At 62.8% G+C, this 52,715-nt stretch carries 57 protein-coding genes and 2 tRNA genes; 18 read left to right on the top strand and 41 right to left on the bottom strand.

Features of this window, described 5'->3' with window-relative positions:
* Positions 1-98: 98 nt before the first annotated feature.
* The 3 genes from JI746_RS26675 to JI746_RS26685 all read right to left on the bottom strand — a co-directional run bounded on the left by JI746_RS26675 (position 99) and on the right by JI746_RS26685 (position 3,441).
* Complete coding sequence (locus JI746_RS26675) at positions 99-1,244, bottom strand: site-specific integrase (RefSeq protein ID WP_201693359.1); 1,146 nt, start codon at positions 1,242-1,244, stop codon at positions 99-101.
* Between the two features lie 429 nt (positions 1,245-1,673).
* Positions 1,674-2,858 carry a VapE domain-containing protein gene (locus JI746_RS26680; RefSeq protein WP_201693360.1) on the bottom strand — a complete coding sequence of 395 codons (1,185 nt, stop codon included), beginning with the start codon at positions 2,856-2,858 and terminating at the stop codon, positions 1,674-1,676.
* 259 nt (positions 2,859-3,117) lie between these two features.
* Positions 3,118-3,441: a PriCT-2 domain-containing protein gene (locus JI746_RS26685; RefSeq protein ID WP_201693361.1), complete on the bottom strand. Its 324-nt coding sequence runs from the start codon at positions 3,439-3,441 to the stop codon at positions 3,118-3,120.
* Between the two features lie 402 nt (positions 3,442-3,843).
* Between JI746_RS26685 and JI746_RS26690 the strand changes: the two genes are divergently transcribed.
* Together JI746_RS26690 and JI746_RS26695 are read left to right on the top strand one after the other, a co-directional pair.
* Positions 3,844-4,593 carry a hypothetical protein gene (locus tag JI746_RS26690; RefSeq protein ID WP_201693362.1) on the top strand — a complete coding sequence of 250 codons (750 nt, stop codon included), beginning with the start codon at positions 3,844-3,846 and terminating at the stop codon, positions 4,591-4,593.
* Positions 4,594-4,597: 4 nt separating this feature from the next.
* Positions 4,598-4,870, top strand: a complete 273-nt coding sequence (locus tag JI746_RS26695) for a hypothetical protein (RefSeq protein WP_201693363.1) — start codon at positions 4,598-4,600, stop codon at positions 4,868-4,870.
* 8 nt (positions 4,871-4,878) lie between these two features.
* On the opposite strand, the gene JI746_RS26700 is transcribed toward JI746_RS26695, so the two are convergent.
* The 4 genes from JI746_RS26700 to JI746_RS26715 form a co-directional block, all read right to left on the bottom strand.
* A complete protein-coding gene (locus JI746_RS26700; protein WP_201693364.1) occupies positions 4,879-5,295 on the bottom strand; it encodes an antirestriction protein in 417 nt (138 codons plus the stop codon).
* Positions 5,296-5,627: 332 nt separating this feature from the next.
* The gene (locus JI746_RS26705; RefSeq protein ID WP_201693365.1) at positions 5,628-5,810 is read right to left on the bottom strand and encodes a hypothetical protein; all 183 of its coding nucleotides are present in this window, start codon (positions 5,808-5,810) and stop codon (positions 5,628-5,630) included.
* Entirely contained in the window at positions 5,807-6,259 is a 453-nt protein-coding gene (locus JI746_RS26710; RefSeq protein WP_201693366.1) for a hypothetical protein, read from the bottom strand. The genes JI746_RS26705 and JI746_RS26710 overlap by 4 nt, the downstream gene beginning before the upstream one ends.
* An 86-nt stretch (positions 6,260-6,345) precedes the next feature.
* Positions 6,346-6,699 (bottom strand): hypothetical protein, encoded by a 354-nt coding sequence (locus JI746_RS26715; protein ID WP_201693367.1) that lies wholly within the window; start codon positions 6,697-6,699, stop codon positions 6,346-6,348.
* A gap of 146 nt (positions 6,700-6,845) precedes the next feature.
* Here JI746_RS26715 and JI746_RS26720 point away from each other — a divergent pair, with 146 nt between their 5' ends.
* Genes JI746_RS26720 through JI746_RS26730 form a run of 3 tightly spaced genes read left to right on the top strand, consistent with a single transcriptional unit; the run spans position 6,846 to position 8,360 of the window.
* On the top strand, positions 6,846-7,493 hold the full coding sequence (locus JI746_RS26720; protein WP_201693368.1) for a hypothetical protein: 648 nt from the start codon (positions 6,846-6,848) through the stop codon (positions 7,491-7,493).
* Entirely contained in the window at positions 7,462-7,953 is a 492-nt protein-coding gene (locus JI746_RS26725) for a hypothetical protein (protein WP_201693369.1), read from the top strand. The genes JI746_RS26720 and JI746_RS26725 overlap by 32 nt, the downstream gene beginning before the upstream one ends.
* Positions 7,953-8,360 (top strand): hypothetical protein, encoded by a 408-nt coding sequence (locus JI746_RS26730; RefSeq protein WP_201693370.1) that lies wholly within the window; start codon positions 7,953-7,955, stop codon positions 8,358-8,360. Before JI746_RS26725 ends, JI746_RS26730 begins: the two co-directional genes overlap by 1 nt.
* Here JI746_RS26730 and JI746_RS26735 read toward each other — a convergent pair.
* On the bottom strand, positions 8,321-8,968 hold the full coding sequence (locus JI746_RS26735; protein WP_201693371.1) for a hypothetical protein: 648 nt from the start codon (positions 8,966-8,968) through the stop codon (positions 8,321-8,323). The genes JI746_RS26730 and JI746_RS26735 overlap by 40 nt on opposite strands.
* 263 nt (positions 8,969-9,231) lie before the next feature.
* On the opposite strand from JI746_RS26735, the gene JI746_RS26740 reads away from it, so the two are divergent.
* Positions 9,232-9,615, top strand: coding sequence for a hypothetical protein (locus JI746_RS26740; RefSeq protein WP_201693372.1), 384 nt, complete (start codon positions 9,232-9,234; stop codon positions 9,613-9,615).
* Positions 9,616-9,765: 150 nt separating this feature from the next.
* Here the strand turns inward: JI746_RS26740 and JI746_RS26745 are convergent, their stop codons facing one another.
* The 8 genes from JI746_RS26745 to JI746_RS26780 all read right to left on the bottom strand — a co-directional run bounded on the left by JI746_RS26745 (position 9,766) and on the right by JI746_RS26780 (position 13,986).
* Complete coding sequence (locus tag JI746_RS26745; RefSeq protein WP_201693373.1) at positions 9,766-9,957, bottom strand: hypothetical protein; 192 nt, start codon at positions 9,955-9,957, stop codon at positions 9,766-9,768.
* A 113-nt stretch (positions 9,958-10,070) separates the two neighbouring features.
* Positions 10,071-10,415 (bottom strand): hypothetical protein, encoded by a 345-nt coding sequence (locus JI746_RS26750; RefSeq protein ID WP_201693374.1) that lies wholly within the window; start codon positions 10,413-10,415, stop codon positions 10,071-10,073.
* Between the two features lies 1 nt (position 10,416).
* The gene (locus tag JI746_RS26755; protein ID WP_330893091.1) at positions 10,417-10,707 is read right to left on the bottom strand and encodes a BPSL0761 family protein; all 291 of its coding nucleotides are present in this window, start codon (positions 10,705-10,707) and stop codon (positions 10,417-10,419) included.
* A gap of 24 nt (positions 10,708-10,731) precedes the next feature.
* Complete coding sequence (locus JI746_RS26760; RefSeq protein WP_201693376.1) at positions 10,732-11,943, bottom strand: IS1595 family transposase; 1,212 nt, start codon at positions 11,941-11,943, stop codon at positions 10,732-10,734.
* A 1-nt stretch (position 11,944) separates the two neighbouring features.
* Complete coding sequence (locus tag JI746_RS26765) at positions 11,945-12,646, bottom strand: hypothetical protein (RefSeq protein ID WP_201693377.1); 702 nt, start codon at positions 12,644-12,646, stop codon at positions 11,945-11,947.
* On the bottom strand, positions 12,646-12,945 hold the full coding sequence (locus JI746_RS26770) for a hypothetical protein (RefSeq protein WP_201693378.1): 300 nt from the start codon (positions 12,943-12,945) through the stop codon (positions 12,646-12,648). The genes JI746_RS26765 and JI746_RS26770 overlap by 1 nt, the downstream gene beginning before the upstream one ends.
* A 76-nt stretch (positions 12,946-13,021) precedes the next feature.
* Positions 13,022-13,390: a hypothetical protein gene (locus tag JI746_RS26775; protein WP_201693379.1), complete on the bottom strand. Its 369-nt coding sequence runs from the start codon at positions 13,388-13,390 to the stop codon at positions 13,022-13,024.
* 11 nt (positions 13,391-13,401) lie between these two features.
* Complete coding sequence (locus JI746_RS26780; protein ID WP_201693380.1) at positions 13,402-13,986, bottom strand: LexA family protein; 585 nt, start codon at positions 13,984-13,986, stop codon at positions 13,402-13,404.
* A 219-nt stretch (positions 13,987-14,205) separates the two neighbouring features.
* Between JI746_RS26780 and JI746_RS26785 the strand changes: the two genes are divergently transcribed.
* The 5 genes from JI746_RS26785 (at position 14,206) to JI746_RS26805 (ending at position 19,415) form a co-directional block, all read left to right on the top strand.
* A complete protein-coding gene (locus tag JI746_RS26785) occupies positions 14,206-15,300 on the top strand; it encodes a CBASS cGAMP-activated phospholipase (protein ID WP_201693381.1) in 1,095 nt (364 codons plus the stop codon).
* Between the two features lie 12 nt (positions 15,301-15,312).
* Positions 15,313-16,353, top strand: a complete 1,041-nt coding sequence (locus JI746_RS26790; RefSeq protein ID WP_201693382.1) for a cyclic GMP-AMP synthase DncV-like nucleotidyltransferase — start codon at positions 15,313-15,315, stop codon at positions 16,351-16,353.
* Positions 16,346-18,109 carry a ThiF family adenylyltransferase gene (locus JI746_RS28405; RefSeq protein ID WP_408004130.1) on the top strand — a complete coding sequence of 588 codons (1,764 nt, stop codon included), beginning with the start codon at positions 16,346-16,348 and terminating at the stop codon, positions 18,107-18,109. The genes JI746_RS26790 and JI746_RS28405 overlap by 8 nt, the downstream gene beginning before the upstream one ends.
* Positions 18,106-18,567 (top strand): Mov34/MPN/PAD-1 family protein, encoded by a 462-nt coding sequence (locus JI746_RS26800; protein ID WP_201693384.1) that lies wholly within the window; start codon positions 18,106-18,108, stop codon positions 18,565-18,567. The genes JI746_RS28405 and JI746_RS26800 overlap by 4 nt, the downstream gene beginning before the upstream one ends.
* Positions 18,568-18,731: 164 nt before the next feature.
* Entirely contained in the window at positions 18,732-19,415 is a 684-nt protein-coding gene (locus tag JI746_RS26805; RefSeq protein ID WP_201693385.1) for a helix-turn-helix domain-containing protein, read from the top strand.
* A 183-nt stretch (positions 19,416-19,598) separates the two neighbouring features.
* On the opposite strand, the gene JI746_RS26810 is transcribed toward JI746_RS26805, so the two are convergent.
* The 3 genes from JI746_RS26810 to JI746_RS26820 form a co-directional block, all read right to left on the bottom strand.
* Positions 19,599-19,964, bottom strand: coding sequence for a hypothetical protein (locus JI746_RS26810; RefSeq protein ID WP_201693386.1), 366 nt, complete (start codon positions 19,962-19,964; stop codon positions 19,599-19,601).
* 65 nt (positions 19,965-20,029) lie between these two features.
* Complete coding sequence (locus JI746_RS26815) at positions 20,030-20,251, bottom strand: hypothetical protein (RefSeq protein WP_201693387.1); 222 nt, start codon at positions 20,249-20,251, stop codon at positions 20,030-20,032.
* A 203-nt stretch (positions 20,252-20,454) separates the two neighbouring features.
* On the bottom strand, positions 20,455-20,715 hold the full coding sequence (locus JI746_RS26820) for a hypothetical protein (RefSeq protein WP_201693388.1): 261 nt from the start codon (positions 20,713-20,715) through the stop codon (positions 20,455-20,457).
* 201 nt (positions 20,716-20,916) lie between these two features.
* On the opposite strand from JI746_RS26820, the gene JI746_RS26825 reads away from it, so the two are divergent.
* Entirely contained in the window at positions 20,917-21,150 is a 234-nt protein-coding gene (locus JI746_RS26825) for a helix-turn-helix domain-containing protein (protein WP_201693389.1), read from the top strand.
* 81 nt (positions 21,151-21,231) lie between these two features.
* Positions 21,232-21,921, top strand: coding sequence for a hypothetical protein (locus tag JI746_RS26830; RefSeq protein WP_201693390.1), 690 nt, complete (start codon positions 21,232-21,234; stop codon positions 21,919-21,921).
* Between the two features lie 11 nt (positions 21,922-21,932).
* Here the strand turns inward: JI746_RS26830 and JI746_RS26835 are convergent, their stop codons facing one another.
* Positions 21,933-22,301, bottom strand: a complete 369-nt coding sequence (locus JI746_RS26835) for a hypothetical protein (protein ID WP_201693391.1) — start codon at positions 22,299-22,301, stop codon at positions 21,933-21,935.
* 627 nt (positions 22,302-22,928) lie between these two features.
* Here JI746_RS26835 and JI746_RS26840 point away from each other — a divergent pair.
* From JI746_RS26840 to JI746_RS26860, 5 genes are all read left to right on the top strand, one after another.
* Positions 22,929-23,228 (top strand): hypothetical protein, encoded by a 300-nt coding sequence (locus JI746_RS26840; protein ID WP_201693392.1) that lies wholly within the window; start codon positions 22,929-22,931, stop codon positions 23,226-23,228.
* Positions 23,229-23,452: 224 nt separating this feature from the next.
* Positions 23,453-24,310 (top strand): hypothetical protein, encoded by an 858-nt coding sequence (locus JI746_RS26845; protein ID WP_201693393.1) that lies wholly within the window; start codon positions 23,453-23,455, stop codon positions 24,308-24,310.
* A gap of 210 nt (positions 24,311-24,520) precedes the next feature.
* Positions 24,521-25,093: a hypothetical protein gene (locus JI746_RS26850; protein ID WP_201693394.1), complete on the top strand. Its 573-nt coding sequence runs from the start codon at positions 24,521-24,523 to the stop codon at positions 25,091-25,093.
* Positions 25,090-26,001 (top strand): GIY-YIG nuclease family protein, encoded by a 912-nt coding sequence (locus JI746_RS26855; protein WP_201693395.1) that lies wholly within the window; start codon positions 25,090-25,092, stop codon positions 25,999-26,001. Before JI746_RS26850 ends, JI746_RS26855 begins: the two co-directional genes overlap by 4 nt.
* Positions 26,002-26,097: 96 nt before the next feature.
* Complete coding sequence (locus JI746_RS26860) at positions 26,098-26,538, top strand: hypothetical protein (protein WP_201693396.1); 441 nt, start codon at positions 26,098-26,100, stop codon at positions 26,536-26,538.
* Positions 26,539-26,602: 64 nt separating this feature from the next.
* On the opposite strand, the gene JI746_RS26865 is transcribed toward JI746_RS26860, so the two are convergent.
* From JI746_RS26865 to JI746_RS26965, 21 genes are all read right to left on the bottom strand, one after another.
* Positions 26,603-29,182, bottom strand: a complete 2,580-nt coding sequence (locus JI746_RS26865; protein ID WP_201693397.1) for a DEAD/DEAH box helicase — start codon at positions 29,180-29,182, stop codon at positions 26,603-26,605.
* Positions 29,183-29,184: 2 nt separating this feature from the next.
* Positions 29,185-31,308 carry a site-specific DNA-methyltransferase gene (locus tag JI746_RS26870; RefSeq protein WP_330893092.1) on the bottom strand — a complete coding sequence of 708 codons (2,124 nt, stop codon included), beginning with the start codon at positions 31,306-31,308 and terminating at the stop codon, positions 29,185-29,187.
* 240 nt (positions 31,309-31,548) lie between these two features.
* On the bottom strand, positions 31,549-32,388 hold the full coding sequence (locus JI746_RS26875; protein ID WP_201693398.1) for a hypothetical protein: 840 nt from the start codon (positions 32,386-32,388) through the stop codon (positions 31,549-31,551).
* A gap of 71 nt (positions 32,389-32,459) precedes the next feature.
* A tRNA-Phe gene (locus tag JI746_RS26880) sits at positions 32,460-32,535 on the bottom strand.
* A 106-nt stretch (positions 32,536-32,641) separates the two neighbouring features.
* Complete coding sequence (locus JI746_RS26885) at positions 32,642-33,358, bottom strand: response regulator (RefSeq protein WP_201693399.1); 717 nt, start codon at positions 33,356-33,358, stop codon at positions 32,642-32,644.
* Between the two features lie 113 nt (positions 33,359-33,471).
* On the bottom strand, positions 33,472-35,781 hold the full coding sequence (locus JI746_RS26890; protein ID WP_201693400.1) for an ATP-binding protein: 2,310 nt from the start codon (positions 35,779-35,781) through the stop codon (positions 33,472-33,474).
* Positions 35,778-36,401 carry a DUF4390 domain-containing protein gene (locus JI746_RS26895; RefSeq protein WP_236600176.1) on the bottom strand — a complete coding sequence of 208 codons (624 nt, stop codon included), beginning with the start codon at positions 36,399-36,401 and terminating at the stop codon, positions 35,778-35,780. The genes JI746_RS26890 and JI746_RS26895 overlap by 4 nt, the downstream gene beginning before the upstream one ends.
* Positions 36,376-37,713, bottom strand: a complete 1,338-nt coding sequence (gene rsmB / locus JI746_RS26900; protein WP_201693401.1) for a 16S rRNA (cytosine(967)-C(5))-methyltransferase RsmB — start codon at positions 37,711-37,713, stop codon at positions 36,376-36,378. The genes JI746_RS26895 and rsmB overlap by 26 nt, the downstream gene beginning before the upstream one ends.
* A gap of 78 nt (positions 37,714-37,791) precedes the next feature.
* The gene (locus tag JI746_RS26905; RefSeq protein WP_201693413.1) at positions 37,792-39,060 is read right to left on the bottom strand and encodes an NAD(P)/FAD-dependent oxidoreductase; all 1,269 of its coding nucleotides are present in this window, start codon (positions 39,058-39,060) and stop codon (positions 37,792-37,794) included.
* Positions 39,061-39,062: 2 nt separating this feature from the next.
* Complete coding sequence (locus JI746_RS26910; protein ID WP_201693402.1) at positions 39,063-39,413, bottom strand: c-type cytochrome; 351 nt, start codon at positions 39,411-39,413, stop codon at positions 39,063-39,065.
* A 67-nt stretch (positions 39,414-39,480) separates the two neighbouring features.
* The gene (locus JI746_RS26915) at positions 39,481-40,044 is read right to left on the bottom strand and encodes a LemA family protein (RefSeq protein WP_201693403.1); all 564 of its coding nucleotides are present in this window, start codon (positions 40,042-40,044) and stop codon (positions 39,481-39,483) included.
* A gap of 71 nt (positions 40,045-40,115) precedes the next feature.
* Positions 40,116-44,345, bottom strand: coding sequence for a DNA-directed RNA polymerase subunit beta' (rpoC, locus tag JI746_RS26920; RefSeq protein ID WP_201693404.1), 4,230 nt, complete (start codon positions 44,343-44,345; stop codon positions 40,116-40,118).
* A 21-nt stretch (positions 44,346-44,366) separates the two neighbouring features.
* A complete protein-coding gene (rpoB, locus tag JI746_RS26925) occupies positions 44,367-48,479 on the bottom strand; it encodes a DNA-directed RNA polymerase subunit beta (protein ID WP_201693405.1) in 4,113 nt (1,370 codons plus the stop codon).
* 292 nt (positions 48,480-48,771) lie between these two features.
* Positions 48,772-49,149, bottom strand: coding sequence for a 50S ribosomal protein L7/L12 (gene rplL, locus JI746_RS26930; RefSeq protein WP_201693406.1), 378 nt, complete (start codon positions 49,147-49,149; stop codon positions 48,772-48,774).
* A gap of 51 nt (positions 49,150-49,200) precedes the next feature.
* A complete protein-coding gene (gene rplJ, locus JI746_RS26935; protein ID WP_201693407.1) occupies positions 49,201-49,716 on the bottom strand; it encodes a 50S ribosomal protein L10 in 516 nt (171 codons plus the stop codon).
* Positions 49,717-49,943: 227 nt separating this feature from the next.
* Complete coding sequence (gene rplA, locus JI746_RS26940; protein WP_201693408.1) at positions 49,944-50,657, bottom strand: 50S ribosomal protein L1; 714 nt, start codon at positions 50,655-50,657, stop codon at positions 49,944-49,946.
* A 3-nt stretch (positions 50,658-50,660) separates the two neighbouring features.
* Positions 50,661-51,092, bottom strand: coding sequence for a 50S ribosomal protein L11 (gene rplK / locus JI746_RS26945; RefSeq protein ID WP_201693409.1), 432 nt, complete (start codon positions 51,090-51,092; stop codon positions 50,661-50,663).
* A gap of 170 nt (positions 51,093-51,262) precedes the next feature.
* Positions 51,263-51,865, bottom strand: coding sequence for a transcription termination/antitermination protein NusG (gene nusG / locus JI746_RS26950; protein ID WP_236600177.1), 603 nt, complete (start codon positions 51,863-51,865; stop codon positions 51,263-51,265).
* Entirely contained in the window at positions 51,865-52,248 is a 384-nt protein-coding gene (secE, locus tag JI746_RS26955) for a preprotein translocase subunit SecE (RefSeq protein WP_201693410.1), read from the bottom strand. The genes nusG and secE overlap by 1 nt, the downstream gene beginning before the upstream one ends.
* 93 nt (positions 52,249-52,341) lie before the next feature.
* Positions 52,342-52,417 (bottom strand) — tRNA-Trp (locus JI746_RS26960).
* A gap of 108 nt (positions 52,418-52,525) precedes the next feature.
* Positions 52,526-52,715, bottom strand: a 190-nt coding sequence (locus JI746_RS26965) for an EF-Tu C-terminal domain-related protein (protein WP_456239082.1), incomplete at its 5' end; no start/stop codon positions are given.

Genomic DNA, 52,715 nt, shown 5'->3' on the forward strand with positions numbered 1-52,715 from the left:
CCCCTCGGCAGTTCCTCGGACCAGACACTTTGCCTAAGTAGCTCTTCCACGCTGACCTCCTTGCACGAAGGGGGTCAATTCCTCGTGTCGTCAAGGGGTCAGTTTCTGGTGTCGCCTGACACCTGCACCGTCTTGTCGGTGAGGTGCGCATATCGATTAGCCATGCGCACGTCCGCATGTCCGAGCTGATGCTTGACGGCGACCAGCGAGCCCGTTTCGCAGGCGACGCGCGAGGCAGCCGTGTGGCGAAGGTCATGGATGCGCACGTTGTCCGGCAAACCGGCCTTCCTGCGAAGGCAGTACCAGGCGCGAGTGATGGTGGTGTACGGCTTGCCAGTTGCGGGCGAAGGAAATACGTATTTAGACACGCCCTCCGTGCCGATCTCGTCCAGCACCCACAGAGCGCTGGGGCCGAGGTGGCGTTGGATGACGCGATTGGCCTTCGCGTTTGTCGCTGGTACGCGCCAGATGTTTTTGTCGCGGTCAAATTGGCCCCACTCCGCATCTAGCGCTTCGCGCAGCCTGGCACCCGTGCTCAGCAGGAACAGCAGGATCAGCGCCACACGCCGATTCTCCGCATTGCCGACGGCTTCAGTGAAGCGAGCGACTTGCTCCTCGTTGAGGAACACCTCCCTACCGTTCGCGAGGTGGAACAGCTCTAAACGCTGCAGCACATTCTTTGGAATTACCTCTCCTGTCACAGCGAGATTGAGGATGCGGCGCAAGAGCTGGCCGTGATGATTTGCAGTGGCAAAGCTTAGCCCTGCGTCGACGAGATCACGTAAAAATTGATCCACCTCCAACCGCCGGATTTCAGTCAATGGCTTGTTGCCGAACCGCGGGCGAATTCGCTTATAAAGTTGAACGTCGCGCGACCACGAGCGTTTTTTGCTTTTGAATCGCGGCAGCACGTGCAGATCCCAAAAATCATTCAGCGTCATGCACGCAGGCGTTTCAGATGGCATCGAGGCTGAGCGCGGAGCAATTGCCTCTTGCGCCTTCAAGAGCATCACCCTTTTGCGGGCTTGATCTAGTGTCAGTTCAGTTGTGGTGCCGAGACGCTCGTACTTCGTCTTTCCGTTGGGCTTGTAACGCCAATACCAAGTGGGCAGAGCGCCCATTGCCGATCGGCATTCCAAAAGGAGTCCTTGGACCGTAGCGTCGCAGAATTCAATTTTCTTCAAGTTCGCAGGGCATACGGCTTTTGCCTCAATGAAGGCAGGGGTGAGATTGACTATCGCCATGTGAGTTTTCTGGTATGAGGTTGACAGACCTTGCGTCGCAAGGGAAGCGAATTGAAAGCGAGGGAAGAGAGGACCGCGGGAATTCCGCAGCGACTTGGGACACTGACGGACTGCATTGCAGCCATTTCGCCAACGTCGACATGCGCTTACTGCGGTTCACAGGCGCCTCACAGCAGGTGCGAGGGGGGAGCACCCCGCGCTCGCGTTTGACCGCACGTGGGGGCTCTGGTGGCCGAGGTGGGGGGAGGGTGATGGGCGGGCGCATCGGACCCCTCCGGGACTCCCAAAGGTCGAGTGCATTCGACTTTGAAATCCCTACATAGTCCTTCTGCTACCCCCTCCTCCACCCTCAGCGTAAGTTGATGTCGCGGCTGCCCTTTGCGGTGCAGTGAAGGGGGCGGCAGGGGGCGGCGGGGTGAGGCGCCGTCGTCAAGGCAATTCTGTGACCTGACCTTGGACCTCGCGCTGGCGAGCTTCCCTGAACGGGACCCTCCACTTGTTGTAACCCTTGACTCTCTTTGCCTCGCCAAAAAACTCCCGCAACAAAGCTGCGCATTCCTTCGCTTGCGCGTTCGTAGGCTTTTCGTGACCGAGATGCTTCAGGACGTCCGAGGGCCCCATATACGGGTCGGTCGGCTTGGCCGACCCTTCCGTGTTGATGGCATTCAACATCTCCTCGCGCAGGGCACTCACGTTCAGGTGCGCGCGATTGCACTCCTCCAACTGCACTTCCTCGGCGGATGTCAACCACCACTGCTCGCCTTTCGCGAAGTCGACTGCTAGCTGGGCATACACCTGCTGCATATCTATTCGGTGCTGATGGTCGATCTTGACCGCAGGAAGAGTCCACCAGCGAGTGTTCCCTGTGAGATCCACCAAGAAATTGGTTTCGTTCACGGTGGCCGCGAAAACTGTCCTTCGGGCGTACTCGGACTCCCCCCGAGCGTAGGGCCTCCGGAGTTTGTCCTGATCGCTCGTGAGAAAGCCTTTAAGGCGAGCAACATCTTTACGGAATGTGCTATCCAGTTCTCCGATTTCCACGATCCAGTGGGCGATCGCGCCGAGAATCGTGTCTTTGTTGCTGGCATCCAGATGGTGATCCACTTTGATCGCGGTTTCGCGAAGCAAGTCATGATTGATTAGGCTGCGAATCCAAGTGGTCTTGCCAATTCCCTGCCCACCCTGAATTGTCAATACTCCACGAGCCTTAAATCCTCGCGGCATAAGAGCTGCGGCAACAGCGCTTAGGAGCCATCTCCTCAGCAGCACCTGCTTCAGGCCATCCGGAAAATCTTCCCGGGTTTCTATGGTGGCGTAGAGATCCTTCAGCCGATCCAGTCCATCCCAATCTCGGCTTTTGATCCACTCTGCCACCGGGTTGTAGGGCGTCGCGTCCGCAATTGCTTCCACGTACGCAGGAATTTGGCCTGTAGGGAGATTATTGAGTGCCGCCGCGCTGATGATGTGTGTCAGCGCTACATTGTCCGCATTGTCCGTCGTGCATTCAGCCTCCGTCGGAAGCAGGATTTCTGTTTTCTTCTTGATGACGTTGTACCGAACAATAATTCCATGGAGATTCAGCAGATGCGCGGTGTTCGTGATGGTCGCGGGCAAGTCGCCCGAGTCTCGAATTGGCGTGTCTGGGAACTCGTCTCGCTGCAGACGCCGTGCCTGGAAGGTGCGCAGGGGGACGGAGGAGGTTGCGCGGTGAAGATGGAGCCCCGTTGGCACCGACAGTAGAGGTTGATTCAAAAGTGTTGGCTCCTCCCTTCCCTCTCCCCGTTCTAAGGTCGTCAGTTCGCACGCTGGGATGCTCATGGGGTGCTTTCTAGAATGCACCGCCTCGGTGCCTCATGCCGGCGCAGAAGATTAATCATTCGCTGGCTCCCCCTGCGGCTTCATGAGTGACTTGCTCCCATGGCGTCCCCTCTTCCTCGACAAATCGCCGGAGCGTCGCCATCGTGCACGGGTTCGGATGCCGTAGGTCGTAGTAGCCCCAGCGCTGAACCATGCGTTTCTCGCCGACGTACTTCTTGCTCTTCTTGCTCCAAGAGTCGAAAAGATCCAAGCCTTCAATGCCGCCGCGGGTGATGTGAAATATGGCGCCTCCGATGCGTAGCCGTCTGGCATACGTGCACTCCGGGTTGAGGTGCGCGAGGGCAGCCCTGATCAGTTCCAGTGTCCCGCTCGCGGTCATCGGGGGCCCTCCGGGCAATACGCTTGGCAGCTTGTGGGAGTCGCGGGCGCCACGTCGCGGAAACGCCGCAGCGGTTCGGAGGTCCGGCGTTGCGGATGTCGCAGCCACTGACGCAGGTCGGCCTCCACGTCGTCGTGGGGGGATGGCCCCGGGTAGCGCCGACTGGGCAGGTTGTCTGGTTCGGGTTGCAGAGGCTCTGGGTACATGAGCTTTCCTTATCAATTGGTCGAAACGGTGACCCCCGCTCGTTGTGAGCTCAGGGTTAAGGCAACGACCCTTCAAAGATCATTTTTTCATTACGAAAAGCGATAAAGATGACACGTACAGTTACATAAAGAATATTCTTTACTCCACTTTCCGCATAATGGCGCTATGCTTCAGTCTCGTTCAGGAGTACATGGCATGGCCAACCTCGCAAGCAACCAAAAGATCTCCGTGAAGGTATGGGAGCCCCTCATCACCAAGCTAGATCAAAAGATGGAACGAGCCTGCCTTCGCCGAGACGCGTACTTGGCGAGAGTTCTCGCCCTCGAGGTACCTTGCTTGGATGCTGAAGTCGTGCTTCCAAACTCCGTCACTGCGCAGGCCTATGTTGCGGCTCAACTTGAAACCCTGCCGCGTAAGCTGATGAGCTTGGCTCTGCCCGCGGATCTGATGAGATCGCTCAACGAGGTGTGCAAGAAGAAGCGAATCGTCCGCGATGCGTTCTTCAATAGACTTTTCCTGCTGCTCGCTGCGCCACCTCGAGCTATTGACCAATTGCTGTTTGACTTCCTGGACGTGGATTGGCGCCGAGAGGTGTGGAGCGAATACAAGCATGACGGGCCGTTCTTCACTAACGGCTTTTACCCGCTCGAACCAGACATCGACCCCTTCTGGGCCATTCGTGCAGGGCTCGACCTTTGCACAGATGCCGCCGACTTGCAGGACTACTACGAACCGGAATCCGGCATCACCGTCAAGGTTCTCCGCGATATGGCCGACAATCCGATGCCGCCGGCCAGTATTTACGGAACGGTTCTCGAGCAGAAGGTACAGGGAAACAGCTTGGCAGGACTTAATTGCTATTTCCCTGAATCGCGCATTCCGGGTCACCCAGAGGAGCGGAGGCTTCAGGCATCGCTCGACGCGGTCTTGGCTGAACTGGGGTGAGAACATGAACACGAAACATGCTGCCACCCGAGCCCAGCAACGTGGCATTCCACCGCTGATTGATCAATTTTTGGATTTGTATGGGCGCGAGGAATACGACGGCCACGGCGCTATCGTCGTGTACCTAGACAAGAGGGGCATCCGGCAGATGGAGCGGGATTTTGGCCACCGTCCTATCGCTCGGCTTCACGAGTGGATGGACGCGTACAAGGTGGTCACGACTGACGGCACAACGATCACGGTGGGCCACAAGACACGAAGAGTTCGGCGACGCTGAGCTGTACCTCAATCGATGGCTGCCAGGATTCGCGGCGCCTCTGAGTGGCTGAGCATGTAGTGGCGCAGTAGGTGATAGTGCGTGGCGCACTTCTCGGCGAAGTCCGCATCGGGTGAGAAGGACAGCAGCGAATACGCGTACAGGCAGACCGTGATTCCGAAGGCTTCGGCCGAAAGCTTCCCCTCGAACCCGTTGGCGCACACCACCTGGAACGCAGCGCCTTCCGCCGGAACGATGTAGAAGCCGCCGTTCGAGATGACGTAAAAGTCCCAGAGGCCGCCGTCGTACTCGGGACAAAGACTTGACGCGGTATCGAACGCGTACGACTCGACCCAGAGGTACCGAATACCGAAAAGTCCGGCGGTGTGACCGATCCGCTCGTGCTCGGACAGGCGGCGAGATGTGAGGTGCGATGAAGTAGTCATGGAAAAAAAATGAAGGAGGGAGCCCCCGGCCGCATCCGCCTGAGCGAACACGTGCCGAGGGCGTGGAGGAGGAGATGTGATCGACCTACTCGGTCAGTACGAGTCGCTGTTCGTCCGCTTCCGGCGATCGGCAGAGGAATTCGGCTTCAGCAAGGAGGGCAGACGGGATAGCTTCTTCCGGTAGGTCCGCATCGAGGTGAGCAAGTACAGCTTCCACGACGGCATGAAGAGAGCGCACATGAGATCCTTTCGGGGTGAGGGACAAAGAAAAAGGGGCAGCCCCTCGCGTGTGGAAGGACCGCCCCAGGGGAAAGCGTTGGAAGGTGCCTAGATCAGCGTCCGCCGAGTAGGTAGAAGGCGAGCGCGCCGGCGAGGATCAGAACGACGACAGAGAGCCAGGGATAGAGAAAGCACAGAGCCGCTACAGCTCCGATCCCGATCCCGCGAGTGGCTCTAAACGCGACACCCAGAGCAGCGGTGACGACGAGGGCGGCGGTGAAAGAGATCAACGTCATCCAGCCTTGGTCTTGCGGTGCTTGTCCAGCGCCGCTACTTCCTTGAGCTTGAACGCGATCGCCTGCTGCAGGCTTGCACCGGGTACCCGCTCATGGCATCGGCTCTCTTCTTTCGGCTTGACGACATCCAGATTCTTGAGGACGGCCAGGATGAAGCCGCCGGTGTTGATCGACTTGCCCGGGTGCACGTCGTTGAAGGTGCGAGCGGAGATGTCCTCCGTCTTCGAGAGCAAGGCGTCGATTTCGGACACAGCTGCCCAGCCCTTGCACCACATCCCCTTGCCGGTGTTATCAGAGATGCGAAAGAGCCGTTCGCCGGTCGTGTCCGTCGGGTTTCTGCCGATCTGGAACGTGAGCGTGCTGCGACCACTGATGGACGGGCACTCTCCCTCGTATTCGACCGTTGGCTCGATCGCTTCAGACAACTGATCGCCTTCGATTTCTTGCATGGGTTTTCCTTTTCGTGAAGTGTTGAACTGGTGGCAGAGTTGAATGCCGGCTTTCACATAAGATGGCAATTCCTCCGCAAATCGAGTCAGGAGGGGAGCGGGCGAAGAACGCCCATCGAACCGATTTCCTTGACGGCGTCAGCGAGGCTCACGGAGTCAGAGGGCAGGCCTTCGATCAAGGTAATCCGATCCCGCGCCGAGGCCGCATTGACCGCCAGGACTGACGCTTCGCTACCCTCGATCCGGGCTCTAAGATGGGTGACCCCCGACACTGCCAAGGGGTTCGTGCGGATCACCTCCAGCATCGCCAACGCTTCGGCGAGATCACGTGGATGGCCGGCTTCAAACTGAAGGATCCCCGCTCGCTCTTCGAAGGCTTCGCGCAAGTTGTCGTCCAGTCGGCACAGCAGCGCCTCCACGATAGGGTGCACCGGCGTCATTCAGGGCTCCAGAAGGGGTGTTATGCAGCAGGTGACCAAGACCTGACCGGCAACCCCCAAAGTAAGCCGTCCTTCGTAATCGGAGGGCGGCTTTTCCTTTGGCGGGGTCGCTTCACGTGGGTACCGTTCACGCATGCACCCCCAAAGTGGCCCGCACCCGCACCTCGTCAGACCTCAAGTTCTTGCTCAACGAGCATGCCGCGCTCCGCGGTGCAGTGGAGTGCGCCGAGCGAAACATCCAGGCGCTCGGTGTCCTCGTGGCAGCCAGCGAAGCCCGTCTGAACGGCAGACGAGCGCAGCTGGAAGCGCAACTCCGCTCCGTCGAGCTCCATCGGCAAGAGCTGGCAGCAATCGACCTGGTGGTGGGCGCCACCCGGCCGGACGTGAACCCGGCCACCATCAACTCGGTCCGGGCCTGGTCCAGTCCGCTGCGGTCGCGCGGGGCAGTGAAGGAGCTGGTGTTGGGACTGCTGCAAGACGCGGCCCCCGAGTCTGTTGGCACGATGACGTTGGTTGCACCCGCAGCAGCGGCCTTCGCCTGGCCGATGACCTCGCCAGAGGAGCGAGACGCAGCCACTCGCATCGTCCGCCGCGTGCTGCAGAAGGCCCGGGACGCGGGTCTCGTCACCCCGGTGCATGGAACAGCCGGCGGGCGAGAGGGCAAGTGGCTCTGGCGAAGCCAGGCGCCAGACGTCTCCCAGTTCTTAGCAGATGCGCTGGCCTATGACGGTCAGAACTCGGACATCGCCGGAGCTGAAGTGGGTGGCCAACGAACTGGCAGCCGTGTTGGGTGAGCTCGAGCGCATCGAGGCGACGCTCGGCGAACTGGCTGCCCGCAAAGCGCACCTGGAAGGTGTGCGGGACTCGTTGACGCAGGTCGGGGCAGTCATGGGCATCGAGCAGCTGCAGCGGTTCGTACCGGCCGTCCGCGTGCACCGGGCCTACGGTGGCCGCGGCTTCCTGGTGGACTGGCTCCGAGGGCTGCTGCAGGCCGCCGCGCCGCATTGGGTCGACACCCGGAGCATGGTCGCCTTGGCAGAGCAGGAATTCGACCTCACGTTCCCGACGTACATCCAGCGCGACGCATATCGGAAGAACACACTCGGGCGCGCCCTGCGGAAGCTACTGTCGCAGGACTTGGTCGAGCGCCAGCACAACCCTGAGTCGACGAGCTCGCCGGGCCTGTGGCGCTGGAAGTGGCAAGCGCCGGCGGTGGAGCAACTGCGGGCGGCGGCCGACCAGGAGGCCAGCTGATGGCGCTCACCATGACCCGTACGCGCACCCAGACTGCGCTCAACAAGCTGGCTGGCAGCCTCGCCGAGGTGAACGGAGAGCTGGCGTTTCTGGATAGCCTTCAGCGCCTGCGGAAGGACCGGCAGGCTGCGGCGGCCGTGCGGAGGGAGGAGCTGTTGCGCCTGAGGGAGGCGCTGTGCACCGTCATTCGGCGCTACGACCCGGAGCTGAACCCCGAAGACATTGGAGCTACGTACGCCTGGATGCGGGCGTACGGGAGGAAGGCGACGGCAGGGACGGTGGGGCGCTACTTCGGCAGTATGACGCCGTCAGTGCTACAAGCCGCCTCCGCAGAAAAACGCAACCCGAAGGGCAGCACAGATGGCGTCTATCTTTGCTTGACGGACAGAGTAAGGCCGATGTCGTGAACGCAGTTCTGAGGCTTAAGGGCACCAAGCTCGAGCAGCCAGCTGGCCGCTCCGTTTTCCCCGGAGAAGTGCCAGTTAACCACGTTGAGTGTGTCCTGATTAGGAATGTCGACACGGCTGCCAGGTTGCGGGTTCTTGTCCGCGAAGGCCTTGACCAGCGGCTCGATTCTTAAGCAACGCCCCACCCAGTGCGTTGGCAGATACAACCGGTAGTTGATGCGCTCCGGGGAGTCACTGAAATCAGAGGCGTCCTTCTTCCACAGTAGCACTGCACCATCGACTGCGGCGATGTCTCGAGTGGTCCAGCGAATCACTTGATGATTCTGTCTAGCTCGCGCCAGCTCTGCCTCCATCTGAGGGGTTTGGGAAGCTCTCGGGACATGGTGACCACCGTACGGCGGGACCACAGTTGCACCCAACGCCTTCTTGAGCTCGTCTGGGTTGGCAAGCAGGCCTCGGTCAAAAATTGATTTCAACGTTTTGGCGAGTTCTGTCGCGACGGCGTCTTCAATGCTTAGGTCTAGTCCGGCCTGGGCCGCGACCGGATGCACTCGTGCGACGGGCATGAGCTTTGAAGCACCGAATGCGGCAAGAGCGATGGCTGTCACGAGAGTGACGATAGAACGTGTTTTCAAGACAGGCTGCCAGGGAGTGAGGGCCGCCGCGGCGCGGGGCATGCAGCGTGTAGCGGAGTCCACGCTGCCAATCATTCCGAGTCAGGGCCGGCCAGCCACTTGCCTGGCTATACGGCTCGTAAGCACCGGGAGATTCAGTGTTCGGAGTTCTTGTTCTCGCGTACTTGGCAGTAACAGCCTTGGTTGTGCCGCGCCTAGTGTTTTGCGTTGCGAGGAGGCGTGGTCTGAAGAGGCCGGTGCTTGCCGCAGTGCTGTCGGCCATTGTGCTGACACTTGGTCCATTTGCGGTGGACGCGCCAAATATCGTGGAGGCTCGGCTCGCCTGCAGCCGGCTTCCTGGCTATGAAGTGTTCAAGCGGGTACCCCCTGGTGCGAAGGTCCGTACCGACGAATCGTTCGAGTCACACTCGGCGTACAACCTGTCTCGGTACCGGACGGTCGATGCGCAAGATGGCACCGTTTACGGTCAGACGAACGTCATACGGGCGAAAGGCATCGGACCTTTCGGCGAGCTTGTCGACGGTCGGTACGCGGCGCTGCACCCCTTCGCGCCCACAACGAGTTGCCCGTTCGCGCCCACTGCCTTCAATGCGTTCTGGAAAGAACTCCGAGGCCGCTGAAGGCGCAACTCCGCTGCAGGACCTGCATCCGGGAAGCTGCTTTCATCCAACCTCGGCAAGTTAGGGCCGCCGCGACGCGGCGTGTAGCGCCTACTGATGTTGGCATGCGCCTAGCGGCTCCAGTGGGCGTGAGCCGCAGGCCTCCGGGCGCTACTTCTTCTGGCCAGCGCCTGTGCCTTGCCCGGGCCCGGAACCAGCGCCCTGTGCCTGGCCGCCTTGCTCCTGCTGGCCTTGCTTCTGACTCTCCTCGCCAATCTGCTTGCTGCGGTTGTTGCTCGCGTCCCGGAAGTCGTCCTGCATCGGGTCCTTCGAGCGGCTACGGTCATCGTTCGGTGTTGGCATCTGGTTCTCCTTGGTTGAAAGTTCCAGTCTGCTGCGCTGCCTTTCCCTGGGCAGCGGAAGGCGGCAGACGCTAGCTGTCAGCCGTATTCGACACAGCCACGCACACCGCCGACCTAATGGACGACAGCCAAAAGTGCCTCCACGAGCATCGTGACGTCGCGCTCCTCACGAATGCCGAACCGGTGCTTCCACTGCCCCCACACGGCGAATGCATCTGCGTTCACTCCTGGCCTTTCACCTAGTTCGTAGACCGTGCCGCTTCGCGTGACGGCGCGCCGCGTGGCGGGGTCAAACACCTCCACGGGTGCACTGACCTGGCCCTTGGTGCCCTCGAGCCGAAAACCCACCAGGTGCCTTGTCCAGGGCTGCTCTGGACCGTCCAGCGGCACTTCGAGCACCATCCAGGCGTCAAGCGTCTTGGTGGGCTCCTGTTCGATTCGTTCAATGCGCCAAGCCATATCAGTCTCCTTTGCCCGTGGCCGCGCCAGGCGGAAGGCTTGCGTCCAGCACTGCGTCCGTTTGAGGGTTGCCACGCAGGCGCGAGAAGGGCGGCGCTGGACCGAGCAGCTCGGGCAACGTTTCGTGCACCAGCTGCAGTTCCAAGAGCTTGGGGTAGTGAACCAGCACCAAGGCGGCCTGCGCGCGCACCCGTTCGGGGACATCGGGCGACACCTCTGGGTCCGCCAAGGCTTGGAGCAGCTCCTTGGCTTGCACCAATGCTCTCGTTCGAAGGTACGGCGTGCTGTTCACAACGGCTCCAGTGATGACTGCTGGCTATCGGGGTGGCTTCGGCTGCTGACCCTTGCGGCGACCACGCGCCTTCGCGGGCAGCTCACCGTCCACGGTGAGTTCGTGCCCGCGGTGCTGCCCGTGTGAGAAGCCGCACCACCAGAGGGACACGCCAACGCGTCCGACCATGCTAAGAAGGTGGCCCAGCTTTCTCGACGTGGGCAACTCGCGAACGTCCTCCCGCCAAGCAGCCTCGCAGCCGTAGTCCGCCAGGTACTTCTGGCTCACGTTCAGGTAGACGCCGCGAATCAGCCGCTTCATCCGCATGTTGAAGCTCTCGGCTAGGTTGTTGCTGATGCGACCGTCTCGGCTGAACGTCTCCGAGTGGTTGACTGTTTCGTGCGCGGCGAAGTAGCTCCCGAAGGCCGCATACGAGGGGTCTTCGTCGCTCATGATGGCTGACTCCGCAGAGGCATGCCGTCTCGCGAGGGTGAACACCGCTTTGGCGGACTCGGTGATGGCAACGGCCACGAACGTAGCCACAGCGCCCATGCCTTTGCTGCGGCCTCGCAGGCGCGTCACCAGCAGGATGCGCCGGTCCGGGTGCTGGTTTGCCTTCTTGTCCCACTTCGGCGGCTTCGCCGGCCCGACGAAGCCTGCGGCCTGTTCGTCCTTGAGCAGGTGCTTCGGAAACTCTTTCTTGCCCGTCGACTTCACGACCTGCGGCTTTCCCCGCTTCGCAGCATGGTTGCGCCCGAGCACGTCCAGACCGTCCATCTCGTGAACGCCGCATACGATTCCCGTGTTGTGGCCCCGGACGAGCGACTCTCGCAAGCGATGGCAGATGGTGAACGCCGTGCCGTACGCCACTCGCCAGTCCCGCATCAGCTGCAGCGCCGGTTTGCCGGAAGCCCCGTTAATCCACGACACCGTGATTTTCAGAATCTTGAGCAGCGGCAGCTTGTGCCCGGCGAACGGGGTGCCCGAGGTGACGGAGAAGGTCTTGTCGCAGCACTTGCACTTCCAGCGCATTTCGCGCCGGCGCCAGTAGTGGGTGTCGATGGTCCCGCAGTGCGGACACGGCATCTCCGTGGCGGAGCCCCAGAAGTGCTTTGCCAGCAGTTCGACCGCCTGCAGCTCGGTGAGCTTCTCCAAGTCTTCCAAGCCGAAGTCGCTGAACTCCGGCCGGAGACGGCGGTGTGCTGTGCCGGTGTGTTTGCGCAGCGGCAGGGGCTTGAATGCGGCGGCGTCAGCCATGTCAGCCGGCCACCAGGAACTTGACGTAGTCGTCGATGAGCGGCATCGGGTCCGGCGGCTCGGCTGACCCAAGGGGAGCACGGAAGCGGTCGAAGCCCGTGCGCGCCGGCTGGGGCAGCGATTCGATGTGGAAGCGCTCCTTGCCGTCCACGGTCATCGTGGGCGGCACGAGCAGCGCAGGCTTCTTGCCGATGGTGTCCCGCTGGTAGAGCGCCCAGCACAAAGCGCGCAGGACTAGGTCGGCGTGCTGAAGGGACTTCTTTCCGTAGGTGAAGGTGGCGCTGTGCCGGCCGAGGATGTCCTCCTCGAGGTTCACGACGTAATGACCACGCTTGCCCTCCATCTGCACGATTTCGCCGGTGGCCAGCACCATGCCTTGGTCGTCCAGCGTGGCGCGCTCCACGACGACACATAGCTTGGTGGCATAGGCGCAGCGGCGGTCAGGTACGCCCGCGGGAGGCGGCTGGTCTGCGCGGTACAGAACGCGGGTGATAGCGCGGGCAACAAGGTCCCAGAGGCTGGTCGCCCAGCGCGGGTAGCGGGCTATGACGTCGGGCTTCACCTCGCCGGCGCCCTTGATGCTCATGGCAACGATGTAGTCGGCCAGGTGGCCACGCTTGGCGTATGCGATGTCCAGAACTGCCAACTGGTTTCCCACGCAGCGCGTGTCGAGAGTGCCGGAGTGGATGTAGACCTTGAGCATCAGGTCAGCTCCACCGCCCAAGTCTGGCCGAACTCCGCATGGTCGACGCGCTCGGTGCCGATGAGGGTCATCTTGCCGTCGACGGCCTGAATGAGCCGAGCGTCGGTCAGGCTTGGAAGGAGGTCGTGCTCCGTCCCTTTGCTGATGTCCAAGAGGCGGGCGCGCACGAGATGGCGGTGGAGGGCTCGGTCGTGCTCCTCCTTGATTCGCAACTCGCCCACGATTGGCGGCAGCTGCGACAGCTCGTCGCGGTGCAGATTGCGCCCGCCCTTGCGCATGGTGATGACCTTGGCTCTCATTCGTGTCCTTTGACCTATGCGTGTGTCTAAGGACCTTCCCGTTTTAGGACACGGTTTAGTCTGGAAGACATGCTTTTCAGCCTGCGGGGGTCTGTGGGTTCTGGTCCGCCTTCATGGCCAGCAGCACTTCGCGGGTGACATCGCGTTCGCTCTCGACGCCGGCGATTCGCTTCCATCGGTTCCAGACGTACTGGGCGTCGCCATTCATCCCTGGCCGCCCGGTGAGGCGGTAGACCCGCCCGCTGGAGGTGAGGCATTGCCCCGTTGTCGGGTCAAAGCTCTCGATGGCGGAGCAGACCTGCCCGTGTCGGTCCTCGCAGGACCAGCCTGCAAGGTGACGCGTCCAAGCCTCGTTGGGCCCGTTCAGCGGCACCTCGAACGCTGCCCAGTCGGTAAGCGTCACGTCGGGGCGGTCTTCGACGCTTTGAATTGGCCAGATGAACATGGGGTGCTCCCTCAGCGCCGATACGTACGGCACTGGCCGACCACGACGCCCAGGATTTCCAGGTCGCCGTCCGGGAAGATGTCGGCGTAGTCGGGGTTGGCGGCCTGCAGGTAGAAGCGGCCGCCGGGCTCCTGCCGCAGGTGCTTCACCGTGACCTGGCCGTCGACCACCGCCACGACGATGTCGCCCACCTTGGTCGGGCAGTTCTTCTGGACCACCACCAGGTCGCCGTCCATGAGCGCCGCGTCCCGCATGGAATCGCCCTTGACCCTGGCCAGGAACGTCCGGTTCGGGTCTGGCACCAAATAGTCGTCGAGGGTGAGCACCTCGAAGTCGTCCTCGTCTTGGCGGGGCTGGGGCAGGCCAGCGCGGACGCTTCCCACCAGCGGCCGGCCGAAGAAGCGTTTGGTGGGGGCGATGCGGCCCTCGACGCGCTGGACGAAGCCGGCGTTCTTCAGGCGGGAGACAAGGTCGAAGACGCTGGCCGTGGAGGAGAGGCCCACCACTTCGCACAGCTTGGCCATCGACGGGAAGGCATGGTGGCGCTTCCAGTAGGTCCGCAGCCTCTCAAGGTGCTGCACGTCGGTCTCGGGCATTGTCTTCTCCGGCGAATGTTTGCTCGTCGGAAATACTGTACGGCCATACAGGTTGCCATGCAAAATAGGCGCAGGCGCGTCCCCTTAACTAAATCAAGTACTGCAACGGCCGCTGATGTCTGGGTCGCTCTTCCATTTTTGAGTCGCCGGCTTGCAAAGCGCCCCGCAGTCAGAATCTAAAACTGCACAGCTAAACAAGAATGACGCACCGAGGGACTAATGAGTAAACCGTTTCGAGTTTTGAGTCTGGATGGCGGCGGAATCCGTGGCCTGTACAGTGCCGCGCTCCTGCAGCAACTGACGGTGCGCATCGCGCGACTGACCCCCGGCGCGCCCGAGGAGCGTCTCGACCTCGGCGCCAAGTTCGACCTCATTGTTGGTACCAGTACTGGCTCCATCATTGCCGTGGCTCTCGCGGCCGGCCTCCCGCTGGAAGACGTCGTTGAGATGTACCGACGGGAGTCGCGCCACATCTTCCAACGTCCCATGCCTTTAAAGGGCGGCTGCTTCTCAGGCTTGCAACGGCTGCTCTGGACCTTGAAGAACGTCACAGGGCCGGCAAATCGGAGCGACGCCCTGCGGACTGCGCTGACCGCAGTTCTCAAAGACGAGACTCTTGGCCAGGTTTACGAGCGCCGAAAAGTCGCCTTGTGCGTGCCGTCGGTCGACGCGGAAACCGGCCGCGCGTGGGTCTTCAAGACGCCGCACGCACGACGGCTCACTCGCGACAACAACTACCGGTTGGTTGACGTGTGCATGGCGTCGGCCGCTGCGCCCATCTATTTTCCGCTGCACCGAATCCCATCTCCGAATCCTGGAAGCAAGGCGGTGCACTCCTTCGTGGATGGAGGGCTCTGGGCGAATGACCCCGTCATGGTGGCTGTCACAGAGGCATTGGAGGTGGCCGCCGACCGAGATATTCAAATCGTCTCCGTCGGCACCTGCAGTGGTGCGCAGTCCCAGCCATTGAGCGACAAAGACGCCAGCCGCGGCATCTGGGGCTGGAAGGGCGGTGCCGACATCGTGAGCGCCTCGCTGGAGGCGCAGGCGTTCGCGACCCCATACCTCGCGAAGACGATGGCCAAAGCGATGTCCGGGCGCGTGACGATGTTTCGCATGGAGGAGCCGGACACGTCTGACGAGGAGAGCAGGCACCTGGCGCTCGACGCTGTAGATGACAAATCGCTGCGCCTGCTCGAGATGTTGGCGCAACGGGCTACCGACAAGAACTCCAGCGTCTTGACGAACACCACTCTCAGCCCAGAGAGGTCCATGGTGCTCGACGTCTTTTCTGGCCTTGCACAAGCTAAATGAGGAGGATGAACGATGGCATACAACGCGAACGACCACCTGCTGGCATTTTTTAAGGACCGCGTGCGCGTGGGACAGGCCGTGCTCGACACGGCCATGAACCGCCGTAACGCCAACCGCGACCGACTTCGGAGTGGGCTGGAGAAGCAGGGCGAGCCCAAGCCTTCCGAGTTTGTGTCGCAGGGCTCCTATGCAATGGAGACCATGATTCAGTCTGCTTCCGAAGCGTCGGACATCGACGACGGAGCAGTGTTCACGAAAGAGTCGCTCAAAGGACCCAAGGGCGGAGACAAGACTCCGGCTGACGCGAAGGAGATGGTGCGCAAGGCGGTCAGCCTCAACGCGGGCTTCAAAACCGACCCGGAGGTGCGGAAGAACTGCGTTCGCGTCTTCTACAACGATGGCTTCCACGTCGACATTCCCGTGTACCGATGCTGGGAAGAGAACGGGGTCACCAAGAAGCAGCTCGCTTCGACGGAATGGACCGACTCTGCTCCGGAAGACATCACAAAGTGGTTCCAGGACCAGGTAGGCGATAAGAGTCCTGATAAGGCCGACGGCCGCCAGCTGCGACGCATCGTCCGGCTGCTCAAGTTCTGGTCTAAGAGCCGGTTGACTTGGACTCTCCCGAGCGGGTTCGTCTTGACCGTGCTGTCGGATGAGCAGTTCCCCGTTGGTGGCTGGCTGGACCGCGACGACACCGCGCTCTTGCACGTGATGCGGGGCATTTGCGGGCGGTGCCAGGGCTCCACGCACGTGTACCGTCCGGTTTCGCCGCGCGACGAAATCACGAACGACCGGACGCGCACTCACGTGAGCAACCTGGTGGAGCAGCTCACGCCGGCAATCAACGAGCTCTCGAAGTTGGAACGAGCCGATTGCGACGAGCTCATGGCCCTGAAAGCACTGAAGACCGTGTTCAACTCCGACTTCTGGAACGGCCGCATCGACGAGATTGAGAATGGGGATGGTGGCGGGGGCGGCGGGAAAGGTGGAGTACCTCCGCAGCCGAAGACTCCCATCGACAAGAGGGGCGGTACCGGCCAGTATGCCTAGCACCCTGCTGAGAGAGCAGGCTCTCGACAGACTTCGCCACGACATCGCCGCGCGCTGGGCTGGCGCCGTGGAGCTCAGCGCTCAGGCGCTCACGGCACGCTTTCCTAAGCGCCCGAAACTCGTGGCGGGCTGGCGGCTGCCTGGCGCAATCCAGGAGCCACCCCACGACTTGCTCATCCTCTTGGATGAGCGCACGCCCTGGTCCCTCCCGTTGGTTGCGCTGCCAGAAGCAACTGGAGGCGTTTCGTATCCCCATCTCGAAGCCGATGGGCATCTGTGCCTTACCCCCACTGGCACCGCTTACGCGATGCCAGTGGGGGTAGAACATATTGAGCAGCTGGTAGCCGACGCCGAGGCCGTGATGTCGGGCGGGCGGACCGGGGCGAATGACGACGACTTCTACTCGGAGGCGCACAGCTACTGGACGCTCGTGGAGCCGTCGCGGAGCGAAGTGTGGCTCGCCGCACCTGCTCCAAACGAGCACTCGCTCTGGTTTGCTAGCAGGCACGGGGAAGACTGGGTAGTCGGACCTACGCGCGACCAGTTGATGACGTGGCTGCGTTGGTCTGGCCGGCAAGGTGGTGCAACTGAGCCGTGCGTGGTCATCCGAGTGGGCGCGCCTCTGCACCCTCGAGACTATCCACTGAGCGCCGCTGACCTGCTGAAGTTCGCGGATGCAAGCGGTGCCGCCGCCCTGGTATCGAGTGCGCTTGGGAGGTGGTCAGCCAAGCAGTCCCTGCCAGTGCTGATTGTTTATCCCCACGCAGGCAAAGACGTGCTTCTTGGAGGCCTCCTACCGCCACCGGGAAGCGTACGCATGCCCGGCGCCAAGCACAACGGCGTACCGGGCTTCCGGCATGTTCCGAGCCGGCGCGGGAGTGCGCGCGGAACCGCGTTGGCGGCCGCCGGCGGAAGGTTTGCCCACGTTCGCGTGGTCCCCGTCTACCGAGACTTCCTCGTGGACCGCACAGCAGGGCAAATCCCTGCGTCGCTCCAGAAATCGCACGTGGTGGTGGTTGGGTGCGGGGCGCTTGGCGGTCAGCTCGCTCTGCAGCTTGCTCAGGCGGGAGTAGGACGGCTCAGCTTGGTAGACGATGATGTCTTCACTTGGCAGAACGTGGGCAGGCACGTGCTCGACGGGCGTTCCGTAGGCAAGTGGAAGGCTCAGGAGCTCGCCGCCGTCATCCGAGCTTCCTTCCCCGACATCTCCGTAAAGACCTACGTTGCACCCTGGGACAGCTTGAAAGCAGACGATTGGGCAGAAGTCGACTCCGCAGACCTCTGGGTGTCGGCCACGGGCGACGCGGCAAGCAACCAGCACCTCGATGAGCTAGTCGCAGCCGGCGAGGTGCCAGCGACAGTGTTTTGCTGGCTGGAGCCGTTCGCAGTTGCCGGGCACGCTGTGCTGCACCTGGCCGGCAGTAGCCGACTGCGCGGCTTGACCGACAGCGCCGGCCGCATGCTCGAACCCGTAAGTGATTTGCTCTCCGCACCGCCCCCTCCGAAAGAACCCTCGTGCGGGGCGTTCTACCAGCCATATTCCTCCTTGGCGTCTTTGTCCACGGTGGTGCTCACTGGCGAATTGGTGTTGGATGCGCTTGCAGGGAGAGCAACGGTCTCGACCCATCGGGTATGGGTCGGCAGCGCGGAGTCCTTCGGGGGGAACGGGCTGCAAATCCATCCGGCTTGGCACGGTCGGCTCGCCAACCTCGGATACAACAGGCGGTTCGACTTGCCGGTCCCGCCGACACCATGAATTTCGTCTTCCAGGGCACGCCCTATGTATTCAGTGAGTCTTGTCTGGAGACACTGGGCACTCACAGGCAACGCTCGTGCTTGTCGCGCGAAACTGGCGGGCAACTGTTCGCTCGTTTTGAACAGCAGCGAGTGCTGGTGGATTGCGCAACCTTGACCAGGGGAAAGAGCAAACGCTCTCGGTTCTCGTTCTGGCCGGACCGTGAGGCTGAGCGCCGGGACATCAAAGCACTGTTCGACCAGGGGCTCCATTACATCGGTGACTGGCACACGCATCCAGAGGCCCGCCCCACCCCCTCACGCCCAGACACGGTGAAGATGCAAGAAGTGTTTCGACAGTCAGTGCATGAACTCGAAGTGATGCTGCTAGTCATCGTCGGGCAGAGTGAGTTCCCTGACGGACTGTATGTTGGAGCGGTCGCAACTGGTGCCGTTACGCAGCTAAAGCCCGTCCCCTGACCGAGCGCCAGCGATTGACGTCACGAGGCTGAAAGAGGGTCGCAGGCGGCCCATTTGCACTTGGAGCCGCCAGCTTGTTGCTTGACTGTCGTCCTGCTGTCGTGGTCTAACCGAAGCCGGGCCAACACACTGCCTCCATCCCAACACCGATGGAGCCTTGAACGATGACCACCGCTACGGAACAGAAGCCTCGCAACCTGACGCCCCACGAACTCGCCGGCATCGTCCGAGTGTTCCGGGACACGCGGGGTTGGTCTCAGGAGCAGCTGGCGGAGATTTCCGGCCTCAGCGCGCGTACGGTTCAGCGGGTCGAAGAAGGTGCCCCGTCCTCGGTGGACACCCGCCGGGCCTTGGCATCCGCGTTCGGATTTGAAGACATCGACGCCTTCAACAAGCCCTATGGCATCCCGACGGCCGAGGAGGCAGCTGCGGCGAAGGAGCGATTCGAAAAGGAGCACATGACTCTGAAGGCCGCGCGCGTCGAGTCCGGAAAGGCGCTGGCCACGCTCGCCGCCGGCGCAAACGCCTGGATGTTCAGCGAAGGCGTACACCTCTCGGGCGCGGCGGAGGAGGCCTTCGCGAGCCTGTCGGACTACTGCAAGGACTTCGCGGATTGCAGCGAGCTGTACTCCGCCACAGACCGGCTCGCGGTACACGAGGAAATGGACGGGTACCTGGCCACCCTGGCAAGCGAAGGCGTCTGCCTGGTCGCCGCGACGCGGGCCGCGGTGCTGAGGGCCGAACCGCCCGCCGCCGGCGTGCGCATGGACATCGTCTATGTGGTGGCGTTCCCGAAGGACGCGGTGCCGGAGAGTTTCGCCGTGCAGCGGCAAGTCCGCTTCGGCTAGCCCTCGGAGGGGCTGGAAAACGCATATTCCAGCCTCTGCGCGCGAGGTGCCTCTAATTTCCCGCTTTTCGAGCTCCGGCCGCGGCTAAGTCCTTGTCACCATTGAACTTTGGTCACCTGCTGCATAACACCCTCCAGAAGTAGGAAAGCCACCCGAAGGTGGCTCTCGTGAGATGTCGAACCGTCACCGTTGCGCCCTCCCCGTCACCGGTGTCGAACAGAGCTCCAACAGACGGGGATCGATCCCGACCGTATCTGGCACATAGAGCACCAAACCGAAGCCGTCGTCGCCCAGCACGTACGTCAACTCGTACCAACCGGGATGGATGTCTATGGCGTCTGCGGTCCGGTCTTCTGCGGCGAACCCTAGGACATCGTCCAGTTCTCTCAGCGAGTCGGTCACCTCCACCACGACGATGTTGAGCAATTCGTGCAGTTCGTAGTCGCTGTACTCCGCAAGTTCGTCGAGCCTGCGTTCAATGAATGGAGCGACTGCCGGAAACTGAGTGACCGCGCCTCGAATGGACGCAGCGTCACGCAGGACATGCATATTGGTCTCCAATGAAAAAAGCCCCTGAATTGCTCCAGGGGCTCGAGGTGAAAGGAAGATTCGGCTTATCGTTGGCGCTTGAAAGAGAGCCAGGCGACAGCAGCGCCGAGCGCCGCGATGACAGCAATGGCGCCGACCAAAGCGGCGGAAAGCACGCCCACCATTGCGGAGGCGAAGCCAAGTTTTATCAAGCCAGCGCTCATGACGAGCGCCAGCAGGCTCATCCAAATCATGTGAAATCCTGTGCGCGGCGGAGTGCCGTTAGCCGGGTGGGGCTTGTCGGCCATCCGTATGTAGAGTTTCGGAAGGGGTGGGGGGATGGTCATCGCAGGCGCCGGTCCCAGCGAATCCGGGCGCGCCCCGGAGGAAGCGTGGCTATCAGCGACGCCATTCACGCGAGGCATCGCTCCTTTGATGTCCGGTCTGGAATAGTCTGCCTTCTGGTCTGACTTGCGAGGCTGGATCCGCCTGGTATGACACCTACGTGTCGCTACTTCTCAATGACGTACTCCGTCCCTATACACCGCCCCTCGCCGTGGTTGACGACGAGTTCCTTGGGTGATGAGGAGACGATCCGCCAGCCATCACCGAGATATTGTTGGATGGACCGACTGGCCTTCTTGCACTCGTCTTCAGTAGTGCCGATCATCCCACGCCAGCGCACTGAGGTCGCTTCGAACACGACCTCTTGCTTCTTGGTGCAAGCCGCTGCCAAAAAGGCGACGGCGAGCACGGGAAACAGCAACTTCATACCTTCTCCTCTGTATTGAGATTGTGGAGGCGCGCCTTACATCGTCGGCGGCGAGCAAATTCCCCACCCTTAATTCGATATCCCTCGGCACGTGTCGATCGAGGGACATCCGAGGTTTTGCTGGAACGGGAAGTGACGACGACCGATTTTATGCGAATTAGTGTTTATGTGATTTAGGGTTTGCGCCGGATAGTGCCCGGCGTGAAGGAGACGCTCTCACAGCGATTTGGCAGGTGTGTTCGGCAGCTCCGATTGGAGGCCGGCTTGAGCCAAGTCGAATTCGGAGAACGGTGCGGCTTCTATCAGAGGTATCTGAGCCGGCTTGAGCGGGGGCAGGCGAACCCCACACTAAACGCGATGGAAGTTATTGCCAATGCGCTCGGGTTGACTATCTACGAGCTTTGGGAGAAAGTGAAGGCGTTGCCGCGTCAGTAGCACTTACGTCCTGCCCCTGATCTGCGACGTAAGCCTTCAGCTCGGTGCGGTTGTTGTTCGATCCGATACTGAGGAAATCCTGTGACGAGGAGCTACTGGCCTCCCGCCGGCACACTGATCGGCATTGCCGTTCTCGCTGGCGTTGGATACGGTAACTGGAAGTTCGAAGGGTTGCAAGACGCGGTGCTCCATGCATTCCGGGTGACAGGTCGCGCTAGCACGGAGGTCAGCTCACTCTCCGGAACGCAGGTAATGCGAACACCGGGAGGCCTGCTCGAAGTTGCGAGGATCAAAGCGTATGAACGCATCACTCGTACCGACCCTAAGAGAATTGGCGAGTGGCTTGATCTGGGCACCACAGTGTCCGAGATCGATGTGGCGGTGCTGTTCCGATACCACATCGAGATGGCAAAGGAATGGCCGATCACCTGTAGTCGCGGGACGTGCGTAGTTCGCGCCGGGAGGATCACGCCGACCCTGCCTCCCGCAATTTACACCGACGAAATGCGGAAGCACACGAGTGCAGGTTGGGCAAGGTTCAACAAGCAGTCGAACCTCGCTGCGTTGGAAAAATCGCTGACTGCAGAACTTGCCGCGCGAGCCACCTCGGAGAGGAACGTGGCAGCGGCCACTGAGGCCGGGCGCAAGACCGTCGAGGAGTTCGTGCGGACTTGGGTGAAGACCAGCCTACCCTCTCAAACAGGACCGGTAAGCATCGTCGTTCTCTTTCCGGGTGAGACGAACACCGCCAAACCGAGCGGGATCGACTGAATGCTCTTTGTCTATGGGTTCGGCGACGCTAGGGGCAGCTGCGCACGGCAGAAGGCCAGCAGATCCGTGGACGTGGTGCGATCATCAGGCACGTAGATCACGTATGCGAACCCCTCCCCGTTGACGACGAAGGTCAGCTCAAACCAGTTCGGAAATTGGGAGATGTGCTCGACTCCCTCTTCGCGTAGGTCGAATCCAACCGCGTTTGAGAGTGCTTTCAGGTCGTCCCCTGCCTCGGCGACCACGATGTTGATGACGTCCTGCAACTCACAGGCTAGCCCCTCGCTCACTTCGCGAATGAACCAGGTCATTTGATCGGTGAGCGCAGGCACGACCTCGGGGGCACGTCGTATCGCCTCAGAGTCTCTGAAGATGTGCATAGACCTCCATTGGTAAAGAGTGCCCGCCGCTCCAGCGTTGGGCTCGTTGCAGAAAGGGGTGAAACGCCAGCAGGCGTGACGGCGGATACGCCCTGGGGTGCGTCAGGTATCAGGGAGAGATGCGATCGGGCGACGCTGATCGCGGCAGCCGACGAACGTACGCCCATCGGCGGCCTTCAAGTGTGGCTTTCTATCCGCGTAGAACTGCCAGCGCTTGCTTCTGACGCCGTCTCCAAAGCAAACGCCTTTCGCGCGGTCGCTCTCCGGGTGCATTGATGCCGTTCCAGGCACGCGCTTCCCGATTCACGGACCGTGGTGGTCGACGTCGGGGAGACGAACTGAAGGGCATGAGCACAGGATGCCCGAGGCCGCTCCTGAAAGCGGTGAACAAGTACCACCATCCGAACGGCCGGTCCTCTCATGCGATCGTGGGATGTCTGTGTCGCCCCGGTAAGGACAGCGGGCTCTGCGCGAGGTAAGACTGGATTGCCAAACAGTCAGGCGCCATGGTTCAATCAAGACAGTCAGCGCCATTGAGATACCGCGAAGACTCTGCTCGCAAGGCGGCGCAAAAGCCTGCTTCGCCAAGAGCTGATTCAGTGGCGTGGCTCGTGTCAAGGAGAACGCATGACTGCAAGAGATGCGCTTCAAGCCCTGTACCAGCACTATCGACCGCTCATCGCGACGATGCCGGAGCGCTTCTCCAGCCATGAGTTCATCCTAAAGCTGGCGCAGGGTCACCAGAGAGAGTACGTCGCTGCGCTCGTGGAGTACTCCGATTCGGGCGAACCCTTCAGGGTAGTCCACCAGCAGCTATCTCGTCACTTCCGGTTCTATCCGGATCTGGTGGAGTATCTCGGCGATGGGCCCAGTGTCGACATTTTTGGCAAGTCAAACTCTTGCGCATTTTGGAAGAGGTTGGGCTAGTCGCGCGCAGGTTACTATCCTTCGCGGAGAGCGTCTGTTCAGAGGGCTTTTCGAGAGCGTGATTACCGCTGCAACAGCATGGATGAAACTCAAACCGGCCGCGATCAGTGGCTCTCGTACGGCCGATACGGAGGCGCGGTTATTGCCGTTCACTCGACGCGCCCACAGACTGCATGAAGACTCAGTCTGTTCCAGTACGGCCCCAACCTTCCGAACGGTGGGCGATGTACCGCCTGATCTGCCCCGTCGTCGACGCGGCGCTGGAAGTGAATGGGCTAGAAGCCTTCTTCGAGTATTCCCAACCGAACGGTCCGAATCGGCGCTTGTCCGCGGACGTGGCGATACTTCGCAACGAGGAGCCCGTGTGGCTCATTGAAGCCAAGAGGTTCACTCAGAAACTCCATCCGGACTTGGTCGCCGGCTATCTCAAGCCGGGCGTGATGGGCGTGGTCACGAATGGGAATGATTGGATCTTCGTCGTTCGCGGGAAGCACCTGCGGATTGGACCGATGGTTCACGAAGATGGCACCATCGACATCGCTATCCGGGATGCCTTGGTCCGAACTCTCTCGTCCGTTTCTGAGGATGACGCACTGCGAAACCACACTCTCTGGTGCGATGCCTGGGTAGTGCCAAAGAAGAGCGGCAAGGCGCCGGCAGTTTGGGAAGTGAACAGAGGGAAGGGGTCACGTGTCTATGCAGAAAAGGAAACCTTCACCCGCCTTCGGGACGCGGTGCAAAAAGCCGCGGAATTTGCGAAGCCGGACTCACAAACCGGTTTCTTCCTAGAGGAGGTGCTGCAGTCGGGTAGCGAGATCCCAGGTGGCAGCATCGAGGTCAGTGAGAAGCGGCTGATCTGGTGGCTGCCTGGAGGCGGGCGGGGAGTCCGGATCAACCTGGAGTCGAAGCAACTCGAAATCTTGGTGCACAACTCACTGCTAGACGCGGTGGGCAGGCACAACATCAAGGCCAGCATCAAACTGCACGACAAGAATCACGCGATGTCAGTTTGCAAGGCCAGCACGCCTGCGGAACTGAGAAGCCTCGTTCCGGTCTTTACAGCAGTCCCGAAAGTTGCCTGACCGCGAGGCATGCGGTTTCGCAAACGTGTGCATCTCCCGGTCACATCAAGCAGGCCGGTCGCACTTCGGGCACGTCTGGAAATCCGCACTGGGGAGATAACGGCGAACCAATTCCCTGGCCTCTTCCACCGAATCTACCTCGAACCACCCGCCGTCCCGCCCCAGATCACCAACAGGTTTCCACGCGGTGCCGTATGGCTTGGGAATCGAATGACAACCTTCGTGGTGAAGCCGAGCCTTCTTGGTAGGCAGATCCAGATTCAGCAGCATCGCAACTCCTCGACCAACACGCCACCTATGTCGCATCTAGAAGACCTGATCGCCGAGTACTACGACTGGTCGGGATATCTCGTGAAGCGCAACATGAAAGTCGGCCGGCTAAAGCATGGTGGCTGGGAAATGGAACTCGACATTGTTGCGTTCCACCCGCAGACCAAACATTTGGTACACGTCGAGCCCTCGATCGACGCCCATTCCTGGCAAGTTCGGGAAAGTCGCTTTCGGAAGAAGTTTGAATCGGGCGAACGCTACATGTTCGATTCGGTCTTCCCATGGTTGGACAAGAAGACACCTGTAGAACGAATCGCCGTGCTCGTCTCACATCCCGAAGGCCGCAATGAGCTGTGTGGCGCCTCGATCCTTTCCGTGGACGAACTGATGGCCACGATTGTCGCCAATGTGCGTGGCTGTGGGATCATGGCGAAGGCGGCGATTCCCGAGTTGTATCCGTTGCTGCGAACCATCCAGCTGACGGTTTGCGGGTACTACCGACTGAAGACATGAACCGCATCGAGAACTCCGGAATGCAATCAATGCACCTGATAGACACGCCCAATTTCCCTTTTGTCGTGTATCGGATCCGTAATCGCTACAACAACCGAAGCTACATCGGCTCCTCCAGGAACGTTAAGGCGCGTTGGGCAGCGCACCGACGTTCGATCGATTCCGGGACCGGCCTGTCTGCACAAATGCGCGTAGATATGGAGACCTACGGGTACGAGCTGGAAGACTTCGCGTTCGAGATCTTTCGGCGATTTCAAAGCGAAGATTCTATGCTTCGTTTTGAGCAGGCATTGCAGAAACTCCGGTGGGGGACGTTCCAGAACTACAACACGGCGCCCGAAGTTCGCGATGACTGGGTTTCGCAGTTGTGGCTTGCGTGGCACCTTCATTCTGTTGATATGCGCCAGTACCTGTCTTGGCAAGCGCCAGCGTCAGATCTGGACATACCGCGGGCAGAAGCGCGGCACGTCGCTCAAGGGCGGGTCCCGTGCGTGCGGGAGTGGGTCATTGAGCCTCTCACCGAGTCGCGCACTAAGGAAAGCATTGAAGAGCGCTTTCGCCACGCGCACGTGCCAGCCCCTACCTCCGATACGATTGCAGCGTTATGGCGCTCCCCAGAACTCTACCGTAGGGAGTACTTCATCACGATAGATCACGTCCAGCGCCCTCTATTTCTGCCCATCAATCCGCATCAGTACTCGACGTGCAGCCTCGTTGAATACGAGCAAGCTTGCACAAGGCTTGCCAATCGCCTCAAGGAGCAAAGGGCGACGGAAACTTGGCAGATTGAGCGGCTGCAAAGGCGACTGAAGCACTTCCGCAGCATCGTACGGGAGCTGCGCAAGGGAGCACCCTGCTCGTCGCCGAGCGCCCGGACCCAAGCGCGACGGGGCGCACCTCAAACGTAGAAACGTGGCCGTATACAACCGGCCTTACGTCAAATGGCGGCTCGGCCCGACTGGCCGCGTTCGCAAGATGCAACAGCTTTCCGTCAGAATGCACGCATGAAGTACCAATTGCCCACGCCGGTTTTTGAGATTGAGGGATACCCGGAGCGCATTTTCGTTGAGCGAGATTCACCTCTAGAGATCAAGAAGGCCTTGGCGCTGATGGCCCGCCACTTCAAGCTGGAGTTCCGGTATGACCATCTTCAGTACGACGAGTTCGACGAAGACGAAACATGCGTTGGTGTTCTCCTCTGCGAGCGAGCGATGGATCTCATAGAACATGAGGATCACTATCCCAACTACGTCATTGGTGGATGCTGCTTCAGAACGGCTGTTTCTGGCGATTACGTCCTTGATTGGATCTGGCTCCATCCGTTCGCTCGTAATCGCGGCAAGCTGAAGGCGCTCTGGCCACAGTTCAGAAAGCGCTTCGGGAATTTCACCCTCAGACACCCTGTGTCGCCGCACATGGAGGCCTTTTTGGAGAAGCACGGGTAGCGCGCTGTTCGTGGATCAGTCGCATATTACCTGTCGTTTGCTTCGACCCGGAAGGCTGCGCGAGTCAGTAGTCTTTTGCAAGTGGCCCTGCAAACAGGCTTGCAGCAGTCTTCGCAGAAACGATGGCCAGCTGAACCTGCTCGCTTGTCAGATCAAGCATTCTGAGCTTCCCCAGAGCCAGCGCCACTGACACGATGCGGCGGTAAGCATTGGCATGGTTCTTCGCATATTGGGCGAGACCTTGTAGCTTCGGGAGAGCATCGGCCAGATGAACGCCGTGTGGATCAACGAGATCGGCCACGACGCGTCCGTCATTTAATCTAAAGAAGAAGATGAAGTCGGGGCGGACGATCTTGTACTGTCCATCCTCCATGTAAGCTACCCCCAGCGAGGACTGCCCAGGCTGCTGTGGGTTGCGATACCAAGCGGTGAAGCCATTGCGCTTGGATTCGGTTTCCAACACTGTGCGCTCCCACTCGTTCAACATCGCTGGGTAGTTGCCGTTGTCGTCGCATAGCAAGTGATCCTTCCAGACTGGCAAGGCGGTTTCCTTGTCGTTTTCACGCAGCGATGTGGGCTCAAATCTGGCCTCTGGCTTGCCCAGATCGACATCCTGCGGCTCCGTGCTCATCTCAATGATCTGCCGGTAGGCGTCCTTTCTGTCGTCCGGCAGGCCCTTGATGCGCAAAGCGAACTCGGTGAACCAAGCTTTCGCCAAGGCATCCGCATGGGCGTCAAAGTATTGCTGAACCTCCGTAACCAGGCCCAGGCCCGCGACCGTCACGCGAGCCTCCATCACGGCCTCCAAGTACTCCTCGGGGTTGTCGTCAACGCTGGCCATCTTTCGGGCCAGGTGATCGACATAGGTTCGCGCGATATCCGGGGTGAAGATTCGCGCTGCGCGCCGGTACGCATCGTCGATTACCGCCACGTCCGCGTCTTCCCAGAACTGGTTGAAGGTTTTGGTCTTGCCCTTTAGGTCGGCAACGACTGTCGTCCCGTCCACCGTCAGAACCGCCTCACGCTTGGCCTTGATCTTCGGGGCATGTTCGGTCTGGAACACATCCAAAGCTCCATGCAGGATTGCATGTGCCTTCCTCCCCGCGCCTTCAAGCAGATCATCGTCGGCCAGTTCCTGCGCCAGCGCTGTCAGCCGTCTTGCGGGCTTTGCAGTCCTCTGTGGCCTAGTCTGGGATGGCAGTCCCTCAAACGCTTTCCACACTGCCGCAGATGCCGCAGGGTTGGGCTTCATCTCCGCCGGGTTGACCAAGATGCGGCCGGGAGTTGCGCCCGAAGTCTCGTCCCCTGCCATCAAGGCATCAACGACACTCTCGGCAGTCTTAGAGTCGAACTTCGGCAGCAGGCATTCCACCGCGTTCAGGCGCTCGTTCCCAGGGATGCGTCGCGCCAATGGCGAGCGCACCATGCGGCCAATCAGCTGAGTGATATGGGTTCGGTCCGTAGCGGAACGGAAGGACACCATGACTTCTGCGCGCGGGCAGTCCCAGCCGGTGCTGATCGCATCCTTAGCAATGAGTACCCGTACCCAGTCAGCTTCATGCACCCGTTGCGGTTCGATGTAAGGCACATTACGAGCGCCGAACCGCTGCGTCGTATGTTCGCCGAACACATGCGCGACGCTTGCAGACGGCAACTCTGGGTAGTGGCTGTAAAGGGTGTCCAGCGCGCGGCCGATCTCATTCGGATCGGGAGTATTCGGGACTTGGAAGACGAGCAGCGGGAGTACGACCCGCGCGTCATCCTGCTGCTGTGCGTACTCGGCCCATGCCTGGGTCGACTCCTTCAGCTTGTCTGCGGCGCGGCGGACCAGCACAGTATCGAAGTCGCCCGCACCCTCGGGGATGTCGAGGACGATTACGTCTTTTATCAGCCCCGACTCCTGCACCTTGCTGGCATCCACCACAACATCGGGTAGCTTCGCGCGCTTCACCGCGCACTCGATAGCTTTGTTGAAGCGATCAACGGTAGCCGATATACCCCACACTACAGGGATGCCAGGCATACTGCCGTACCCGTTAATAAGCCGTTGGACGATCGTGGCCTTGCTGTTTTGACTCTGCGCGGTCGGATTCCCCATCCCGCGATGGGCCTCATCAAGGACCATGTACAAAGTCAACTCGGGATCTTCGATTGTGTTTTGGATCGTGTCCCATAGCGTGAACGCCTGCGCATCCGGACGCATCTCCGTCACCAAGTCAGACTCGCCTTCGAAGCCGCGAACTAACAGACTGTTTTTGCCGAACTTCTGGGTGTTCAGGAAGTAAATTTTCCCCGCGTCAAACTTGGATCGGCTAAAGGGATATTCAACTACGACCATGTCGCTGAAATTGATGCGGTCGCTAGCTTCGAGTAGCCGAAAGCGTGTCTGCTCGTTCAGTGAGGGGTCGTCGCTAAACCACAGCACGACGGCACCAGGATCAGCATTGAACTCGAAATCGTCGTCACCGTGAAACAGCGCTTCAAAGGCAGCAGCGGCCATAACCGTCTTCCCTGCACCGGTGACAGCTGTTAGAGAAAAGGCCGACTTACGAGATTTCCTACTCCAGTCGTCTCGCGCATCTCTGAGGTTGTCCAATGCCTCGCGCACGGCTTGGCGCTGGTAGTCCTTGAGCGTGAACTTCATGCCTATCCCTCGTTAGTGAAGCCGAAGTTCGTCAGGTACGACTCGTACAGCCGCACGGGTTCAACTCCCTTGCGCAGGCGTTTTGCTACGGCTTGGAACCGGCGATCGTCGTCAGTCACGATGAAAGCTATGCGTACTGCCTCGACGTAAGCCAGCTCCCTAATGAAGGCGGTCGCCTTATCCACGTCCGTCAGCAGAGCATAGGTAGTGGCAACCGCCCAGCCGTCACTGGGCAGCTTGTCTATACGAGTGCCGCGTGCACCTGCGCGCAGCCACAGAAGAGGGGCAATGCGGGAATACGCCAAGTTGTGGCTGACCGATTTTTCGGCTTCATAGGTGAGGGTGAAGAACTCGGCGTTCTCCTCAAATCCCTCTGCCATCGGGAATTCGTCGGTGAACTTATAGTCCCCCTTGATAGGTTGGCCATCCGGAGTCCTGCCCGTGATCGCAGCCTGCACGCGCGGCTTAGTGATGTAGTCACAGATGCCCCATTTTTCCCAATCATCGTCGCCGGGACGCAAGCCTTGATCTCGCAGCGCCTTCTGCTCGTCGGCAGCGACCTCGTTATTCGTGACGGAGATGCACTGGCGGCGACCACTGTCTTGACGATTCAGACGCATAACCGCGTGAGCCGTTGTTCCGGAGCCGCTGAAGAAATCGAGAATGATTGCTTCAGGTTTGTTGGCCACGAAGAAACGGAGTGCATCTTCAACAGCGTAGAGGGATTTCGGAAACGGGAACTTGCGTCCAGGAATGATCCCCGCAAGAAGACGACTGCCTCCGTTGCCCGCATCGTGTGACGGGATTCGCCATAAGTCTGATGGCACGAAGACCGTTTCTTGCTCCGAAGAGTCTGTTATCAACGATCCGTCGGCGGCCCGTCCCAAAATAGGGAACTGACCGCGTTCGACTTTGGCGCGTTCGCCTTGATTCAAATAATAGAGAGCGGTCTCCTCGCCTCTCCAAGGACCAATCTTCGCGTAACCGTCTTTGATCAGATTTCGTAGCTTGGCCGGGCCATTCTGCCAAGTCCCTAAGGTCCCATCTTTTCGCTTCGGCCAGATCGCAACACAGCCGCTCGGAGGACGGATTTCCGAGAGATCGTTGCCGTAGTAGGAATCACCCACGCTATCGAAGACAGCATGCTCGCCCTTCTGCCTGATGAAGACGGGATAGAAGCTATTAGGACCGTCTTCTCTTTGTGCATTCGTTCCATCCCGACGCATCAAGCGCCAGCGCAATATGAACTTGTTCTTTGTCTGGACAGGATTCCAATCTTCCGGAAGTGCCTGCGGAATGGGCTTGGCGTCACCGAACATTGCGAAGTATATGTATTCAGTCGAGCGCGAAAAACTGCCCTTTCTCGGAACCCCACCAGTGTTGATTGCCGAGCTGACCATCGTGAGGCGCGCTTCCGGGAACAGCTGTTCCAGCAGTAGCCCGAGCCGAAGATATTCCTTCTCGTCAATCGTGACGACCAGTACCGAGTCGGCCGGATTCAGCAGTTCCCTCGCGATGAGCAGGCGCCGCTCCATCATCGCCAGCCATTTGCTGTGGCGATATAGGTCATCGCCAGCAACGTAATCGTTGTTGTACTTCCAATCCTTCGCCCCCGTGTTGTACGGAGGGTCAATGTAGATAGCATCCACCTTGCCACGATGGGTGAAGGTCAGCGCCTTTAGGACATGATAGTTTTCGCCGTTAATGACGGAATGAAAGGGCCCGTCGCCTCCTCGGGTGACTTTGCCTGTGCTCACCAGACCAGGATGGATCGTGTCGCGAAACTCTGAAACGACAACTAGATTCTCGATCGCGACTGACTGCTGTTCTGGTTGATCCGTCCCAAGCAGGTCCACGTCGGCGACCTTCTCCCCCCTATGAATGGCTCTTACTTGCCACAGGCGCTGGTCCCCCTTTGTAGTGTCCCCGCGTGCCGGCAGCACCCTCACCTTGTCGCCCTTGCGAATGGGGCGCTGCGGCAATTCAACGGCCTCGGGTCGATGACGTTCGAAGTTCAGGCCAAACGGCAATCGCGATGACAGGACTTTGAACTCTCGGTCTAGGTCAGCACCTACTACTGGGTCCTTAGCCTTGGTCTGGGCGATCAGATCGGTCAGGCGTGACACACGTGCTCCAGCTATTTCTGGCGGTTGTTGGCCGCTCTATCCGTTGTTTGGTAGGGACAGGCCATAGTCGATGGCCGTGTCCTCGATCTTCGCGGCAATGAGTGTACCGATGCGGACGAGCGTGGCTCTAGCTCCTATCAGCCGGGATGGGGGTGCCACATGTCGGTTCGCCGTGAGAACCACCGGCGACGATGCTCAATCCCAGCGAGAGCCATCCCTCTTCCACCGCCGCACGCTTCCCTACTCGTCAAGCCGAGCAAAATCCATGTCGATGGTGAACGCCTCAACTGGTTCGCTTGTCTTCTTGCAGAATTCGACCAGGTCCTGCCAAAGCGGCCACCCGCCCTTTAGGGAAGAGACCATGATCGAAGGCTCGTCCCCGTATCCGTTGTCGATCTGTCCCAGAGTGGCCAAACCGTAGGCGTCGAGCTTTTTCAGGTGCGAGGCCACTTGTGTGTCACTCAGGCCAAATGCCTCTTCCACATCCGAAGCGAGTATCTGGTTGCCGCCCCTCGTTGCCGAGCCCTCCGCCATACGGTCGATACGCTTGACGACTTCGCTCAAGAACTTGCGACTTTCAAGAGGGACCTTTTGAAACCTCTTGGCGAAGACGCCCAACTCGCGAGCGGCAGTGGCAAGTTCTTCGTCGCTGAATCCCCACTCCAAGACCCGATTCATGCGCTTCAGGTTGGAGGCGACCGTCGAAGTGGCGCGAAGTGTGCGATCTCCCAACTTTTCGAGGATCGCGCGATCAGGGTTGGAGAAGCGGTTCTCGTGGTCCTGCTTCATCTTCTTCAACTTGGCTACCGGGTAGGCAGCTACGTCATTCGTCTCTTTGTGATGCGGATAGCACATGAGCATCAGGTTTGACACGTGACGCCGCTCCTCATTTGTCATGTTGGGGTTAAACCGCTCACCCCCCTCATCCGCAGCTTCGATGTGGCACACCTGCGCGATGAAGACGCCCTTAGCGTTCATCATGAGGTGGTCGCAATCCGGAAAGGCGCAGAGGTTGCCCGACTTCAGGAACAGCTCGCGGAGGGTGTCCCCCGTGGGTTGAAGCCTTTTTACTTTTTCCACTTACCGATTCCTCCAAGTGGGACGCCAAAAGCGGAAAGCCCTTGATCCACGAGGGATCAAGGGCTTGCGAATGGTGGCCTGGGGCGGAATCGAACCACCGACACGCGGATTTTCAATCCGCTGCTCTACCAACTGAGCTACCGGGCCGTGAGAGGGAGATTATAGCAGGGTGGTGCGGTGGTCCCGAACGCCGTTGGCACGGCGGAGCGCCCCCACCCCGGCCCTCCCCCAGAGGGGGAGGGAGGAAGTCCATTCAAGCAGCCGACGAGGTGTTGCGCTTGCCGCGCGACAGGTCCACGCCCAGCTGCTTCAACTTCCGATACAGGTGCGTGCGCTCCAGGCCCGTCTTCTCGGCCACGCGCGTCATCGAGCCGCCTTCCTTGGCGAGGTGGAACTCGAAGTAGCACTTCTCGAATTCGTCGCGGGCATCGCGCAGGGGCTTGTCCAGTTCGAACACCTGGCGGGCCTGCGGGCCCATGTCGACCACCGGGGGCACCGTCTGCCCGCCCGTCATCGCGGCTTCCACCGTGAGCTCCGGCACCGGCATCGGCACCACCACGCCCATGCCCGGCTTGCGCGCCAGGGGCACCGCTGCGAGCGAGGGCGTATTGCGGGCCAGCCCCGCTTCGACGGCCTTCAGCAGCTTCTGCATGGTGATCGGCTTCTCGAGGAAGGAGTGGGCGCCGATCTTGGTCGCCTCCACCGCCGTCTCGATGGTGGCATGACCACTCATCATCACGACGGGCATGCTCAGGAGGCCGCTGGAGGACCACTCCTTCAGCAGCGTGACGCCGTCGGTGTCGGGCATCCAGATGTCCAGCAGCACGAGGTCGGGCCGCATGCGCTGGCGCGCCGCCCGCGCCTGCGCCGCGTTTTCCGCGAGTTCGACGGTGTGTCCCTCGTCGTTGAGGATCTCCGACAGGAGATCGCGGATCCCCAGCTCGTCATCCACCACCAGTATGTTTGCCATCAGCTTTCTTGCCCCAAACCCGCCACTCGTTGCGTCCGGCCTCGGCCGGACCCCCTTGCCTGGAACCCCCTCCCAGGAGCCCGGTCACGAGTGCCCAGCCCTCAGTGCCGTTGTTAACCCGCAACTCCAAATGATAACGACACTTGTGCCCCGCGGATGACCCCCTCGACCACTCGATTCTTCAGATCGACGCGGGCTCCATGCTCATCCGCGATTTTTTTCACGACGGCCAGCCCGAGGCCCGTGCCCTTGGACTTGGTCGTCACGTACGGCTCGAAAGCTCGTTTCAAGATGTGTTCCGGAAAGCCGGTACCACTGTCCTGCACGATCAGGCGCACGCGCCGAGAGGCTTCGCTCCATTGCGTGCGGACGGTGACCTCGCGCCGCGTGCGCCCTTCGGTGGCATCTTGCGCGTTTTGCAGCAGGTTGTGGATGACCTGCCGCAACTGCTGCGCATCTCCCAGGATGCGCGGGCACGCCGGATCGAGTTCCACCCGCACCGGCACCTGCGAGGGCCCGCGCGCCGGATCGCCCTCGCGCGCGTACAGGTGCAGCACGTCGTTCACCAGCGCGTTCAGGTCCACCGGCTTGAGTTCGGCCGCGGGCAGGCGCGCGTAGTCGCGGAACTCGTTGACCAGCCGCTTCATCGACTCGACCTGTTCCACGATCGTGTGGACCGACTTGGACAGCATGGCGCGTTCCGTCTCTCCCAGCTTGGATGCGAGCTTCATCTCGATGCGTTCGGCCGAGAGCTGGATGGGCGTGAGCGGGTTCTTGATCTCGTGCGCCAGCCGCCGCGCCACCTCGCCCCAGGCCTGAGCGCGCTGCGCCGACACGATCTCCGAGATGTCGTCGAACACCAGCAGCCGCCCTTCGCTGGGCAACGGTGCGCCGCGCGCGACCAGCGTCACCATGTTGGCCGCGCCGCCGGCATGCGCCGCGTTCAGCTCGAAGGTCTGCTGCCAGTGGTCGACGAGGATGGTGTGGGTGCGCTCCTGCATGAAGTCGTCGAAGCGCTGCTGCACCTCGGCACCAAAGGCCTCCAGCCCCGGCACTTCGACCAGCTGCCGCCCGCGGTACATCTCCAGTGGCACGTGCAGGATCTCGGTGGCGCCGGGATTGGAGGTCTCGATGAAGCCCTGCGCATCGAGCACGATCACGCCCGCGGTCAGGTTGTCCAGGATCGTCTGCAGGTGGCCGCGCGCGGCGCTCACTTCCTCGATGCTCTTTTCCACGGCGTAGCGCGCATCCGCGAGCTGCTGCGTCATGTCCGCGAAGGCCCGCGTGAGGCCGCCGAGTTCGTCCTTGCCCTGCAGCGCCGGCTTGGGCGAGAGGTCCCCCGCGGCCACCTCGCTCACGCCGGCGGCCAGCAGCAGCAGCGGGCGCGCGAGCTGGTTGCCCAGGATGATCGCCAGCAGCACCGCGCCGAACACCGCGAGGAACAGGCTGAGCGTGAGCGTGCCGATGTACATGCGGCGCAGGCCCTCGCGCGCCAGCGCCCGCTCCTGGTATTCGCGGTTCGCTTCCTGCACCGCGAAGGCATTGGCGACCAGCGTCGGCGGGATGGTGGCCGTCGCCTGCAGGAAGCGCGATTCGGCCAGCAGGCCGAGGCTGGGCTGCGGCACCGTCACGATCGCCTTGATGCGTGCGTTGCTCGCGGCCGGTGCACCGGGATCCTCCAGGCCTTCGACGATGGTGATGCTGCGTTGCGAGCGCACGTTGCGCAGCTGCTGCGGCGTGGGCCGGTCGGGCGTGAGCTGGAAGCGCGAGGCGCCCGTGCTCGCGATCATCTGCCCGTTGCCGTTCCACAGGATCACGTCGCTGGCCCCGAGCTGGTCGCGGATGCGTTCCAGCAGCAAGCCCGCGGAAGCGTCCGGCGCCTGCGCCAGCTGGCCCGCCGCATTGCGCGTCTTGCTCGCCAGGTCGCTGGAGAGCGTGTCCAGCGTCGCGCGCCCGAGGTTCAGGCCGGCGTCGAGCGCGCCTTCCACCTTGACGTCGAACCAGCTTTCGATCGAGCGCGAGACGAACTGGTAGGACACCACGTAGATCAGCACGCCGGGCACCACGCCCACCAGCGTGAAGATCGCCGCCAGCTTCACCAGCAGCCGGCTGCCGAACTTGCCCCGCCGCAGCCGCGAGGCGAGGCGCACGAAGACCCAGAGGATCACCGCCAGCAGCATGCCGGCGACCACCATGTTCAGTGCGAACAGGCGGCCGTAGTTGCGCTCGTAGAAATCGCGGTTGTTGGTCGCCTGCGCGAGCAGGAACATCAGCACGATGCCGATGCCGATGGCGACCGCGATGCCCACCACGATGGCCCAGCGCCAGGCGCGCGAGCTTTCGATCAGCTTGCGCGGCGGGCCTTCGGGCGGGCGCGGCAGGTTCACGGGGTCGCCACGCCTGTCGCTTCGTGCGGGGCTCATTTGGGATCCAGCATGAGGCGCTGGGTGCGCACCGCGAGGATGATCCATTCGGCCTGGCCCACCGCGCCGATCTGGAACGGCCGCGGCAGCTGCGAGACGTCGAGCCGGAAGCGGAAGTCGATGGTCTGGATCGCGTCGGGGTCGACGGCCGAGGCATCGGCGATGCGCCATCCGGAGACGCGCTGCACCGCCGCCAGCGCCTCGTCGCGGCTGTCGAACATCTGCCCCAGCACCAGGCCGGAATGGCCGATCGGCGAGGAAGACACCTGCAGCCGCCAGCGCCGCGTCAGCGGCTGGTAGGACAGGCGCATGTGCCGGGTGGCGAACGCGACGCGCTTGTCGTACCAGTACCAGCGGTCGCGGTAGATCGCGGCCTCGGCCACGAAATACATCGGGATGCCCTTGGCGAGCGCATCGTCCACCACCTGCGGCAGCTCGAAGCGCACGGCCGCGCTCAGCAGCACGCCTTCGTCGTTGCGCTCGACTTGCAGCTGCGTCACTTCGGCCATGTGGACCTGGGCCGAGGCCGGACGCCACGCGAGGCCCGCGCCTGCCACCAGCAGCGCGCAGAGCCAGGCGATGAACAGGGTGCGCTCAGGCCTCCGGGAGGGCCGGTGCATGCTGTGCACTCTTTTGCACCACCGCGTAATAGAAGCCGTCGTGGTCACGTGGCTCATTGTCCCGGACGCCCTCGGGGTGCGCCCTGTCTCGTGGCAGGAAATGGCCCGCGCCGGGGCGCAAAAGGGCCGAGCTGTTGTGTGCAAGAAACGCCGCGATCTGCTCGCCGCCTTCGGCCCGGAACACCGAGCAGGTGCAGTACACCAGCGTACCGCCAGGCTTGAGCAAAGGCCACAGGGCCGTGAGCAGACGTTTCTGCTGGGCGGCGAGTTGCGCCACGTCGGAGGGGCGCCGCAACCAGCGCACGTCCGGATGGCGGCGCACCACGCCCGACGCCGTGCAGGGCGCATCCAGCAGGATCGCGTCGAACGGCTCGCCGTCCCACCACGTGGAAGGCTCGCCGGCATCGGCGGCGCGAACCTGTGCCTGCAGGTCGAGGCGCTTCAGGTTCTGGTGGATGCGCTCGCAGCGCACCGGGTCGACGTCGAGCGCGAGGACCTGCGCTTGGCGCGCTAGTTCGCACAGGTGCGCGGTCTTGCCGCCGGGCGCGGCGCAGGCGTCGAGGATGCGCAGCGGCGCATCGTGCGGCACGCCCGCGAGCAGCAGTTGCGCCGCGAGCTGCGCGCCGGCATCCTGCACCGACCAGAGGCCGTCGGCGAAGCCGGGGATGGCGTCGACGGCATGCGGCCGGTCGAGGATCAGCCCCTGCGCGCCGACCGGTTCCGAGGCGATGTGCTGCGCGGCCAGCAACTGCTGCAGCGGCTCGCGCGAGATCCGGTGCGTGTTCACGCGCAGCGTCATGGGCGCTGCCGTGTTGCTCACCTCCAGCACCTGTTGCCACTCGTGCGGGTGCTCGCGTTGCAGCTGCGCGATCCACCACGGCGGATGGTTCCAGCGCGCGACCGGATCGTCATCGGTCGCCGCGACCAGCGCGGCGCGTTCGCGCAGGAAGCGGCGCAGGCACGCATTGACGAAACCCTGCTGCGGACGCGTGTCCCTGCCCCGCTTGGCGGCCTCGACCGCCTGGTCGACCAGCGTGAAAGGCTCGTACGGCGCGCCCTCTTCCTGCCAGGCGAGCGCGAGCGCGGTGCACAGGAGGGCGTCGGCGGCGGGCGGCGGCGGCTTCTTCGCCAGCTGCTGGCGCAGTGCCTCGGCGCGGCCGAGGAAGCGCAGCACGTGGAACGCCAGTGCCTGCGCGCCGGGCCGCACCTCGGGCGGGATGCGCGCGATCGCCGGCGTGGCCGATTCGCCGCGCCGCACGGCCGCCAAAACGGAGGCGGCAGCCTGCAGCTGCCGCCAGAGGGGAACATGCAATGACAGGATGACCTCGCTGCGCTCGATGACGGAATGACCGGGTCATTCTGTCATGTCGTCATTCTGTCATCGCGAGGATCAGCCCAGCGTGTCCGCCCAGATGTTGCGCGCCCAGTTCAGCGCATAGCGGCCCTCCAGCTCCGTCGGCGCCGGGCTCACGCCGCCCGACGCGCCCACCGCCTTGTAGGTGCGCTCGTCCGGCACGTACGCGTGCACGCTCGCGACGTGGATCACGCGCTGGTCGTCGACGAAGCTGTAGCAGGTGTTGGTGAGCATCGGCTCCGGGGTGAGGGGCCAGCCGGAAAGTTCCGCCACGACCGCTGCGGCCGCGACCTTCGCGTGCGCGTTCGCCATGTGGCCGCTCTTGGGCATTGCGGGCGCCACCTGGATCGCGTCGCCGATCACATGGATGTCCCTGGCCGCGGTGGACTGGAAATCCACGTAATCGACGCCGCACCAGCGCTGGCCGGCCATGTTGTTCAGGCCGGCCTGCACGGCGATCGCGCCGGCGCGCATGGGCGGCAGCACGTTCAGGACATCGGCCTTGACGTCCTCCTCCACCTCGAACCTGATCACGCCGGCGCGCGCGTCGACCGCCGTCGCCTTGTGCTGCGGCCGGTACTCGATGATCCCCTTGTACTGATCGCTCCACACGCGCTTGAACAGCGCGCCCTTCGACACCACGTCGGGGTTCGCATCGAGCACCAGCACCTTGCTGCGCGGCTTGGCGTTCCTGAAGTACCAGGCGACCTGGCAGGCGCGCTCGTAGGGGCCGGGCGGGCAGCGATAGGGCTGCTCGGGGATCGTGATCGCGTAGACGCCGCCGTCGCGCATCGCCTCGAGCTGCTGGCGCAGCGCGATCGTCTCGGGCCCCGCCTTCTGCCAGGCCTGCAGCACCCGCCCGATGTCGTGCGCCGCGCGCAGGCCCTCGATGCTGTCGAACAGCAGCTCGACGCCGGGCGAGAGCACCAGCTTGTCGTAGCCGATCGTGGCGCCGCCCGCCAGCGTGACGGTCTTGCGCTGCGGATCGATGGCCCGGGCCGTGTCCTTCACCCGCGTGACGCCCTGGCGCGCGAGCCCGTCGTAGGGCGTGGTGACCTCGGCGATCTGCCGGCTGCCGCCGATCACGAGATTGGACAGGGGGCAGGAGACGAAGGCTTCGTTCGGCTCGATCAGCACCACCTCCATCTGGTGGTCCGACAGCAGGCGCACGTAGCGGGCGGCCGTGGCGCCGCCGTAGCCGCCACCGATCACGAGCACCCGCGCCCGGGCCGGAATGCGGGCCGGGGTGGCGCAGCCCGCGAGCCCGAAGGCCGCGGCGGCGTGCAGGAAGCTGCGGCGGCGCAGGTTCATGGCTTCTGCGCGGCGAACCACGCCGCCAGCAGTTCGAGCTGCGCATCGCTGTAGCCGCGCGCGAGCTGCTGCATGATGGTCGAAGGGCGCGTGCCGGCCTTGAAGGCCTGCAGCTGCGCGAGCAGCTCCGCGCGCGGCCGCCCGGCCAGCGGCGGCAGCTCGGAACCGGCAGCGGGATGGCCGTCGGTGCCGTGGCATTGGGCACAGTTGGCGGCGAGGGTGCGCAGGTAGAGGGTGTCTTGCTGGGCGTGTGCGGGGACGGCGAGGCAGATCAGCGCCAGGCTGGCGGTTGCCCGTAGGCTGGCGGTGAACCGCGGCAGCGCGTGAACCCCAGCGCTCGCGCGCATCGCTGGGGTTCCGGCGCTTCGCGCGTCACCCCAGCCTACGACAGGCACATCGCTCGATCGCATCACCTCACTGCCTCGCCCGCAGCCCGCGCCCGGGATGGAACCCGAACAACCACGCCAGCAGGATCGCGGGGAACTGCGCGATCGCGTCGTTGTAGCGGGCCACCGCCTGGTTGAACTGCTCCGTCGCGGCCTGCGTCACGTGCACGCGCTGGGCGCGCTCGCCGCTGAAATTCTCCGGCAGGCGCGGGCCGGCGAGATCATGGGCATCGTCGCGCTCCGCGCGATCCCAGGCCGTGCTCAGGACCTCCTGCGCCGCGCCCAGCGCCGCGATGCGTTCCGGGTCGAGCGGCCGGTTCCTGGCCGCGGCCAGGGAGGCCTGCAGCTGCGCCGCGGCCCCCTGCAGGCCGCCCCAGAAGGCGCTACCCCCGGTGAACTGCGATGGCGTCTGCTCGTCTTCCGGCGGCACGCACTCCTGCACAAGCTGGATCTGCTTCGTCAGTTCGGATTCGAGCACCGCGAACGCATGTTTCGCCTCGGAGCGCAGGCGCACCAGCCGGTTGTACGCGCCGATGGCCCAGAACAGGGCCACCGCCGCGATCACCCAGGGAAGGAAGGATGACGACTCCATGGTGAGCGCACGATAAAGAAAGGGCGCCACCCCTGCAAGAGGTGGCGCCCTTCAGCGGCGGGCCGGGCGGCTTATTCGGCCGTCGACGTGCCGTGGTCGTTGGTCTCGGAGCCGTTGGCGGCTTCCGTGACTTCGGCCAGTTCTGCCGCTTCGGCATCGGCGATGGCGCGGCGCTCGGCCTCGTCCATCTGGTCCTTCGCCTTGCGCGCCACGTGGTAGGCCATGCCGGTGCCGGCCGGGATCAGGCGGCCGACGATCACGTTCTCCTTCAGGCCGCGCAGCTCGTCGCGCTTGCCCATGATCGCCGCCTCGGTCAGCACCCGCGTCGTTTCCTGGAAGGAAGCGGCCGAGATGAACGAGTCGGTCGACAGCGAGGCCTTCGTGATGCCCAGCAGCAGGTTGCTGTAGGTCGCCGGGATCTTGTCCTCGCCGCGCAGGCGGTCGTTGGTGTCCAGGATCTCGGAGCGCTCGACCTGCTCGCCGGCGATGTAGTCGGACTCGCCCACGTTCTCGACGACCACGCGACGCAGCATCTGGCGAACGATCACCTCGATGTGCTTGTCGTTGATCTTCACGCCCTGCAGGCGATAGACGTCCTGCACTTCATCGACGATGTAGCGCGCCAGTTCCTCCGCACCCAGCAGGCGCAGGATGTCCTGCGGATCGGCCGGGCCGTCGACCACGGATTCGCCCTTGTTGACCACCTGGCCTTCGTGCACCAGGATGTTCTTCTCCTTGGGCACCAGCTCCTCGTGCACGCCGCCTTCCGGATCGGTGATCTGCAGGCGGATCTTGCCCTTGGTCTCCTTGCCGAACGACACCGTGCCGGTCATCTCGGCCAGCACGCCCTTGTCCTTGGGCGAACGGGCTTCGAACAGCTCCGCCACGCGCGGCAGGCCGCCCGTGATGTCGCGGGTCTTCTGCCCTTCGACCGGGATGCGGGCCAGCACTTCGCCGGGGCCCACGTCCTGGCCGTCGCGCACCTGCACCAGCGAGCCGACCTGGAAGGCGATCGTCACCGAGTGGTCGGTGCCGGGGATCTTGACCTCGTTGCCGGCCGCATCGACCAGCTTCACCTGCGGCCGCACCACCTTGGCGGAGCCGCGGCGCTTCGGGTCGATCACCACCAGCGTCGACAGGCCCGTGACCTCGTCGACCTGCTTGGCCACCGTCAGGCCCTCTTCCACGTTCTCGAACTTCACCCGGCCGGCGAATTCCGTGATGATGGGTCGGGTCAGCGGGTCCCAGTTGGCCAGAATGACGCCGGCCTTGACCTGCTGGTCGGCCTTGACCGTCAGCGTGGCACCGTACGGCACCTTGTGGCGCTCGCGCTCGCGACCGTGCTCGTCGTGGATGATGATCTCGCCGGAACGCGAGATCACCACCAGTTCCTGCTTCTGGTTGGTCACGTAGCGCATCGTGGTGTTGAAGCCCACGAAGCCCGCGGACTTGGCTTCCACGCTGGAGGCCACCGCCGCGCGCGAGGCCGCACCACCGATGTGGAAGGTGCGCATCGTCAGCTGCGTGCCCGGCTCGCCGATCGACTGCGCCGCGATCACGCCGACCGCTTCGCCGACGTTCACCAGGCCGCCGCGGCCCAGGTCGCGGCCGTAGCACTTGGCGCACAGGCCGAAGCGCGTGGCGCAGTTCAGCGCCGTGCGCACCTTGACTTCGTCCACGCCGTCGCCCTCGATCTGGTCGATCGCGTCCTCGTCCAGCATCACGCCGGCCGGCACCAGCACGGCGCGCGTTTCCGGGTGCAGCACGTCCTCGGCAGCCACGCGGCCCAGGATCCGGTCGCGCAGCGACTCGATCACTTCACCGCCCTCGACGATGGCGCGCATCAGCGAGCCGTCGGCGGTGCCGCAGTCGACTTCGGTCACGACCAGGTCCTGCGTCACGTCGACCAGGCGGCGCGTCAGGTAGCCGGAGTTCGCCGTCTTCAGCGCCGTGTCCGCGAGGCCCTTGCGGGCGCCGTGGGTGGAGATGAAGTACTGCAGCACGTTCAGGCCTTCGCGGAAGTTGGCCGTGATGGGCGTCTCGATGATCGAGCCGTCCGGCTTGGCCATCAGGCCCCGCATGCCCGCCAGCTGGCGGATCTGCGCGGCGGAACCGCGGGCGCCCGAGTCGGCCATCATGTAGATGGAGTTGAAGGACTCCTGCTCCACTTCCTTGCCGTTGCGGTCGGTGACCTTCTCCTTGGCGAGCTGGGCCATCATGACCTTGGACACTTCGTCGCCGGCCTTGCCCCAGATGTCGACCACCTTGTTGTAGCGCTCGCCGGCGGTGACGAGACCCGAGACGTACTGCTGCTCGATCTCCTTCACTTCCTTCTCGGAGCGCTCGATGATCGCCTTCTTCTCCGGCGGCACCAGCATGTCGTCCACCGCGATGGAGATGCCGGCCTTGGTCGCCAGGCGGAAGCCGTTCTGCAGCAGCTTGTCGGCGAAGACCACCGTCTCCTTCAGGCCGCACTTGCGGAAGGAGATGTTGATCAGCTTGCTGATCTCCTTCTTCTTCAGCGCCTTGTTCAGGACGCTGAAGGGCAGGCCCTTGGGCAGGATCTCCGACAGCAGCGCGCGGCCGGCGGTGGTGTCGAACAGCTTCGTGTTCGGCACGAACTTGCCGTCGGCGTCCTTCTCCCACTCGGTCAGGCGCACGGCGATCTTCGCGGTCAGTTCGACCACGCCGGCTTCCAGCGCGCGCAGCACTTCGGCGACGTCGGTGAAGGTCATGCCTTCACCCTTGCCGTTGGTGCGCTCGCGCGTCGTGTAGTACAGGCCCAGCACCACGTCCTGCGAAGGCACGATGGAGGGCTCGCCGTTGGCGGGGAAAAGCACGTTGTTGGAGGCCAGCATCAGCGTGCGGGCTTCCATCTGCGCTTCCACCGACAGCGGCACGTGGACGGCCATCTGGTCGCCGTCGAAGTCGGCGTTGAAGGCCGCGCAGACCAGCGGGTGCAGCTGGATCGCCTTGCCTTCGATCAGGATCGGCTCGAAGGCCTGGATGCCCAGGCGGTGCAGCGTCGGGGCGCGGTTCAACAGGACCGGGTGCTCCTTGATCACCTCTTCGAGGATGTCCCACACCACCGGCGTGCCGGCTTCCACTTCCTTCTTCGCCGCCTTGATGGTGGTGGCGATGCCCATGGCTTCCAGGCGCGAGAAGATGAAGGGCTTGAACAGCTCCAGCGCCATCAGCTTCGGCAGGCCGCACTGGTGCAGCTTCAGGGTCGGGCCCACGGTGATGACCGAACGGCCCGAGTAGTCGACGCGCTTGCCCAGCAGGTTCTGGCGGAAGCGGCCGCTCTTGCCCTTGATCATGTCGGCCAGGGACTTCAGGGCACGCTTGTTGGCACCCGTCATGGCCTTGCCGCGACGGCCGTTGTCCAGCAGCGAATCCACCGCTTCCTGCAGCATGCGCTTCTCGTTGCGCGCGATGATTTCCGGCGCCTTCAGCTCCAGCAGGCGCTTCAGGCGCGAGTTGCGGTTGATGACGCGGCGGTACAGGTCGTTCAGGTCGGAGGTGGCGAAGCGGCCGCCATCCAGCGGCACCAGCGGACGCAGGTCCGGCGGCAGCACGGGCAGCACGTCGAGCACCATCCAGTTCGGCTTCATGCCGGACTTCTTGAACGCCTCCAGCACCTTCAGGCGCTTGGCGTTCTTCTTGACCTTCACTTCCGAGCCGGTCAGGTCGCCGCGCAGCTTCTCGATCTCGATGTCGAGGTCGATGCCTTCCAGCAGGTCCTTGATGCCTTCGGCGCCCATCTTGGCGATGAACTCATCGCCGTATTCCTTGCGCTTGGCCTCGTAGTCGTCCTCGGACATGATGCCGAACTTCTTCAGCGGGGTCATGCCGGGATCGGTGATCACGTAGGCTTCGAAGTACAGCACCCGCTCGATATCGCGCAGGGTCATGTCCAGCACCAGGCCGAGGCGCGAAGGCAGCGACTTCAGGAACCAGATGTGCGCGCAGGGCGCGGCCAGGTCGATGTGGCCCATGCGCTCGCGGCGCACCTTGGTCTGCGTGACTTCCACCCCGCACTTCTCGCAGATCACGCCGCGGTGCTTCAGGCGCTTGTACTTGCCGCACAGGCACTCGTAGTCCTTGATCGGGCCGAAGATCTTGGCGCAGAACAGGCCGTCGCGCTCGGGCTTGAACGTGCGGTAGTTGATCGTCTCCGGCTTCTTGACTTCACCGAAGGACCAGGAACGGATCTTCTCCGGCGAGGCGATGCCGATGCGGATGGCATCGAAATGCTCGTCCGGCGTGAACTGCTTGAACAGGTCGAGTAGAGATTTCATGTAACTCTGTTCCTTTCCTTCTTAGGAGCGCTCGAGCTCGATGTCGATGCCGAGCGACCTGATTTCCTTGACCAGCACGTTGAACGACTCCGGCATGCCGGCATCGATCGCGTGTTCGCCCTTGACGATGGACTCGTACACCTTGGTGCGGCCCTGCACGTCGTCGGACTTCACGGTCAGCATTTCCTGCAGCGTGTAGGAAGCGCCGTAGGCTTCCAGCGCCCACACTTCCATCTCGCCGAAACGCTGGCCGCCGAATTGCGCCTTGCCGCCCAGCGGCTGCTGCGTGACCAGCGAGTACGGGCCGGTCGAGCGGGCGTGCATCTTGTCGTCCACCAGGTGGTGCAGCTTGAGCACGTGCATGTAGCCGACCGTCACCGGGCGTTCGAACTGGTCGCCGGTGCGGCCGTCGTACAGGTAGGCCTGCGTGCGCGTGGCCGTGAGGCCCTTGACCTTGGCCACTTCCTCCGGATAGGCGACGTGCAGCATGCTGCGGATCTCCTTCTCGGAGGCGCCGTCGAACACCGGCGTGGCGAAGGGCACGCCCTTGGCGAGCTGCGTGGCCATCTCGGTCACTTCCTGGTCGGACAGCTCGTCGAGCGCTTCCTTCTTGCCGGACGTGTTGTACAGCTGGTCGAGGAAGCCGCGCACCTCGGTCTGCGCCGCTTCGCGCTGCAGCATGTCGCCGATGCGCTGGCCGATGCCCTTGCCGGCCCAGCCCAGGTGCACTTCCAGCACCTGGCCCACGTTCATGCGCGAAGGCACGCCCAGCGGGTTCAGCACGATGTCGCACGGCGTGCCGTCGGCCATGTAGGGCATGTCCTCGACCGGAACGATCTTGGACACGACGCCCTTGTTGCCGTGGCGGCCGGCCATCTTGTCGCCAGGCTGCAGGCGGCGCTTGACGGCCAGGTACACCTTGACCATCTTCAGCACGCCCGCCGGCAGCTCGTCGCCCTGCGTGAGCTTCTTGCGCTTCTCTTCGAAGGCGAGGTCGAAGCTGTGGCGCGTCTGCTCCAGCGAGTTCTTGATCGACTCGAGCTGCGAGGCGACGTCGTCTTCGGCCGGACGGATGTCGAACCAGTGGAACTTCTCCACCGACTCGAGGTAGGCCTTGTCGATGCGCGCGCCCTTCTGCAGCTTCTGCGGGCCGCCGTTGGCTTCGCGGCCGGTCAGCAGCTTGGCGATCCGGTCGAAGGCGTCGGCCTCCACGATGCGCAGCTGGTCGTTCAGGTCCAGGCGGAAGCGCTTCAGTTCATCGTCGATGATCTGCTGGGCGCGCTTGTCGCGCTGGATGCCTTCGCGGGTGAAGACCTGCACGTCGATCACGGTGCCTTGCGAGCCCTGGTCCACGCGGAGAGACGTGTCCTTCACGTCGCTGGCCTTCTCGCCGAAGATCGCGCGCAGCAGTTTTTCTTCCGGCGTCAGCGTGGTCTCGCCCTTGGGCGTGACCTTGCCCACCAGCACGTCGCCCGGCTGCACTTCCGCGCCGACGTAGATGATGCCCGACTCGTCCAGGCGGTTCAGCTGCTGCTCGGACAGGTTCGGGATGTCGCGGGTGATTTCCTCCGGACCCAGCTTGGTGTCGCGCGCCATCACCACCAGCTCCTCGATGTGGATCGAGGTGTAGCGGTCGTCGGCCACGACGCGTTCGCTGATCAGGATCGAGTCCTCGAAGTTGTAGCCGTTCCAGGGCATGAACGCGACCAGCATGTTCTGGCCCAGGGCCAGCTCGCCCAGGTCCGTCGACGCGCCGTCGGCGATCACGTCGCCCTTGGCGATCTTGTCGCCGCGCTTGACGATCGGGCGCTGGTGGATGTTCGTGTTCTGGTTGGAACGCTGGTACTTGATCAGGTTGTAGATGTCGACGCCGACTTCACCGGCGGTCGCTTCCTCGTCGTTCACGCGCACCACGATGCGGGTGGCGTCGACGTAGTCGACCACGCCGCCGCGACTTGCCGTCACGACCGTGCCGGAGTCGACCGCGGAGACACGCTCGATGCCGGTACCGACGAAGGCCTTCTCGGGGCGCAGCACCGGCACGGCCTGGCGCTGCATGTTGGCGCCCATCAGCGCGCGGTTCGCGTCGTCGTGCTCGAGGAACGGCACCAGCGAGGCAGCGACCGACACGATCTGCGCCGGCGAGACGTCCATGTACTGGATGCGCTCGGCACCGACCAGGATCGATTCACCCTTCTCACGGGCGGACACCAGGTCGCCGGTCAGGCGGCCTTCGGCGTCGAGCGTGGCGTTGGCCTGGGCGATGACGTACTTGCCTTCCTCGATGGCCGACAGGTAGTCGATCTCCATCGTGACCTTGCCGTCGCGCACGCGGCGGTACGGCGTCTCGATGAAGCCGTACTCGTTCAGGCGGGCGTACAGGGCCAGCGAGTTGATCAGGCCGATGTTCGGGCCTTCCGGCGTCTCGATCGGGCACACGCGGCCGTAGTGGGTGACGTGCACGTCGCGCACTTCGAAGCCGGCGCGTTCGCGCGTCAGGCCGCCCGGGCCGAGGGCCGAGACGCGGCGCTTGTGCGTGATCTCGGACAGCGGGTTGGTCTGGTCCATGAACTGCGACAGCTGCGAGGCGCCGAAGAACTCCTTGAGGGCCGCGGAAATCGGCTTGGAGTTGATCAGGTCGTGCGGCATCAGCGGCTCTTGCTCGGCCTGGCCCAGCCGCTCCTTCACGGCCTTCTCGATGCGCGCCAGGCCGGTGCGGTACTGGTTCTCGGCCAGTTCGCCCACGCAGCGCACGCGGCGGTTGCCCAGGTGGTCGATGTCGTCGACTTCACCGCGACCGTTGCGCAGGTCCACCAGGATCTTCACGACGGCGAGGATGTCGTCGTTGGTCAGCACCATCGGGCCGTCGCTGTTGTCGCGGCCGACCTTGGCGTTGAATTTCATCCGGCCGACGCGCGACAGGTCGTACGTGTCCGGGTTGTAGAACAGGCGCTGGAACAGGGCCTGCACCGCGTCCTCGGTCGGCGGCTCGCCGGGGCGCATCATGCGGTAGATAGCGACGCGGGCGGCGAACTCGTCCACCGTCTCGTCGATGCGCAGCGTCTGGCTGATGTAGGGGCCCTGGTCCAGTTCGTTCGTGTAGATCGCCTGGATTTCCTGGATGTGCGCGGCGCGCAGCTTCTTCAGCAGCGCTTCGGTCAGTTCGTCGTTGGCCTTGGCGATGATCTCGCCCGTGTCCGGGTCGATGATGTTGCGCGCGACCACGCGGCCGACGAGGTAGTCCTCGGGCACGGAGATGTGCGTGGTGCCGGTCTGCTCGAGCTCGCGCGTGTGGCGGGCGGTGACGCGCTTGTCCTTCGCGACGACGACCTTGCCGGACTTGTCGGTGATGTCGAAGCGGGCGACTTCACCGCGGATGCGCTCGGGCACGAACTCGAGCTGGGCGCCCGTGTCCATGAGGCGGAAGTTGTCGTTGACGAAGAAGTTCGCCAGGATGGTTTCCGGCGTCAGGCCGATGGCCTTGAGCAGGATGGTGACCGGCATCTTGCGGCGGCGGTCGACGCGGAAGTACAGCACGTCCTTCGGGTCGAACTCGAAGTCGAGCCACGAACCGCGGTAGGGGATGATCCGCGCCGAGAACAGCAGCTTGCCCGAGCTGTGCGTCTTGCCCTTGTCGTGCTCGAAGAACACGCCGGGCGAGCGGTGCAGCTGCGACACGATCACGCGCTCGGTGCCGTTGATGATGAACGAGCCCTTGTCCGTCATGAGCGGCACTTCGCCCATGTAGACCTCCTGCTCCTTCACTTCCTTGACCACCTTGGACTGCGGCGTGGAGGACTCGCGGTCGTAGATGATCAGCTGCACCTTCGCCCGCACGGCGGAGGCGAAGGTCAGGCCGCGGGTCTGGCATTCGCGCACGTCGAACGCCGGCTTGGCCAGGTTGTACTCGATGAACTTCATCTCCACGAACCCGTTGTGCGAGACGATCGGGAAGGCGGAGTCGAACGCAGCCTGCAGACCTTCGATGGTCCGTTTCTGGGGTGGAAGGTCGGCTTGGAGGAAGGCGGTGTACGCATCCTTCTGCATCTGCAGCAGGTACGGCACTTCGAGCACGCTGTCGCGTTTGCCGAAACTCTTGCGGATGCGTTTGCGTTCGGTATAGGAATAGGCCATGAGTTCTCCGGGCTATCAAGCTCTTGGCAACTGACGCGCCCCCACACCAGCGAAGGGGTGGGCGGCGTTCTTGGCGGGGTGGCCACTACCACCCTTGGCGGACGGCCCGGCGTTGCACCGGGCCCGAACCAAGCAGTTCTCTGCAGTCGGATCAGAGAACACTGGGAAACCGGTTGGAGCGATGTGCGCGGTGTTCGTTCGGCACAACAAGCAAACCAGCTTGCCAGTAGTCTCTACAAGCGGCAAAGGCTGGAGGCCTTTGGAGCCTCCAGCCCTTCCAGGGTGAACGGAATTACTTCAGTTCGACCTTGGCGCCGGCGTCTTCCAGCTTCTTCTTGGCAGCTTCAGCGTCGGCCTTGTTCATGCCTTCCTTGACGGGCTTCGGCGCGCCATCGACCAGGTCCTTGGCTTCCTTGAGGCCCAGGCCGGTGATTTCACGCACGGCCTTGATCACGGAGACCTTCTGCGCACCGGCTTCCATCAGCTGCACGGTGAACTCGGTCTTCTCTTCGACGGCGGCGGCAGCCGGGCCGGCGCCACCGGCGGCCGGGGCCGCCATGGCGGCGGCGGACACGCCGAATTTCTCTTCGATGGCCTTGACCAGGTCATTGAGTTCCATGACGGACATGCTGTCCAGGGCCGTCAGGAATTCGTCTTTGTTGAATGCCATTTTGAACTTTCCGAAATAAGTTGGTGATCCGTAGGGCTGCTATGCCACCGCTCAGGCGGCGGCGGGTTCGGCAGCAGCGCCTTCTTCCCGTTTCTTCGCCAGCGCCGCCAGCACGCCCGCGGTGCGGGACATGGGCGACATCAGCAGGCCGCAAAGCTGCGCCAGCAGCACTTCCTTGGGGGGAATGCTGGCCAGCTGCTTCACGCCGTTGACGTCCAGGGCCTTGCCCGCGAACGCACCACCGCGAATGACCAGCTTGTCGTTGGTCTTCGCGAAGTCGGCCACCACCTTGGCAGCGGCCACAGCGTCCGTGGAGAAGCCGTAGATCAGCGGACCGGTCATCTGGTCACCGACGACTTCGAACTGGCTGCCCGCAACGGCGCGGCGGGCCAGGGTGTTCTTCAGAACACTCAGGTCCACGCCAGCGCCGCGCGCGGCGACGCGCAGCTTCGTCATGTCGGCGACCGTGATGCCGCGGTATTCCGCCATCACCAGCGTTTGAGCTTTAGCGGCGAGAGCGGTCACTTCACTGACGACCGCTTCCTTCTCACTGCGATTCAGACTCAAGGTCTACTCCTTTGATTGCGCTTGGAGAGGTCTCCTTGCGCGCCCTTTGTTAAGCGACCAACTGTCTTCCGGAAATCTCTCGAAATCTTTCAGTCAGCGGGATCGCCATCTGCGTTGGCTTGCCGATTAAGGGCATTGCTGCCCGCCAACGGTCTTGGATGGCCCGCCGGGTTGCCCCTGCGGCCCACCACACCGGCCCGACGCCTTGCGGCGCCGGGCCAATTCGGTCACGCCTGGGCCGGAGCCTGGGCGTTGACGGTCTGCAGGTCGACGCGGACACCCAGGCCCATCGTCGAGGACACCGCGATCTTGCGCAGGTACACGCCCTTGCTGGTCGCCGGCTTGGCCTTGTTCAGCGCTTCGATCAGCGCGACCAGGTTGCCTTGCAGCTTGTCGGCGTCGAAGGAACGGCGGCCCAGCGTGGCGTGGATGATGCCGGCCTTGTCGGCGCGGAACTGCACCTGGCCCGCCTTGGCGTTCTTGACCGCGGTGGCGACGTCCGGCGTGACGGTGCCGACCTTCGGGTTCGGCATCAGGCCGCGCGGGCCGAGGATCTGGCCCAGCTGGCCCACCACGCGCATGGCGTCCGGCGCGGCGATCACCACGTCGAAGGGCATGTCACCCGCCTTCACGCGGGCCGCCAGGTCGTCCATGCCGACGATGTCGGCGCCGGCGGCCTTGGCTTCTTCGGCCTTGGCGCCCTGGGCGAACACGGCCACGCGCTTGGTCTTGCCGGTGCCGTTGGGCATCACGACCGCGCCGCGAACGACCTGGTCCGACTTCTTGGGGTCGATGCCCAGCTGCACGGCCACGTCGATGGACTCATCGAACTTGGCGGTGGCGGCGTCCTTGACCAGGCCGATGGCGGCGTTCAGGTCGTACAGCTTGGTGCTGTCGACCTTGCCTTCCAGGGCTTTCTGCTTCTTCGTGAGCTTTGCCATGATTTAGAGGCCCTCCACCGTGACGCCCATGGAACGGGCGGAACCAGCCAGCGTCTTGACCGCGGCGTCGATGTTGGCCGCGTTCATGTCCTTCAGCTTGGTCTTGGCGATCTCTTCGAGCTGCGCGCGGGTGATCTTGCCGACCTTGGTGGCCAGGGGCGAGGAAGAGCCCTTGTCCAGCTTGATCGCCTTCTTGATCAGGGTCGTCGCGGGCGGCGTCTTGATGATGAAGGTGAAGCTCTTGTCCGCGAACGCGGTGATCACCACCGGCAGCGGCAGACCGGGCTCGACGCCCTGGGTCTGGGCGTTGAACGCCTTGCAGAACTCCATGATGTTCAGGCCGCGCTGGCCGAGCGCGGGGCCGATCGGGGGCGACGGGTTCGCCTTGCCGGCCGGGACTTGCAGCTTCACGAAGCCGACAATCTTCTTTGCCATGTCTGATTTCCTTGCGGGTGGTAGCGCCTTGCGGCTCCCCGGGGTTGGGGCTCTTGCCGGGGTTCCCGGCGCGCTGCGCGCGCGGTCACCACCAGCCTACGGTTCCGGCGCGTTGCCGCGACGGAGCCACCAGGATTCGCGCCGAGCCGTACTGCGCGAATCCGGGTTCGTCAGGTCTTTTCGACCTGGCTGAATTCGAGTTCGACGGGCGTCGCGCGGCCGAAGATCGTCACCGACACGCGCACCTTGCTCTTCTCGTAGTTGACTTCCTCGACCGTGCCGTTGAAGTCGGTGAACGGGCCGTCCTTGACGCGCACGTACTCGCCCACGGTGAATTCGACCTTGTGGCGCGGCTTCTCCACGCCCTCTTCCATCTGGCCAAGGATCTTGGCGACTTCCTCGTCGCTGATCGGGGCCGGGCGGTTCTTGGCGCCGCCGACGAAGCCGGTCACCTTGTTGGTGTGCTTCACCAGGTGCCAGGACTCGTCGTTCATCACCATCTGCACCAGCACGTAGCCGGGGTAGAAGCGGCGCTCGGAGCTGCGCTTCTGGCCGTTCTTGATCTCGACCACTTCCTCGGTAGGCACCAGGATCTCGCCGAACATGTCCTGCATGCCGGCGCGGTTGATGCGCTCCTTGATGTTGCGCTCCACCGCCTTCTCCATGCCGGAGTAGGCGTGCACCACGTACCAGCGCAGGTCGGGGTTCCTGGCCTTGGCTTCGGCGCCGGGGATCGGGGGCGTGCCCTGGGTGTTGTCGGTCGTGTCGCTCATTACTTCTTCCAGCCCAGGATCAGGTCGTAGAACACCCACTCGAGGGTCTTGTCGGTCAGCCACAGGAACAGCGCCATGATCACGACGAAGCCGAACACGTAGGCCGTCATCTGGATCGATTCCTTGCGGGTGGGCCAGACGACCTTCTTGGTTTCCTTGACCGCGTCGCGGCCGAAGGCGATGAATTCCTTGCCCGGCTCGGACGTGAAGAACACGGCCACGGCGGCGACCAGGGCGACGATCAGCACGCCCCACTGGACGACCTGGCCCTGCTTGCCCAGCAGATAGAAGGCAGCGAGGCCGGCAAGCACCAGCGCAATGGCGCCACCCACCTTGGCCTTGTCGGCGCCAGTGGTGACGGTTTCAACTTGGGTCGTGGCCATGGACGGGGCTTTTCCTGCTTCAATCACGGTGTCGTTCAAGACACCGAAGCCCGTCCGGGGGACGGGCTTGGTTTCGGGGGCTTGCCACTCAGGTGGCAGGGGCAGTAGGAATCGAACCTACAACCTTCGGTTTTGGAGACCGACGCTCTGCCAATTGAGCTATACCCCTCCGCTAACCGGCTTTTCCGGGGAACCCGACATTATCGGACGCCCGGAATAACCTTGCAACAGCCGGGGGCAGATCCAGCACCTGGCCAGAGCTACCCGCGGTGTCTTGTCACTCCATGATCTTGGCAACGACGCCGGCGCCGACGGTCTTGCCGCCTTCGCGGATGGCGAAGCGCAGACCCTCTTCCATGGCGATCGGGGCGATCAGCTTGACGGTGATCGTCACGTTGTCGCCGGGCATGACCATTTCCTTGTCCTTGGGCAGCTCGATGGAGCCCGTGACGTCGGTCGTGCGGAAG

The sequence above is a fragment of the Ramlibacter alkalitolerans genome (assembly GCF_016722765.1).
Taxonomy (GTDB): domain Bacteria; phylum Pseudomonadota; class Gammaproteobacteria; order Burkholderiales; family Burkholderiaceae_C; genus Ramlibacter; species Ramlibacter alkalitolerans.

Bases quoted from the DNA above. Each gene is read 5' to 3' on its own strand.
- JI746_RS26675 (WP_201693359.1), bottom strand. From the start codon at position 1,244: ATGGCGATAGTCAATCTCACCCCTGCCTTCATTGAGGCAAAAGCCGTA.
- JI746_RS26685 (WP_201693361.1), bottom strand. From the start codon at position 3,441: ATGACCGCGAGCGGGACACTGGAACTGATCAGGGCTGCCCTCGCGCAC.
- JI746_RS26690 (WP_201693362.1), top strand. From the start codon at position 3,844: ATGGCCAACCTCGCAAGCAACCAAAAGATCTCCGTGAAGGTATGGGAG.
- JI746_RS26695 (WP_201693363.1), top strand. From the start codon at position 4,598: ATGAACACGAAACATGCTGCCACCCGAGCCCAGCAACGTGGCATTCCA.
- JI746_RS26700 (WP_201693364.1), bottom strand. From the start codon at position 5,295: ATGACTACTTCATCGCACCTCACATCTCGCCGCCTGTCCGAGCACGAG.
- JI746_RS26705 (WP_201693365.1), bottom strand. From the start codon at position 5,810: ATGACGTTGATCTCTTTCACCGCCGCCCTCGTCGTCACCGCTGCTCTG.
- JI746_RS26710 (WP_201693366.1), bottom strand. From the start codon at position 6,259: ATGCAAGAAATCGAAGGCGATCAGTTGTCTGAAGCGATCGAGCCAACG.
- JI746_RS26715 (WP_201693367.1), bottom strand. From the start codon at position 6,699: ATGACGCCGGTGCACCCTATCGTGGAGGCGCTGCTGTGCCGACTGGAC.
- JI746_RS26730 (WP_201693370.1), top strand. From the start codon at position 7,953: ATGGCGCTCACCATGACCCGTACGCGCACCCAGACTGCGCTCAACAAG.
- JI746_RS26745 (WP_201693373.1), bottom strand. From the start codon at position 9,957: ATGCCAACACCGAACGATGACCGTAGCCGCTCGAAGGACCCGATGCAG.
- JI746_RS26750 (WP_201693374.1), bottom strand. From the start codon at position 10,415: ATGGCTTGGCGCATTGAACGAATCGAACAGGAGCCCACCAAGACGCTT.
- JI746_RS26760 (WP_201693376.1), bottom strand. From the start codon at position 11,943: ATGGCTGACGCCGCCGCATTCAAGCCCCTGCCGCTGCGCAAACACACC.
- JI746_RS26765 (WP_201693377.1), bottom strand. From the start codon at position 12,646: ATGCTCAAGGTCTACATCCACTCCGGCACTCTCGACACGCGCTGCGTG.
- JI746_RS26770 (WP_201693378.1), bottom strand. From the start codon at position 12,945: ATGAGAGCCAAGGTCATCACCATGCGCAAGGGCGGGCGCAATCTGCAC.
- JI746_RS26775 (WP_201693379.1), bottom strand. From the start codon at position 13,390: ATGTTCATCTGGCCAATTCAAAGCGTCGAAGACCGCCCCGACGTGACG.
- JI746_RS26780 (WP_201693380.1), bottom strand. From the start codon at position 13,986: ATGCCCGAGACCGACGTGCAGCACCTTGAGAGGCTGCGGACCTACTGG.
- JI746_RS26785 (WP_201693381.1), top strand. From the start codon at position 14,206: ATGAGTAAACCGTTTCGAGTTTTGAGTCTGGATGGCGGCGGAATCCGT.
- JI746_RS26790 (WP_201693382.1), top strand. From the start codon at position 15,313: ATGGCATACAACGCGAACGACCACCTGCTGGCATTTTTTAAGGACCGC.
- JI746_RS28405 (WP_408004130.1), top strand. From the start codon at position 16,346: ATGCCTAGCACCCTGCTGAGAGAGCAGGCTCTCGACAGACTTCGCCAC.
- JI746_RS26800 (WP_201693384.1), top strand. From the start codon at position 18,106: ATGAATTTCGTCTTCCAGGGCACGCCCTATGTATTCAGTGAGTCTTGT.
- JI746_RS26805 (WP_201693385.1), top strand. From the start codon at position 18,732: ATGACCACCGCTACGGAACAGAAGCCTCGCAACCTGACGCCCCACGAA.
- JI746_RS26810 (WP_201693386.1), bottom strand. From the start codon at position 19,964: ATGCATGTCCTGCGTGACGCTGCGTCCATTCGAGGCGCGGTCACTCAG.
- JI746_RS26815 (WP_201693387.1), bottom strand. From the start codon at position 20,251: ATGGCCGACAAGCCCCACCCGGCTAACGGCACTCCGCCGCGCACAGGA.
- JI746_RS26820 (WP_201693388.1), bottom strand. From the start codon at position 20,715: ATGAAGTTGCTGTTTCCCGTGCTCGCCGTCGCCTTTTTGGCAGCGGCT.
- JI746_RS26835 (WP_201693391.1), bottom strand. From the start codon at position 22,301: ATGCACATCTTCAGAGACTCTGAGGCGATACGACGTGCCCCCGAGGTC.
- JI746_RS26840 (WP_201693392.1), top strand. From the start codon at position 22,929: ATGACTGCAAGAGATGCGCTTCAAGCCCTGTACCAGCACTATCGACCG.
- JI746_RS26845 (WP_201693393.1), top strand. From the start codon at position 23,453: ATGTACCGCCTGATCTGCCCCGTCGTCGACGCGGCGCTGGAAGTGAAT.
- JI746_RS26850 (WP_201693394.1), top strand. From the start codon at position 24,521: ATGACAACCTTCGTGGTGAAGCCGAGCCTTCTTGGTAGGCAGATCCAG.
- JI746_RS26855 (WP_201693395.1), top strand. From the start codon at position 25,090: ATGAACCGCATCGAGAACTCCGGAATGCAATCAATGCACCTGATAGAC.
- JI746_RS26860 (WP_201693396.1), top strand. From the start codon at position 26,098: ATGAAGTACCAATTGCCCACGCCGGTTTTTGAGATTGAGGGATACCCG.
- JI746_RS26865 (WP_201693397.1), bottom strand. From the start codon at position 29,182: ATGAAGTTCACGCTCAAGGACTACCAGCGCCAAGCCGTGCGCGAGGCA.
- JI746_RS26885 (WP_201693399.1), bottom strand. From the start codon at position 33,358: ATGGCAAACATACTGGTGGTGGATGACGAGCTGGGGATCCGCGATCTC.
- JI746_RS26890 (WP_201693400.1), bottom strand. From the start codon at position 35,781: ATGAGCCCCGCACGAAGCGACAGGCGTGGCGACCCCGTGAACCTGCCG.
- JI746_RS26895 (WP_236600176.1), bottom strand. From the start codon at position 36,401: ATGCACCGGCCCTCCCGGAGGCCTGAGCGCACCCTGTTCATCGCCTGG.
- JI746_RS26910 (WP_201693402.1), bottom strand. From the start codon at position 39,413: ATGCGCGCGAGCGCTGGGGTTCACGCGCTGCCGCGGTTCACCGCCAGC.
- JI746_RS26915 (WP_201693403.1), bottom strand. From the start codon at position 40,044: ATGGAGTCGTCATCCTTCCTTCCCTGGGTGATCGCGGCGGTGGCCCTG.
- rpoC (WP_201693404.1), bottom strand. From the start codon at position 44,345: ATGAAATCTCTACTCGACCTGTTCAAGCAGTTCACGCCGGACGAGCAT.
- rpoB (WP_201693405.1), bottom strand. From the start codon at position 48,479: ATGGCCTATTCCTATACCGAACGCAAACGCATCCGCAAGAGTTTCGGC.
- rplL (WP_201693406.1), bottom strand. From the start codon at position 49,149: ATGGCATTCAACAAAGACGAATTCCTGACGGCCCTGGACAGCATGTCC.
- rplA (WP_201693408.1), bottom strand. From the start codon at position 50,657: ATGGCAAAGCTCACGAAGAAGCAGAAAGCCCTGGAAGGCAAGGTCGAC.
- rplK (WP_201693409.1), bottom strand. From the start codon at position 51,092: ATGGCAAAGAAGATTGTCGGCTTCGTGAAGCTGCAAGTCCCGGCCGGC.
- nusG (WP_236600177.1), bottom strand. From the start codon at position 51,865: ATGAGCGACACGACCGACAACACCCAGGGCACGCCCCCGATCCCCGGC.
- secE (WP_201693410.1), bottom strand. From the start codon at position 52,248: ATGGCCACGACCCAAGTTGAAACCGTCACCACTGGCGCCGACAAGGCC.